The sequence below is a fragment of the Planctopirus sp. SH287 genome (assembly GCF_056500625.1).
The window spans coordinates 346,029-403,699 of record NZ_CM151403.1 but is presented as its reverse complement, the minus strand read 5'-3'; the positions used below and the strand labels follow the sequence as shown (position 1 = coordinate 403,699).

40 protein-coding genes (1 of these 40 only partly in view) are annotated in these 57,671 nt (G+C 53.2%); 16 read left to right on the top strand and 24 right to left on the bottom strand.

The annotated features are described in order from the left end of the window. Positions 1 to 491: 491 nt before the first annotated feature. The 4 genes from SH287x_RS01435 to groES form a co-directional block, all read right to left on the bottom strand. Positions 492 to 1,007: an REP-associated tyrosine transposase gene (locus tag SH287x_RS01435; protein WP_479516658.1), complete on the bottom strand. Its 516-nt coding sequence runs from the start codon at positions 1,005 to 1,007 to the stop codon at positions 492 to 494. Between the two features lie 318 nt (positions 1,008 to 1,325). After that, on the bottom strand, positions 1,326 to 1,880 hold the full coding sequence (locus SH287x_RS01430; RefSeq protein WP_479516657.1) for a hypothetical protein: 555 nt from the start codon (positions 1,878 to 1,880) through the stop codon (positions 1,326 to 1,328). A 308-nt stretch (positions 1,881 to 2,188) separates the two neighbouring features. Further along, positions 2,189 to 3,805, bottom strand: coding sequence for a chaperonin GroEL (gene groL / locus SH287x_RS01425; RefSeq protein WP_479516656.1), 1,617 nt, complete (start codon positions 3,803 to 3,805; stop codon positions 2,189 to 2,191). 178 nt (positions 3,806 to 3,983) lie between these two features. Beyond that, the gene (gene groES / locus SH287x_RS01420; RefSeq protein WP_479516655.1) at positions 3,984 to 4,298 is read right to left on the bottom strand and encodes a co-chaperone GroES; all 315 of its coding nucleotides are present in this window, start codon (positions 4,296 to 4,298) and stop codon (positions 3,984 to 3,986) included. A 1,060-nt stretch (positions 4,299 to 5,358) separates the two neighbouring features. Between groES and SH287x_RS01415 the strand changes: the two genes are divergently transcribed. From SH287x_RS01415 to SH287x_RS01405, 3 genes are all read left to right on the top strand, one after another. Further along, the gene (locus tag SH287x_RS01415; protein WP_479516654.1) at positions 5,359 to 6,660 is read left to right on the top strand and encodes a type II secretion system protein; all 1,302 of its coding nucleotides are present in this window, start codon (positions 5,359 to 5,361) and stop codon (positions 6,658 to 6,660) included. Between the two features lie 214 nt (positions 6,661 to 6,874). Next, positions 6,875 to 10,354, top strand: a complete 3,480-nt coding sequence (locus tag SH287x_RS01410) for a HEAT repeat domain-containing protein (RefSeq protein WP_479516653.1) — start codon at positions 6,875 to 6,877, stop codon at positions 10,352 to 10,354. Between the two features lie 250 nt (positions 10,355 to 10,604). Further along, positions 10,605 to 12,020, top strand: a complete 1,416-nt coding sequence (locus SH287x_RS01405) for a cyanophycinase (RefSeq protein WP_479516652.1) — start codon at positions 10,605 to 10,607, stop codon at positions 12,018 to 12,020. Between the two features lie 57 nt (positions 12,021 to 12,077). Here SH287x_RS01405 and hpt read toward each other — a convergent pair whose 3' ends face one another. The 6 genes from hpt to SH287x_RS01375 form a co-directional block, all read right to left on the bottom strand. After that, the gene (gene hpt / locus SH287x_RS01400) at positions 12,078 to 12,614 is read right to left on the bottom strand and encodes a hypoxanthine phosphoribosyltransferase (RefSeq protein ID WP_479516651.1); all 537 of its coding nucleotides are present in this window, start codon (positions 12,612 to 12,614) and stop codon (positions 12,078 to 12,080) included. A 76-nt stretch (positions 12,615 to 12,690) separates the two neighbouring features. Further along, positions 12,691 to 14,637, bottom strand: a complete 1,947-nt coding sequence (lnt, locus tag SH287x_RS01395) for an apolipoprotein N-acyltransferase (protein WP_479516650.1) — start codon at positions 14,635 to 14,637, stop codon at positions 12,691 to 12,693. 190 nt (positions 14,638 to 14,827) lie between these two features. Then, positions 14,828 to 16,087, bottom strand: coding sequence for a molybdopterin molybdotransferase MoeA (locus SH287x_RS01390; RefSeq protein WP_479516649.1), 1,260 nt, complete (start codon positions 16,085 to 16,087; stop codon positions 14,828 to 14,830). A gap of 66 nt (positions 16,088 to 16,153) precedes the next feature. Continuing rightward, on the bottom strand, positions 16,154 to 16,597 hold the full coding sequence (locus tag SH287x_RS01385; protein WP_479516648.1) for a hypothetical protein: 444 nt from the start codon (positions 16,595 to 16,597) through the stop codon (positions 16,154 to 16,156). A 100-nt stretch (positions 16,598 to 16,697) separates the two neighbouring features. After that, entirely contained in the window at positions 16,698 to 17,693 is a 996-nt protein-coding gene (locus tag SH287x_RS01380) for a DUF1559 family PulG-like putative transporter (protein ID WP_479516647.1), read from the bottom strand. 530 nt (positions 17,694 to 18,223) lie between these two features. Further along, positions 18,224 to 18,535 (bottom strand): DUF2798 domain-containing protein, encoded by a 312-nt coding sequence (locus SH287x_RS01375; protein WP_479516646.1) that lies wholly within the window; start codon positions 18,533 to 18,535, stop codon positions 18,224 to 18,226. A 234-nt stretch (positions 18,536 to 18,769) separates the two neighbouring features. Between SH287x_RS01375 and SH287x_RS01370 the strand changes: the two genes are divergently transcribed. After that, complete coding sequence (locus SH287x_RS01370; RefSeq protein WP_479516645.1) at positions 18,770 to 19,654, top strand: LysR family transcriptional regulator; 885 nt, start codon at positions 18,770 to 18,772, stop codon at positions 19,652 to 19,654. A 340-nt stretch (positions 19,655 to 19,994) separates the two neighbouring features. Here the strand turns inward: SH287x_RS01370 and SH287x_RS01365 are convergent, their stop codons facing one another. Together SH287x_RS01365 and SH287x_RS01360 are read right to left on the bottom strand one after the other, a co-directional pair. Continuing rightward, positions 19,995 to 22,043, bottom strand: coding sequence for a site-2 protease family protein (locus tag SH287x_RS01365; protein ID WP_479516644.1), 2,049 nt, complete (start codon positions 22,041 to 22,043; stop codon positions 19,995 to 19,997). Continuing rightward, on the bottom strand, positions 22,031 to 23,176 hold the full coding sequence (locus SH287x_RS01360) for a 1-deoxy-D-xylulose-5-phosphate reductoisomerase (RefSeq protein ID WP_479516643.1): 1,146 nt from the start codon (positions 23,174 to 23,176) through the stop codon (positions 22,031 to 22,033). Before SH287x_RS01360 ends, SH287x_RS01365 begins: the two co-directional genes overlap by 13 nt. Before the next feature lie 413 nt (positions 23,177 to 23,589). Between SH287x_RS01360 and SH287x_RS01355 the strand changes: the two genes are divergently transcribed. Further along, the gene (locus tag SH287x_RS01355; RefSeq protein WP_479516642.1) at positions 23,590 to 25,158 is read left to right on the top strand and encodes a sodium:proton antiporter; all 1,569 of its coding nucleotides are present in this window, start codon (positions 23,590 to 23,592) and stop codon (positions 25,156 to 25,158) included. Positions 25,159 to 25,519: 361 nt separating this feature from the next. Beyond that, on the top strand, positions 25,520 to 26,797 hold the full coding sequence (locus SH287x_RS01350; protein WP_479516641.1) for a TerC family protein: 1,278 nt from the start codon (positions 25,520 to 25,522) through the stop codon (positions 26,795 to 26,797). Between the two features lie 252 nt (positions 26,798 to 27,049). Here the strand turns inward: SH287x_RS01350 and SH287x_RS01345 are convergent, their stop codons facing one another. From SH287x_RS01345 to SH287x_RS01335, 3 genes are all read right to left on the bottom strand, one after another. Further along, positions 27,050 to 28,165 carry a response regulator gene (locus SH287x_RS01345; protein ID WP_479516640.1) on the bottom strand — a complete coding sequence of 372 codons (1,116 nt, stop codon included), beginning with the start codon at positions 28,163 to 28,165 and terminating at the stop codon, positions 27,050 to 27,052. A gap of 275 nt (positions 28,166 to 28,440) precedes the next feature. Further along, positions 28,441 to 29,352 carry a phosphatidate cytidylyltransferase gene (locus SH287x_RS01340; protein WP_479516639.1) on the bottom strand — a complete coding sequence of 304 codons (912 nt, stop codon included), beginning with the start codon at positions 29,350 to 29,352 and terminating at the stop codon, positions 28,441 to 28,443. A gap of 194 nt (positions 29,353 to 29,546) precedes the next feature. Next, entirely contained in the window at positions 29,547 to 29,990 is a 444-nt protein-coding gene (locus tag SH287x_RS01335; protein WP_479516638.1) for a hypothetical protein, read from the bottom strand. Positions 29,991 to 30,123: 133 nt separating this feature from the next. Between SH287x_RS01335 and SH287x_RS01330 the strand changes: the two genes are divergently transcribed. Next, the gene (locus SH287x_RS01330) at positions 30,124 to 31,461 is read left to right on the top strand and encodes a glucuronyl esterase domain-containing protein (protein WP_479516637.1); all 1,338 of its coding nucleotides are present in this window, start codon (positions 30,124 to 30,126) and stop codon (positions 31,459 to 31,461) included. Between the two features lie 454 nt (positions 31,462 to 31,915). Then, positions 31,916 to 32,932 carry a DUF4142 domain-containing protein gene (locus tag SH287x_RS01325; protein ID WP_479516636.1) on the top strand — a complete coding sequence of 339 codons (1,017 nt, stop codon included), beginning with the start codon at positions 31,916 to 31,918 and terminating at the stop codon, positions 32,930 to 32,932. A 280-nt stretch (positions 32,933 to 33,212) separates the two neighbouring features. On the opposite strand, the gene lpdA is transcribed toward SH287x_RS01325, so the two are convergent. Further along, a complete protein-coding gene (gene lpdA, locus SH287x_RS01320) occupies positions 33,213 to 34,595 on the bottom strand; it encodes a dihydrolipoyl dehydrogenase (RefSeq protein ID WP_479516635.1) in 1,383 nt (460 codons plus the stop codon). 424 nt (positions 34,596 to 35,019) lie between these two features. Between lpdA and SH287x_RS01315 the strand changes: the two genes are divergently transcribed. Next, positions 35,020 to 36,258 carry a sialidase family protein gene (locus SH287x_RS01315; protein ID WP_479516634.1) on the top strand — a complete coding sequence of 413 codons (1,239 nt, stop codon included), beginning with the start codon at positions 35,020 to 35,022 and terminating at the stop codon, positions 36,256 to 36,258. 160 nt (positions 36,259 to 36,418) lie between these two features. Here SH287x_RS01315 and SH287x_RS01310 read toward each other — a convergent pair whose 3' ends face one another. The 6 genes from SH287x_RS01310 to SH287x_RS01285 all read right to left on the bottom strand — a co-directional run bounded on the left by SH287x_RS01310 (position 36,419) and on the right by SH287x_RS01285 (position 42,553). Beyond that, a complete protein-coding gene (locus SH287x_RS01310; protein WP_479516633.1) occupies positions 36,419 to 36,916 on the bottom strand; it encodes a hypothetical protein in 498 nt (165 codons plus the stop codon). Then, complete coding sequence (locus tag SH287x_RS01305; protein WP_479516632.1) at positions 36,913 to 37,341, bottom strand: hypothetical protein; 429 nt, start codon at positions 37,339 to 37,341, stop codon at positions 36,913 to 36,915. The genes SH287x_RS01310 and SH287x_RS01305 overlap by 4 nt, the downstream gene beginning before the upstream one ends. Positions 37,342 to 37,351: 10 nt before the next feature. Then, positions 37,352 to 37,480: a hypothetical protein gene (locus SH287x_RS01300; protein WP_479516631.1), complete on the bottom strand. Its 129-nt coding sequence runs from the start codon at positions 37,478 to 37,480 to the stop codon at positions 37,352 to 37,354. A 132-nt stretch (positions 37,481 to 37,612) separates the two neighbouring features. Next, entirely contained in the window at positions 37,613 to 38,821 is a 1,209-nt protein-coding gene (locus SH287x_RS01295) for a class I SAM-dependent methyltransferase (RefSeq protein WP_479516630.1), read from the bottom strand. Positions 38,822 to 40,061: 1,240 nt separating this feature from the next. Beyond that, positions 40,062 to 41,195: a peptidylprolyl isomerase gene (locus SH287x_RS01290; protein WP_479516629.1), complete on the bottom strand. Its 1,134-nt coding sequence runs from the start codon at positions 41,193 to 41,195 to the stop codon at positions 40,062 to 40,064. Between the two features lie 194 nt (positions 41,196 to 41,389). Continuing rightward, positions 41,390 to 42,553 (bottom strand): XylR family transcriptional regulator, encoded by a 1,164-nt coding sequence (locus tag SH287x_RS01285; RefSeq protein WP_479516628.1) that lies wholly within the window; start codon positions 42,551 to 42,553, stop codon positions 41,390 to 41,392. A 389-nt stretch (positions 42,554 to 42,942) separates the two neighbouring features. Between SH287x_RS01285 and SH287x_RS01280 the strand changes: the two genes are divergently transcribed. From SH287x_RS01280 to SH287x_RS01255, 6 genes are all read left to right on the top strand, one after another. Next, positions 42,943 to 44,076 (top strand): Gfo/Idh/MocA family protein, encoded by a 1,134-nt coding sequence (locus SH287x_RS01280; RefSeq protein WP_479516627.1) that lies wholly within the window; start codon positions 42,943 to 42,945, stop codon positions 44,074 to 44,076. A gap of 147 nt (positions 44,077 to 44,223) precedes the next feature. Then, positions 44,224 to 48,708, top strand: coding sequence for a PVC-type heme-binding CxxCH protein (locus SH287x_RS01275; protein WP_479516626.1), 4,485 nt, complete (start codon positions 44,224 to 44,226; stop codon positions 48,706 to 48,708). 188 nt (positions 48,709 to 48,896) lie between these two features. Beyond that, the gene (locus tag SH287x_RS01270) at positions 48,897 to 49,361 is read left to right on the top strand and encodes a DUF1294 domain-containing protein (protein ID WP_479516625.1); all 465 of its coding nucleotides are present in this window, start codon (positions 48,897 to 48,899) and stop codon (positions 49,359 to 49,361) included. Positions 49,362 to 49,569: 208 nt separating this feature from the next. Beyond that, positions 49,570 to 51,222, top strand: coding sequence for a phytoene desaturase family protein (gene crtI, locus SH287x_RS01265; protein WP_479516624.1), 1,653 nt, complete (start codon positions 49,570 to 49,572; stop codon positions 51,220 to 51,222). Next, positions 51,222 to 52,679 carry an aldehyde dehydrogenase family protein gene (locus tag SH287x_RS01260; protein ID WP_479516623.1) on the top strand — a complete coding sequence of 486 codons (1,458 nt, stop codon included), beginning with the start codon at positions 51,222 to 51,224 and terminating at the stop codon, positions 52,677 to 52,679. Before crtI ends, SH287x_RS01260 begins: the two co-directional genes overlap by 1 nt. A gap of 67 nt (positions 52,680 to 52,746) precedes the next feature. Then, positions 52,747 to 54,306, top strand: coding sequence for a phytoene desaturase family protein (locus tag SH287x_RS01255; RefSeq protein ID WP_479516622.1), 1,560 nt, complete (start codon positions 52,747 to 52,749; stop codon positions 54,304 to 54,306). Positions 54,307 to 54,389: 83 nt separating this feature from the next. Here the strand turns inward: SH287x_RS01255 and SH287x_RS01250 are convergent, their stop codons facing one another. Then, positions 54,390 to 54,893: a ComEA family DNA-binding protein gene (locus tag SH287x_RS01250; protein ID WP_479516621.1), complete on the bottom strand. Its 504-nt coding sequence runs from the start codon at positions 54,891 to 54,893 to the stop codon at positions 54,390 to 54,392. A gap of 194 nt (positions 54,894 to 55,087) precedes the next feature. After that, positions 55,088 to 56,755, bottom strand: a complete 1,668-nt coding sequence (locus tag SH287x_RS01245; RefSeq protein ID WP_479516620.1) for a 3-keto-disaccharide hydrolase — start codon at positions 56,753 to 56,755, stop codon at positions 55,088 to 55,090. 437 nt (positions 56,756 to 57,192) lie between these two features. Between SH287x_RS01245 and SH287x_RS01240 the strand changes: the two genes are divergently transcribed. Beyond that, a protein-coding gene (locus SH287x_RS01240) for a TlpA family protein disulfide reductase (RefSeq protein WP_479516619.1) crosses the window boundary here: on the top strand, positions 57,193 to 57,671 show its start. The gene runs 823 nt beyond the window's last position; the window shows 479 of its 1,302 coding nt (coding positions 1-479); the start codon lies at positions 57,193 to 57,195; its stop codon lies beyond the right edge, outside the window.

The following is a 57,671-nucleotide window of genomic DNA, read 5'->3' as shown; positions in this document are numbered from 1 at the left end:
CCGATTCGCCTACTGAAGGTTTTTAATCCCCTGGCCACAAGTCGAGCAACGGACGCGGGGTGGAACCAGCGGCGTGCCTTGTTTTTATCGGTCACCAGCCTCTTATGCTTCCAACACACAAGTAGCTTAAAAACGGGCACCCTGCGGGACAAACGGGAAAAAACTCTCGCATCACCTCATACGGCATAACGAGCCGGAAGCGTCAGCGACGGACATTGGTGTTTTCGTCTTGCGAACAATCACAAGGGGATGCGATAGCAATCCAGCAACGTAGGGCAGGCTCTCGCCTGCCGGGTCGTGGGTGACCCAGCGACGTACCGGGTAGCACAGGTTGCCCGTCTTCGGGCTACCTGTGTGCCGGAGGCACAGGAGGTTCAGACGGCCTGAACCGCTTGGAAGCGAGAAACCTCCTATGGCTGAGCCACCCCAGTAGTCACCAGAATCTCAACCGGTGCCACCCATTCCAACCGTGATTCAAGAAAAGGTGGTCTCTACTCGACCCAGTGAATCGGCACACCCACCGTGCGGCCCCAGACGTACCAGCGAGCCGAACTCCACTTCCAATCCGTGGCGCGTTCCACCAATCCGGCCCGGACGGGATTCTCATGGATGTAGGTGAGCTTCTCTTCGAGTTTCGGCCGCTGATGGATTTCAAAAGCGTAGTACCTCGGCTGCCAGAAGCGATCGCCCTCACCGAAGTCGGCGGCATATTGAGAGGCCTGTGATCGATACCAATCCCTCAATGTCAGGCTGGATCGTCGTTTGAGGCTGTGGACAAATTGACTGAGCCGCCCGGTGACCGGGAACCAGATCAACAAATGGACATGATCCGGCATCAGGACGAAGCCGACACATTTCGCCTCGAACTGTTCCAGGCACTCGCCCAGCCATCCAAGAAAGATCCGCCGTGCGTGGTCGTGATCCAGCAATCGGCGGCGTCTGAAGACAGAAAATGTGATGAAATGCACGTAAAGCTGGTCATCGACGATTCGCCGCTTGTGTTTCATGGGTAGATCATGAAATCCGAGCTGCAATGGTGCAAGCCATTTCCGTTGGGAGGGATGCTCATGCGCGAGTCGTTCGCCGTTGAACCTCTTGTGCCTGGAGGCACACAGGTAGCCCGCAGACGGGCAACCTGTGCCACCCTGCGGATGGCGCTGCTGACTCACACTGGGTGACGGCACCATAAATCGCCAGCTTATCCTCCAAACCCGGCTCGCCAGACGGAAAATGTGGGCAGAAACTGCCCAAATCTGGAAGACTGGCGCGAAGTGTTGTGAATAGGCAGGTGTGCCACGCAGCTAGGATCGGCACGCCAATAAAGTCTACAACATTCCTGACCGAGAGGTTTGATCTAACAGAGGGGGCATCGCGCTTGGATTGATAGTCTTCGTATGGCTTTCGACCGTAGCTAAAGGGTGACTGGGGGCACCACTTGCAAGGAAGGTGGTGAAATCGCTCTTGATTATTTTAATGATCGCTTCAGAGAACTCCTTCGGACAAAGATTAAACGTGTTAGTATTCGCGTCGTGGCTGATGATGTCGGAGTTTGCGACGGTCAGTGAAGAGATCCATGCTTTAGGCATGATAGTGCCGTCCTTGGCCTGCAATGAAAAAGTTGATTGGTGTAGCAGTCCATTTCTGTAAGCTTGCCAGAAGAGTTTCGCCTGGTCAGCTGTTATCGTGTGGAAGGCTTTTGAGATCTCTTGGTAGAACTGGGGGTTTAATTGTCCTTCATTAGAGCTGCTTTTTTGTCGAAAGTATCGCTCAGCAAGTGGAAACGAGATCATTAGAACCGCGAAGGCTGCATGTTGCTGCCCATTGAGAATCTGCAAAGGTTCTTCAAACCATTGCTTGAACCGATCTTCTTCCGTTGTCATTCGTAATTCTCCTCGCCTTCTCCGAAAAACTGCCTTGGTAGCGGGTAGCACAGGTTGCCCGTATTCGGGCTACCTGTGCGCCGGAGGCACAGGAGGTTCAGTCATCCTGAACCGCTTGGAAGCGAGAAACCTCTTATGGCTGAGCCACCCCGGTAGAAATCGGAATTTCAACCGGGGCTACCCTGCTTACTGATCATGAATCTACATTGTTTTAAACAAAAAAAGGCTGCTGAATTTCATCAGCAGCCCCTCTTTAGTAATTTTTGGTCAGCGAGTGCATCGCCGACTGATACATACACCCTCAGGTGTTAGTACATATCATGGTCGCCGTGGCCACCGGCTTTTTCATCGCCCTTGGGCTTTTCGGCGATCAGGCAGTCGCTGGTCAGCAGCAGGGTCGAGACGCTCGAAGCGTTCTGGAGGGCCGTGCGGGTCACCTTCACGGGGTCAATGATGCCGCTCTTGACGAGGTCTTCGTACTCACCGGTGGCGGCGTTGTACCCCATGTTCCCCTTGAGTTCGGAAACCTTCTCGCAGATCACCGCGCCGTCAACGCCAGCGTTGTTCGAGATCTGTGTGAGCGGTGCCCGGCAAGCCCGCACGATGATATTGAAACCAGCGGTTTCATCATGGTTTAGGCCAGCTGGCTTGAGGTCGAGTGAAGCGCGGAGCAGAGCCACACCACCGCCAGGAAGAATGCCTTCTTCCACAGCAGCGCGGGTGGCATGCAGGGCGTCTTCCACGCGAGCCTTCTTTTCCTTCATTTCGCTTTCAGTGGCGGCACCAACGTTCACGCGGGCCACGCCGCCGGAGAGCTTGGCGATACGCTCTTCGAGCTTTTCCTTATCGTAATCGCTGGTTGAACTGGCCAGCTCACGACGGATCTGCTCAATGCGGCTCTTGACGTCAGCAGCCTTGCCAGCACCTTCGATGATCGTGGTGTTGTCCTTGTCGATGACGATCCGCTTGGCGCGACCGAGATCGGATAGCTGGACGTTTTCGAGCTGAATGCCAAGGTCTTCAAAAATGGCCTGGCCACCAACCATGATCGCGAGATCCTGGAGCATGGCCTTGCGGCGGTCGCCGTAACCAGGAGCCTTGACGGCAGCAATCTTGAAGGTGCCGCGAAGCTTGTTGATCACCAGCGTGGCGAGGGCTTCACCGTCGACTTCTTCAGCGACGATGAGGAGCGGCTTGCCACTGTTGACGACCTTCTCGAGGACAGGCACCAGATCCTTGATGTTGCTGACCTTCTTTTCGTGGATCAGCACATAAGTGTCTTCAAGAACGCATTCCATCGTCTGGGGATCAGTGACGAAGTAAGGCGAGAGATACCCGCGATCAAACTGCATCCCTTCGACAACTTCGAAGTCGGTCTTGAGGCTCTTGCCTTCGTCGACCGTGATGACGCCGTCTTTACCGACCTGCTCCATGGCGTTGGCAAGGATGTCGCCGATTTCGGTATCGCCGTTAGCGGCAACGGTACCAACCTGAGCGATGGCCTTCTTGTTCTTGCACTCGACGGCAGCAGCTTTCAGCTTGGCGACGATCTGCTCGACAGCCTTGTCCATGCCGCGCTTGAGGTCAAGCGGGTTCACGCCAGCAACAACAGCCTTGAGGCCTTCGACATAGATGGCTTCGGCAAGAACGGTGGCAGTGGTCGTGCCATCGCCAGCATTGTCGCTGGTCTTGGAAGCGACTTCGCGCACCATGCGGGCGCCCATGTCTTCAAACTTGTCAGAAAGCTCGACTTCCTTGGCAACTGTCACGCCGTCCTTGGTGACAGTGGGGGAACCGAAGCTCTTTTCGATGATCACGTTGCGACCGCGTGGCCCGAGGGTGACGCGGACAGCCTTGGCAAGCTTGCTGACGCCGCGGCGCATGGCTTCTTGCGCTTCCTGATCAAATGCGATAATCTTGGCCATGAAATATCTCCTGATAAAGAGGGCGAGCGATGGGTTTCGTTCGCCCTCGTGGATGAGTCTTATTTACTGATATGAGCTTTGACTATAGAGAGAAGGGCCAACTGGATCATCTGGCGGTGCGATCTTCTCTATACATCTTAAGATCTTATATAGTTGAGCGCTGTTGCAGGAATCGCGACTAGGCGATGACGGCGAGGATGTCGCTTTCACGGAGGAGCAGATAGGTCTCGTCGCCAACCTTGAATTCATCGCCAGCGTAAGAACTGAAGATGACCTCGTCGCCCACTTTGACAGTCAGGGGAACGCGATTGCCGTTGTTTTTGACGTGTCCTTCACCGACGGAGAGCACTTCGCCACGTTGTGGCTTGTCTGTCGCGGAATCAGGCAGCACGATGCCGCCAGCGGTCTTCTTTTCGGCTTCAGCACGCTTGAGCACCAGACGGTCGCCGAGGGGGGTCAGCTTGATTCCGTCTTTGGCAGCCTTTTTGGCCATCGTGAAAACTCCTCGCTGTCAAAATCATGGGTTGACGTGTTCTGTTCGATCAGCGGTGTGTCAACACAACCGCGTGGAGAGCACGGGAAGCGAAAAGCATGCCAGCCATGATCGTTGTCTGCAAGTTATTTCCATCAAATCAGTTACGACTGACCACTCCTTCTTGCAGCCTGCCATAACCTGCGTGCCAAAAGGCGCCGCGGACTGCTGGCTGCCAATCTGGCAGTGATGAGATTCAGCGAAAGCCGTCTGTTTCGCCTCCTCTGTCATCTCACCGTCTTATAAGGAGTGTTCGCTTACTGTCGGCCACCTGGCGCCGGCAAAGAGGCTGATGGCCTGACAATCTGTCCAAAACACACCGCCTCCCGCTTGCAGGAGAGGGCCGGGGTGAGAGCCTGATCATCCCTCCGTGTTACTCGTAGCAATATGCAACCTTCACCGAGAGCGACCGGGAGACGCTGAACGAATCAGGTGAGAGAAGGCAACACCTGGATTCGGGCGCAGCCACACATGTCTTTGCATGCAGTGTCTTCCCCGATGTTGTTGCACTGCCATCACTTGAGTTCTCGAGATGTGAGGGCGTTATTCAAATAACATTCATACATTCGTCATAATTGACCATTACAGTTCCGTCAGCAATCGGGGAATGTCCGGTGCCGGGCTGTCTTGCCTAAGTATCAAGCTTCTCGTGAAGCATGACAGGCTTATGTGAAAAAGATTTCCCAACTTGTTCATCAAGTGCTGTTTTTTCACCACTACTGTGATGTGTGTCGCAAGGGTTCACAGCAAGAAAGCTGGCACCCTCCGCGTCTTGAAAAGTGAACTGCCTGGATTTGGAGATTGGGTTGCCGACTCAGAGTCACTCATCGGCCTGTCGCGTTTGTACTGCGGTGGCATGTGGGTTGAAGGGTTGGGTTGAGATGGCTGTCGTTTTCGATGGTCGCGCGGTTTCGAAGAGATGATGTGTCATCACGCAACTGAGAGTCTCCGGTTCAATGCCTGGTAGTGCTTCGTGTTTCTCCCGTTGGTTATTACGTCCCCCATTTTGAGAAAGAGTTCAATGAAGAAGTTTTCGCTGGGCGCCCGCAAGGCGTTCACTCTGATCGAGCTGCTCGTCGTGATCTCGATCATCGCCATCCTGATCGCTCTCCTCCTCCCCGCTCTGCAGTCAGCTCGTGAAGCTGCCCGCAAGACCCAGTGCAAAAACAGCCTGCGTCAGATCGGCATTGGCCTCAACGCATTCGCTGACACCGATCCAGGCGATCGTCTCTGCACCGGTCAGTTCGACCGTTTCCGCGATGGCTGCCCAGACACCTACGGCTGGACCGCTGACCTCGCTCGCGTTAACGCCGGCAAGGCCAACGAACTCCGCTGCCCAGCCAACGTGATCCGTGGTTCAGAAAAGCTGAACGACATGCTCAAGGGCAACGTCACCTCGAACAGCTCGATTCCTCCTCACGAGCGTCTCGATGGCTGTAACACAGACAGCATCTGCTACAAGATTGAAACCGGTGCTATCAACACCGTTGAAGGTGTTGCTCAGTTCCTGAAAGACGGCCACAACTCGAACTACGCTTCCAGCTGGTTCATGAGCCGCAGTGGTTTCAAGACTCTGAACTCTGGTGGCCAGGCCCATATCTCCGCAGCTTTTGCTAACGCGATCGCATCGGCAGTTGTTCCAGCCCTTGATGGAACCTGTCCAGCTCCTGCTGGTTCTGGTATCTATCGTAACGGTCTGAAAGAATTGCAGAACACCCTCGGGCCAATCACACGCCGCTACCTCGAAAGCGCTGACGTTCCGTCCAACAACGTTCCTCTGCTGGGTGACGCTGCTCCTGGGGACATTGGCGAAGCCGTCCTCACAGAAAACATTGTCGATGGCGAAGGCAAGTATGTTGATGCTGCCCTCACCGCTGGCGCTCGTCTCGGCGAAACAGCCAACGATGGTCCTGGCCAGATCAACGCCAGCAACAACCTTGGCCTCATTGCGGTTGATACGATTTCTGTCGCCGATCTGAACTACAGCGGTTATCCTTCAGCTGGCACCCCTGTGACAACCGCAGTTGCTGACAACTACAATGTCACACCTGGTGTGTGGATTCTCCAGGACACTCGCGACTGGTACGCCGTTCACTCACGCTCAGCCAACCTGCTCATGGCTGACGGTTCGGTTCGTGAAATCGTTGACCTGAACGGGGACAAGTTCTTCAACCCAGGCTTCAACTTTGACATGACTGCCAATCAGCCTACTGCTGCAGGCGATGGTTTCTCCAGCAACGTCTGCGAAATCAACAGCTTCGAAGTCTTCTGCGGCCCCGCTCTGAACATCTCCCAGATTGTCAAGCGTAACTTTGAAGGCTAAGCCTGATGCTGCTTGCTGAGAGTTTTTCTCTCAACAAGTGACACTTAAGTTTGCAGGGGAGCCTGCGGCAGTTGCTTAACAATTGCCGCAGGCTGCCTTGTTTCAAGAAATCTGCTGCTGGAATCCCGGTGAAGCTGTTATTCAGGAAGACTTCCGGTGAGTCCCTTGCCTTCCGGGAAACTCGCTTTCCTGTCGTCCCCCAATGAGTGACGCCATGTCGACCTCCTCTTCTGCCTGTCCCAAATGTGGCGAAATCCTGCAACCCGGCATGCTTCGCTGCCGATCCTGTGGCGAGCGTCTGGTGGCCAAACATGCGGCTCCTCAGAGCGAATCTCTCGAGACGACGGCCTCGGCCAAAGTGAATCCCGTTGCCACTCGTGACGCGGCTTCAGGGAGTTCTCAAACTTCCACCGCCTCTCCCACTTCCGCCACGCTGGCGTCTGGGGGAAGTGCTCCTACGGGGACAGTTCTCAACCTTAAAAACCTGCTCAAGCCCTCATCTCCCGCAGCATTGAATCCGGGTGCAGGTCAGGCGCCGGCCCTTCCCGCGCCAGCGGCTCCTCCGGTTCCGGCTGCGGCTCCGTCACAAAACCGATCCATCTCTCAACCCAATACAACGCGAAACAACACCGTTGTGACTCCCGTAGCAAGCTCTGTTGCACCACTAGCGGCGGGAACAATCACGTCGCCTCAAAAAACGCCCGACAAATTACCTGCCGCAGCCGCGCCTGCCCCACCGACAACTGCCAATCCCAACTCACAATCCGGCAGCATGCGCATGGCGAAACCCGGCTCCCAGAGTGGCCGCATGGAGGTCTTTGGGGCCGATGCGATTCGCGTAGAATGTGAATGTGGCGCCAAGTTCAGAACTCGAAGCGAGTCTGCCGGCAAGAAGGTGAAGTGCCCGAAATGTGGTCAGGCCGTCACCGTTCCTGGGTCTGGAGGGGAAACCGCCTCCGTTCCAGTTGTTGAGCGGCGAAAGTTTGTCGAGCTAGCCGCTGCCATCGAATCATTGCCGCCAATGGTCGGGCCATCGGCTGAAGAAATGACAGCGGGTCGTACTGCGGGGGAAATGGCCGCTGTGGATGGCAACACCACGATTGAAAGCAACTCGAAGCCCAGCGTTGCCACCAAAGGAAGTACGGCCAAGCGAAAAAAATTGTCGACATCCCGCGTGGCAAAGCTGATCAAGTCGCTTGAGCCAAAGGATGGTGCCAGTTCTGAAGATGCCGAGAAACGCCGCCAGACGATTCTCGAACTGGGGATGATCGAGAACGACGGCATCCGGGAAGCGATTGAGAAATACACGGCTGACAGTTGGATTACCGTCCGTGAAGCCGTAGCCACGGCCTTGGGAGATTTGGGGAGGCCGGAAGCCACGCCAGCGATTCTGAGGATGCTGGACGATGAAGTCCCTGAAGTTCGCCGAAATGCGATTTCTTCCGTGGGGAAATTGCGCGATGCTCGAGCCACACGGGCCATGATTGTGATGGCGTTACAGGAGCCACATTTCCGGTTTGCCGCACTGGATTCGATTACAAAGATGTCGACAGCAGCGACACCTGAATTAACGAAAATCATGGGAGAGAAAGATCCCGGTTATACGCTTGAGGCGGCTGTGGTGGCTGGTCGCACGCGCGATGCGAAACTGGTCGAACCGCTGGTACAACTCTTGGCCAGTAAGTTCGCCATTGTTCGCGGTCAAGCTGCCGAAAGCCTGGGGCAGATTGGTGACAAGAAAGCCACGGGAAATCTGGCCAGGCTCTTATCCGATTTGGATTCCGGTGTGCGGGTGGCTGCTGCTGGAGCATTGGCTCGTCTGGCTGATTCTCGAGCGCTTCCAGCATTACTGAAAGCGATAGGCGATGAAGATGCCGACGTTCTGGAGCGTGTGATTACGGCATTGGGTGATATTGGCGATGCTCAAGCGGTTGAGCCGCTAATGAGGTTGATTGATCATCCGAAGGCGGAAATTCGTGGTGCTGCTGCGGACGCTTTGGGGAAAATTGGAGCGACCGAAGCCGCCGCCCCGCTAACGCGACTGCTTCACGATACTGATGAGTCGGTGCGATTGAAGTCGATCGCCGCGTTTCGGAAATTCAAGTCGGCTGTGGCTGTCGACTCCCTGCTGGCCCTTGTTCAGGATATGAACCCGCAAATCCGCCTCCGGGCGATCGATACGTTAGGGGAAATTGGCGATGACTCGGCGACCGACGCCATCATCCACACCTTGCACAACGACAGCACCATGGAAGTGCGACAGATGGCTGCCAAGGCGTTGGGCATGATTGGCTCGGCCGATGGCATTGAGCCTCTCGAACAAGCCTTGGAAGATGAATTCCCTGTTCGGTGTAAAGCGATTGCGGCCTTGGGGCAGATTGGAGCTTCGGCGACCCTTCCCGCGCTGCTGGCCATGCTTAAAGATGCGATTCCTGAAGTTCGCTATCACACCACTCAAGCCCTCGCCGATTTAGGAAGCCAGAACGCGCTCAAGCCCTTGGAAGATGTTCTGGCCGATGAGCATCCGATGGTCAGGCGAGGAGCGGCCAAGGCGCTGGTCAAGTTGGGGGATCCGCGAGGGGAAGCCTTACTTGATGAAAAGAAACTGGCAGCCTTCAAGCCCAAACGCGCCAGGCTGCAGTTTGATATTCAGCAACTCCGCCCCGATACATTGATTGAAGCGGTTAAATCAGCGCCTCCGGCGATGGGAATCACGGCTGTCGCGATTCCTGCCGTTCTGTTGCTGGGTTTAATGGCCTACGGGATGGGACTGCTCTCCGGAAGCCCCTCCTCTGTGGTTGTCCGCGGCCGCCCATCGACTCTGACGTTTATCGATGGGGGAAAATCGGTTGCGATCGGGTTTGATCGTGTTTTGGAAATCTGGCCAATTTCTGGCGGAAGTGCTTCATCAACAAGTACATACCCCCGCGGCACGATTGCGGGCCTCTACCCAACGGCACAGCCCAATGTGTTTGTCACGTTTGGTAATAATCAGATTTCCAAACTGGAAAGTGGAAAAATCACACCGGTCGCCAGCCTGCCCTCTCCGGTGATCAATTCGATTCCTTCTCCCGATGGACAGCATCTGGCCCTGATCGGGACTGATGGATCCGTCACCATCGTGGATTTGAAGATGGGCAAACCTCTTCAGGCCATTCAGCTCAATTTGAAAACGGCGGCTTGCATGGCGCTGGCCAATGGAGGGGAACAATTTGCGACTGCCCGTAAAGATGGCAGCATCACCATCTGGGATACTAAGAAAGGAGAATCCCTGACCGAACTCAAATTGCCCGGAATTGTCCCAGCTTCCATGGGATTCAACTCCACTGGCGAAAATCTGGTGATTGCCAACTTGCGAGGCGGCGTTGGCATCTATGAGATCAAGACTCGCAAGCGAGTGCACGAGATGCCTTTTACCGAGAAGACCGCCCCAATTTTTACCAGCGCGCGATATGTTGGCAGTTCTGATGACCGGGTGTTCCTCTCCTCTGGACAAGGTCTCTCCACATGGACAGTTTCCAGTAGTGAGATCAAAACTAACGGAGCTTTTGACATTGTGGGTAGCATCTCAGCGTTGGTACCCAGTCCCACCGGGGAACACGTCGCATTTCTGGACACCGATTCTGCGGATGCGTTGGTGGTGGCACTCCCTGGCCTGGAAACAACGGCGATCCTGACGGTCAAAAAGAGATAGACCCGTTTCTGGATCAGTGTGGCGGCGACCAATGCGAATGAGAATTGATTCGCAAACAACTTGTTCACTGCTGTCCAGAAATTTCATTTTCACAACCTGCGGAACGCTCTTGGCCCGTAAATTGCTTCCGCGTATGATTCGATCTCGGATCACGTCTGACATCGTACAAGCTCTGCCTGAGAGCTTCTGCGATTTGGAAATGTGTCACTTGTGAATTCCGTCAGGAAGACCGTTTCACATGAGGCTCGAAATGTTGACTCCACTGGTATTGAAGAAAACTGGTACTCTTCCCACGTTCCGTGGTATGGATTCCCTGTTTTCGTTAGTAGATCGCACCTGCGAGCCTCCCACACGATGCTGGTTCAAACAGCGAACTTTGAGTTTGTGGATGGGCCGGCTGGGGTGTGTTTTCGCTCTTTTCCTGCTGTTTTCTCACAAATCTGAGGCTGCAGAACGACCGGAAACGGTCGGCTCCCTGATGATCATTGGCGGCTCAGAGCGTTATGATCAGCGAGAATACTGGGATGAGATTGTCCGTCTCGCTGGCGGGCCAGGGAGTCGGATCGCGATTCTCCCCCTCGCAACTCATGATCCCATCCGCAATTCAAAATGGGTGGCGAAAGCGATTGAAGAAGCCGGTGCCGAGACAGTCACTCTTCCCGTCGCCTGGCGGCAGATGTCTCGTTCGCCGCGCGAAGCAGCAGCCGATCCTGATGTTGTGGCACTCGTGCGGAGAAGCAGCGGAATTTACATTCTGGGCGGTTCACAGGATCGAATCATTCGTGGACTCCACAATGATGAGGGAGAACCTCTTCCGTTACTCGATGCCATGCACGACTTATACCGACGGGGCGGCGTCATTGCCGGGACGAGCGCCGGGGCCGCCGTCATGAGCAAGGTGATGTACCGATCTTCCAGTTCAGTCCTTGATACGTTGCTCAGCGGCGTTCGTATGGGGAAGGAGTTGGCTCCAGGCTTGGGATTGATTGATGATCGCTGGTTTGTGGAGCAGCATTGCCTTGTCAGAGGGCGATTTGCCCGCTCGCTGGTCGCCATGTATTCGGAAGGAATTAAATATGGAATTGGCGTCGATGAGAACTCGGCTATTGTCGTGAAAAATGGCAAAGATGTCCGTGTCCTTGGCTATAAAGGGGCCTTGGTCATGGATCTATCCAATGCGACTCATAAAGATTCCCTTGGCCGGTTCAATCTTTCCAACGTGCGGCTGACTTATCTCGACCGTGGGGACAAGTTTGATCTGCTGACAATGGAGGTGACTCCTTCTCAGCAAAAACTGGATGACGAGTTTATCGATCCCAACTCCCCCGAATTTCGGCCTTCGCACCGCCGCCGGATGTTTTTCAACGACATTCTGGGGAACATGGCGGTCGCTGACCTGATGGGCGAACTGATCGATAGTTCCGAGCCTGAAGCGATTGGTCTGGCATTCAATGGTGCCCAGGCGCGGTTTGAAGCGGTGGATGGCTTTGAGTTTCGATTTTCCCGCGATGAAAAGAGTCGAGGCTGGTATACAGAAGCCTTCGGCGGGGATGACTATACGGTCGAAAATATCCGACTGGATATTCGCCCGGTGCGATTTTCCGGCCCGCTCTATCAACTCCTTCCCGACAGTCCCTTGCAAGAAGCCAGCTTGAAGATTGAATAGACCCCTTTCCGGGTCAGTGGGCGGCGTATGTCCGTCATTAGTACCGAAAAAGGTCGATCAGCGCAAATCAGGTGTTGTCGTGTCCTCCGGTGCCAGCACACAGATTTCTGGCAGATGGCGGTAATTCCCCGCGAAGTCCAGTCCATAGCCCACAACGAATTCGTCAGGAATCTGGAAGCCATAATAGTCGGGTTGGCAGGCCACTTCCCGCCTTGACGTTTTCCATAATAAAACCAGCGTTTTGATACTTTCTGGCCCCAGGCTGGCGATTTCACTGACCAGGCGTGAAATCGTGCGACCCGTGTCGAAGATATCATCGACCAGCAGCACATGCCGCCCGGCAAGATCGGTGAGTCCCATCAGATCGGTTGTTAGCTCAGTTCCTATTGTTGAATTGCCGCGATAGCTGCTGGCTCGCACGAAGACGACTTGATGAGGAACACGCAATCGGCGCATCAGATCGGCGACAAGAATGACGCTGCCCGTCAGAACCGCGACAACGACGAGAGGCCGGCCGGTATAGGCAGCCGTGATTTCCTCTCCCAACTGAGCGACACGCTCCTGTATCTCTCCTGCTGTGAGCAGTCTTTTCATCGGTCAGGTCTCGAAACATCAGATCCGGGCGCATTCAAAGCCGACAGGATCGCCACGACTTAAGTGGAGTTATGACTTAAACAGCAGTCGTCGACGCAGGCGGGGGCGTGAAACGTGATTTGAAGCGGCGTGCGATCTCTGCCATCACCAGCAATCCGACCAACGAGCTACAGAGAACCGTGAACCAGTCGCCATAACGGACATAAAAACTGGTGCGGTCGTCCAGGGGGACAGTCCGAATCTGAGCGCTGCTGACTTGCTTGAGCCACGCACCGGTTTTGGAGTCTCGGGGGCTGGTGCGGCCCTGTCGGTCGCCATCGAGATAAACATCCGGTTCAAGAATCGCCCCGTCGCCATCGACAAACGCCGAAATTCCAGTATTCACGGCTCTGACTATCGGTGTACGTGTTTCGACGGCACGAAAGGCTGCCGTAATTAAATGCTGTTCCAGTTCGCTCGACCCATGGAACCAGCCATCATTGGAAAGGTTGACCAGGACATCGACCTGACGGCCCTGCTCCCGATCACTGACACTTCCCACAACATCCCTGACAAGATGCGGGACAGTGTCTTCAAAGCAGATGACAGGCACCATGCGCCATTTGCCATACTCAAAGACAGAGGCGGTGGCTCCTTCATCCAAACCAAACGAGTTCTGCAATTGCTTGGGGAGGAAAAGTCTCAGAGGAGGGAATGTCTTTGCGAAAGGGAGGTATTCACCAAAAGGAACAAGGTGCATTTTGTCATAACGTCCCGCCAACCCCAGATCGGGCCGAAGAAAAGCAGCTGAGTTGTAACGCAAGATCTTTTCATCGGAAGGCACCAGCGCTTCTAATCCAAGAATCATCGCTGCCCCGGCTCGCTGACATTCCCCGATGAGAGTTCTTCGGATCGTCTGGTCACGCCAGCCAGAAACAGGAATTTCTGATCGCTTGGCTTTCAGGTCGGCGTCTGTCCAATCCGCAGGGACATCAAACAGAGGCCAGCGGAACATGGTTTCTGGCCAGACGATGACATCAGGGCGATGGGCCACTGCCATTCCCGTCATTCGCACATGAGAGACATACATCGGAGCAGAATCATCGGCGTTGGCAACCAAAGAGGCCGGATAATTTCCTTGAATGAGAGCCATCTTGGGCCCTGGTTGAAAATTGGCCTGTGAACGCCGCAGATAGCCGTAACCTAACGTCGCCATGATCAGCAGCATCGCCACGACAATCTGGCAGAAGGCCGATGTTCCAGTCGCCCAGGCATATCTGCTCTCAGGTTGTGAAGAGGAAGATGCGGTCGTTTTCGATTTCTGAAAAGTTGACCACAACCGGGCTGATGCTAAAGCCAGAGCGCAGGAACCTGCCATCACCACGAAACTGACCAGATAGGCTCCGCCCAGATCACTGATCTGAATCATCTCCAGCCAGCGATACTGTGAGTGCCCCAGCAGATACCAGGCAAACCCCGTGAGCAGATGGGCTTTCGCAAACTCCAAAGTGACCCACACCACCGGGGCAGCCACCATCAGGGGGACTTTCCACCGGTGGATCGCTGACCACGTCAGGCTCATGAAGACGGGCAAGTAGCAGGCAAGATAGGCGGCCAGCGCAACCCAGGCCACATACATGGTGGGGTCACCCAGCCGCATCCATTGAAGAGAGGCCAACTGAGAAACCAACGACGTCGCATATCCGGCCATCAGTGTTCGATAAGTCAACTGTGACCGCTGAACAAGCCAGAGCACTGGGACAAAAGCCAGCCAGCCGAGATATCCCTGATCCAACGGGGCATAGGCGGCCCACATCATGAACGCGCTGAGAGACAGCAGCATCCAACCCGTGGTTTGCGGCACCTGCGGATCATCGTCCGGTGATTCGATGCGATGTCGGGCCTGAGCAATCAGCCGCCGGACTTCTAATTCCTGGGCGGCGGCTGTGGTCGACGAAGCGTTTGAAGTGAGAGAAGGCATGTGGCGGCCACATTCGTCCTGATCGATGGCGAGAGATGATGGAACCGGAGTGGTGGCAGTCATCGCGTTCCTTGCGATCGAAAATCATCCAGAGAATAAAGAAACCAGCAAAATCCTAGCAGAGAGAAAAAAACTTCCCTATGGCAATTCTCCATCTCGCGGAATGTGACCAGAAATTCTGCCTTCACCAGCAATTTGGGATGGTTCTTCAACCTGAAAACAACATCTTCTGCGGAAATCCTCGCCGAGACCATCAACTCCAGATTCCATTCCCTATTCCATTCCAGAGGTAAACAGAGAGGGATTCTCCCTGCTTTACCGGAACGCCCGTGGGGGGAAAGTAAATCATGCCATTGGCCGACAAAGTGGCCTGCAGGTCAGATGATCCCTGCCAGGGGACAGTTCGGGCAATGAGGGAAGAACCTCCAAACTCGATGAATGCGGGATGAAATGTCGGCCGGTCGCTGACGTATTTTTCGTTGATCGCTGCCACTGCGCCCAACGGGGAAGCGACTGCTGGCGAAAGCCCCTGAAGTCCCCTGATGGCCGTTTTGACGAACAGTTCAAAACAGACCAGACTGCTCACCGGATTGCCCGGCAATCCGAAGACCAGACAGGGCGACTCACCAGTCGATCGACCAAACCAGATGGGCTTTCCGGGCTTCATATCAACCTTGTGAAAGACCTGTTCGACACCTGCTTGAGCCAGCGCCTGAGGGACAAGATCCAGCAGCCCGGCTGAGACTCCTCCCGTCAACAACAGCAAATCGCACTTGAGTCCTTCACGAATCCGGGGGAGCAGATCATCGATGGTATCGCGAGCAATTCCCAGCCGATGAATCTCGCAACCAGCGAGCGCCCCTTGTCCCGCCAGTAACGTTTCGTTCGTATTACGAATCTGGCCTGGCCCCGGAACCTGATCGGGAGGCACCAGTTCGTCCCCGGTCGCCAAAATGGCCAAGGTGGGACGCCGCCGCACGGGAACCGAGGTCACACCCAGTTCCGCCAGCCCTGCCAGTTGTTGTGGCTTCAGCACAGTACCGGCTTTCAAAGCCAGATCTCCCGGCTGCATCACGGCGCCAAGGCGGATCAGATTGGCTTCTGGTTTCACCTTTTCTGAGATCAATACTCGCTCGCCTGAACGAGAAGTTGACTCCACCTTCACAACGGCGGTTGTCCCCTCTGGCAAAGGGGCGCCCGTCATGACCTGGATGGCTACTCCATGTTGTAGGACACGTTGCGGAACCTGCCCCGCATACACGACATCGACCACTGGAAGTTCAGCGAACGGGCCGCTGCCTTCGTGAGCCTCTCCATCCCTCAGGTCTTCGGCACGGATCGCATAGCCATCCATTAAGGATTTATCAAAAGGAGGTGAGGCAATCGTGCTAACGACATCCCGACTCAACACCCGCCCAGCGGTTTCCTCCAGTGGAAGATCAGTCTCTGGCAATGGGTCAATCTGCCGAACGACCATCTCCAGTGCTGTTTTAACATCCAGTAATTGAGACATCCTGATGGCACTTTAATGACAAGCGATTGATACTGACTTTACATAAAACCCACGCCTGCGCCCTGGTTATTGACTGACCAGTTTCAGGTGAAGGGGCTTCAGATCCTCACGAACCTCCACTTCCAGCCCGGAAGTTGTGATGTCCCCATATTTTGCGGGAATTAAACTTGATGAGCGGCGCGGCATCACTCCTCCACTTTCCGGTAAGGGAGCATCATCTGGAGTCGATTCGATCAGGATGATGTACTTCCCGATGACAACCCCAGGAGAAGAGACCGTCGTCAGCATCGTGAACTCGCCATTTTTAATATGGCCGACCGCAGGCTGACCAATTTTTTCATCAACAGGAGCGAACAAAATAGAACCACTCGCCAGTGGCACATCATCCAATGTCACAGTCCCGGTACAGGGCATGAGATCAGGAAGGGGACGTTCACCAAATCCACAACCATTTCCGGTTGTTAATGCCATGAAAAGAAAACACAACAGCCCTGCTCGAGACAAACTCACGTTATATTCCTATCACGACCGGAGGCAGAACAGACTGCTGGAAACAATAAATATAAATTCGTAGCTGCTGACTGGAGTCACAAGGTCGCTCTAAGAAAGTTCAGAAGTCACCAACAGCATTGCCGTCCGCCTTATTTCCCAGATTGTTGTAGGTAACGAAATCAATGTTATTGCTGATGAATCGCACCGATCCGTCGGCCAATACGGCATGAATTCCGCCCACATGATGGCTGCTCGCCCCCCCATTGCTTCCATAGGCTGTATCACTGGCGAAATTGATACTGGGACTGTTTGGCTTTAGACCGGTTATTGCTCCCTGCCAGTTCCAACTGTAGATACCAGTGTAATAGAGCAATTCACTTCGCCGCTCCAGTAACAGGAAAGTATTGCTGGTTCCATCCGTGACATCGCGTAATCGAGTCGAAACCACGCCTGTTCCTGAAAATAAACCCGGAGCCTGTTCGGGGTTATGCGTGTAGATCCCGCTGTTGGCAACAGCGCAGTAAGTTCCGGCAGCCGGACAGTCAGGGGGCCTTGCGAAAAAAGATCCCCCCGTTCCTGGCGCTCCGTTCTGGTTTGCTCCCCCGAGGGAAGGAGCATAACACATGATCTGGCCGTTCATGATATTGAAATTGCTGCCCCGGTGAGTCTTTGTCTGCCCGCAATAAGGATTGCTGGGGCACGACTGAAAAGAGTATTTGCGATCGATGAGAAGTGCATAATTGGTCGGAGAACCAACGGCATTATTATTATTGTGAACGTTGAAATTGATCTGACTATACAGAAGTGCCTGATCAAGATAGGGCAGGAGAAATTCCGTCCAGACATGGACGAACCCAATGGCAGGAAAATGCGAGGGGGTTCCCACTCCACCAGAAGTATAGCCAGTTGTCGCATAAGGAAACCTGCTGCAATTATCGTGGTAATTATGCAGGGCCAACCCCAGTTGCTTCAAATTGTTTTTGCACTGGCTGCGGCGGGCGGCTTCCCTGGCCTGCTGCACTGCTGGCAATAGCAGGGCGACGAGCACGCCAATAATGGCAATCACAACCAGCAATTCGATCAGAGTGAACGCCGATCGGCTTCCCTGTTTCATGGCTTGGCCTCCCCATTTCAACAAAATTGGTGTGTCGTACTCCGAACAAGGAATCCGGCCATCACGTCAGAGGTACAACGCTATGGGAATAACTTGTAAGTTCTTGGAATACCACAAGAACATGAAACTTCAACTAAGATTTCGCTAAATTGATGCTCGTGAATTGCCTGCTGTGAAACCCACTCTCTCTAACGAAGGGAAATACCAAGACGGCGCCAGAGACAGGAATTTCCTGCAAGAGCAACAAGTGATGCTTGAATTTTGATTTGTCAGATCAAAGCAATCGGCGGCGTGAAGGTGAACGTGCCTGAGAACAAGTTCGACAACCCGTCAAAACAGAGTGTGATAGCTCTTTTTTTGAGAGAGCAGGAATCACAGCTTGGCCACTATGCTTACGAGTCGTTTGCAAGACTTTTTCTCCATCGTAGCCCTTGTCGGCAAGAATCTGTTCTGCAGCTAGACGCCCTTCTTCGCCCAGATCTGGAACCCCCACCGTCCACCAGTCCTGGGCTACGGCAGAGTTTGGATCGTTAAGTGTTTTTTTCAGCGTCCAAACTCAAAAAGCTCTGAGAATTTTCTGGGGTATGCATTGGCAGGGATTGATCATGAGACCGGGGAAATGCAGATCGATTTTGATTAGTCCAGGCGTGCGACCAACGATGGATACTTGGACCAAATGTGAAGGAAATGATTGCTGCGGCAGGCCAGGCCAGTAACCAGGCGGACATCCAGCGGCTTACAAATCCTGTAGCCATTCCAATATTGATAAAAGTAACCCAGGCAGACATCAGAAAAGTCAATATACATGACATGGTGACGGCAAAAACAATTCGCTGCTTCATTGATCTTCTCTCCCTATTGGAATATTTGAGTTCTTTGCTCCACATCAACGGAGACGCTCAAATCGTAGGCAGACCAAAGAGAGCCGGGTATGGAGAAATATGAAAACGTGCTTTGCAGATTTGCAAAACACGTTTTCATACTCCCGAGCCAGTTGTTGTTAAAATTCTCCCTCCTGTGATAACAGGAAGCGTACATCATAATTTGTTGCCCCTGATTTTAACGAAAGGGCGCCGATGTTGGACAATTTTAAAGCCTTTGTCACTGCGGCTGAATATGGCAGTTTCACCAGCGCGGCCCAAATCATGAAAATGACGATCTCTACCATGTCACGACGGGTGCAAGAATTGGAGGCACACCTGGGAGCTGAGCTTTTCCACCGAAACTCTCAAGGGCTTTCATTAACAATGACCGGACAGATGTACTATCAGGAATGTGCGCCATTCGTTCATGAGTTGGATATCAGAGTAAAAAATCTTGAAAGTTCCATCAGAAGCCTGGAAGGCAACCTTACGGTCGCGATGCCAATCAATATTGGCAGCGGCCCATTGAATAAGTTCTGGGAGCGATTTTCCGTTCGCTATCCTCAAATCATGTTGAAAGTGCATCTGATTGACCCGATGAATGATGCGTCAACGATGCCTTTCGATATTGGAATTCAGTCCGGAGTTAATCGCAATTCGCCTTTGATTCAGGAACGAATTGGAGAAATCGACTTGGTGCTAGTGGCCTCTCCTCTTTACAGCGGTCATCTCCCGCAAAAAATCGACACATTAAATCAATCCATAAGCGTCGCTGCTGATCTATTTAGCCAATGGAAACTTATTAATGGTGATCATCAGGAAGTAATTCAAAAACAACATCTCCATTCCAGCAACGACATGAATGTGGTGCTGAGTCTGGTTAAAGCAGGGGCAGGGATTGCACTACTGCCACAAAGTATAGTTCAGCAAGAAATAGAGAACGGAAACCTGAAGCGTATTTTAAGCGACTGGTCGGGCGAACCGCGTGAGATATTTCTGGTTTGGCCATATCAGCGAACCCTGTCGGTTCGCGCCAAATGCTTTCAGAAAGAATTACTCACTTTTCTTGCTGAGCAATCGTGGTTCCGTAGTCGATAGCAGTCGGCAGATTGGCTCAGACATGGCTTGCAGCATCCAACCACACTTGAAAAGTGTCACATGATCTACGCGAGGTTTTTTGAACCAGGATATCGCGCTGAAAGCCAAAACACGTAATGGCTGTCACATTGCCTAATTTTGTGCTGTGACGGAGTGGCGAGCCGCACGATTCAAGGCTCTTTGTGCCATGTTTATAGCAATGAATGACATGCCGTAATGTGAACACCGTTCAACGTTATTATAAACTTTACAGGGCATGCTTGCTCAATGTCGCAAGCATGCCCTGTAAATAATAATGATGATTTCACGCCCCATGGGCATGTTGATCTCTGACGTGCGATTAAAACTTATGCACGAACAGATCAAGGCAGATGACGAAGAGCATCAGGCCCAGAACAAAGAACATGCCGATATAGGTTGCAGCAATCTGGACTTTTTCATTGGGCTTCTTTCGGGTAATGGCTTCATACGCCAGGAAGACCATATGCCCGCCATCCAGCATCGGGATGGGCAGAAAGTTGATCACCGCAAGGTTGGCGCTCAGGAAACCCAGGAAAATCAGCAGTGATGAAATCCCCAGCTTGGAGATTTCATACGCCGCACGAGCGATACCTAATGGGCCGTGGAGTTCAAAAACGCTCAGATGTCCCGTAAATAAACTGCGCAAGGTCATATAGATATTGAGAACGGACTTCTCCATCGTAGCAAAGCCCATCTTGATGGCTTCGACAAAATTGGAAGCCTGCTCCGGAGCTTTGGCGGGATACATGAAGAAACCCCGCTGAGGGATCGGCCATGTGTTGTCTCGCACAGGATCCAGCACAATTGTTCGATTTTCGGTTTCATCCTTGATGGTCAGCGTGACCTTTCTCAACGGGAAGTTTTGCATTTGAATGAATGCAAATGCCCAGTTATTCACGTTGTTTTCCCGGTCATCGCCAAGGTCAACCTTAATGGTGCTGTTCTGCAATGTGGTCGTTTCTTCGGCACTGGGAACGAGCACCATTTTGAGGACTCGCTGGCCGGGCTTAATCCCCGCCTGTTCGGCAGGAGACCCCGGTTCAACGCTGACAACCACGGGCACAACCTGTAAAGCCACACCAATTGCAGGAACGGAGAGTGAATCTCCGGCACGCAGTGGTGGATCGAGCCAGCCGGGATTGGCTTCTGGAGTCACCTTCAGAACGACGTCCTGATTTCCGCCGCCGGTCTTTTGGCGGGCAACGGTAATTTCAACCTCTTCGCCGGCCATCCGGTGCAGTTCATCAGGGAGTTTCAACGGATTGAGTTCCGTCCCGATGGCACGATTGCCCACTTTGACGATTTTATCTTTTGCCAGGAACCCGGCCTTTTCCGCTGGCGAACCTTGGCGAATGGCGGTGATTGGCCCAGTGTCCATCGACGCCCCCAGAGTCCGGAAGAAGCCGGCTTCCAGCTTGGATTGAAGCACTTCGCCGGGAGCATCCAGATCAGCCCGATCGTTTTTCCCGACGGGAGGACGTTCCACCGTCAAAGTGACAGGTTCGCCAGCCTTCTGGACAAACGCGTCCTGCAGATCCTGGAACGACTTGATTTCAGTCCCATCGACATGCGTAATCCGATCGAGACCTTGCAGTGGTGGGGAGGCTGAAGCTGCGGGGGTGCCCGGCAGAGCTGTTGGATCACCATTCTGGAATTTCATCAGCCGCAAACCATTGGAGTAGCTCACTCCGATCGATGGCCGGTTGCCTGATGTGTCGGGCACCACAACCGTCTTGAATGGTGTGCCATCGCGATGCTTGCCTTCCACTTCCAGCGGGCCTGTTGAAAGAGCCGCCCCGATGGAAATGTCTTCAAAAGAGCGAACAGTCCGTCCGCCCAAACGCTCGATACGATCCCCGCGTTCAATCCCGGCAACCCAGGCAGGGTGGCCCGGTTCGACATTCCCCACGATGGCAGGAACTGATTCCACCCCCATCGCAAAGGCGATCGCACAAAAGAGCAGGCCAGTGATCAAATTCATGATCACGCCAGCAGAAATAATGGCCATCCGTTGCCAGACGGGCTTAGAGGAAAATGATCGGGGATCGGCAGCGATTTCTTCACTCGTCAGTTGACTGGGGTCGGCATCATCCTGCCCCAGCATCTGGACATAGCCACCAAAAGGAATTGCTCGCAGGGCATAGACAGTCTCACCCCATTTTTTTGCGAGAATCGCCGGGCCAAAGCCAATGCTGAACTGTTCAACATAGACGTTGCACCATTTGGCAACGGCAAAGTGGCCGAGTTCGTGGAAGAAAATCACCATCCCCAGCCCCAGGGCGACATACAGGATGTTTTGAATGCTGCTCAGCGTATTGGCCAGCAGGCAGGGATTCATATGAAAAATAACGAACTCTAAGCTTTCCAACGTCGCGTCTCCTCGCGCGCCCAGACATCCAGCGACAATAACTCTTCCAAAGAAGGACTGCCCGAATGTGAGTGCGCAGCTAACACTTCCCCGCAAACTTGGGGGATCTCCATGAATTTCAAATTGTGATTCAAAAACCGTTCGACGGCGACTTCGTTGGCCGCATTGAGAACAACACCACTGCTTCCACCACTCGCTGCGGCTTCAAAACCCAGCTTCAGAGATGGAAATCGCTCCAGATCCGGCGGAAAGAACTCCATCGTACGACAGACTGACCAGTCCATCTTACGTGCAGAACCCGGTTTTCGCTGGGGCCATGATAACGCATACTGGATAGGGAGTCGCATGTCAGGGGGGGAAAGCTGGGCAATGACCGAGCCATCCACGTACTCCACCATCGAATGGACGATTGATTGAGGATGAACAACCACACCCAATTGATCAACAGGAACATCGAACAGCCAGCGGGCTTCGATGATTTCCAGTGATTTATTCATCATGGTGGCGCTATCAATAGTGATTTTACGCCCCATTTGCCATGTCGGATGAGCGAGTGCCTGCTCCACAGTAACCGCTTGCAGGTCTGCCATCGAAGCGGTTCGGAATGGCCCGCCACTGGCTGTCAGGTGGATTTTTGCAACTTCGTGTTTGTGACCACTCGCCAGGCATTGAAAGATCGCGCTGTGTTCGCTGTCAACCGGCAAAAGCTCGGCCCCGTGTAGTCTGGCGGCCTGAGTGATCAGCGGGCCGGCCACCACCAGACTTTCCTTGTTGGCGAGAGCCACGCGTTTTCCAGCCTGTGTGGCCGCCCAGGTTCCTCGAAGTCCAGCAGCACCGACAATCGCAGAAACGACAATCTCAACATCCTGATGGGAGGCCACCCGTTCGATCCCGGATTCACCGAAGATCAATTCGGTCTCACGGGGAAACAAAGAACGGTCGACTTCGCCTTTCAATGTTGTGTCGGCAATAACAGCAAATCTTGGTCGAAATTCCTGGCATTGAGCGGCCAGAATTTGCACATTTCGGTGAGCGACCAAAGCAAACACACTGAGGGATGCATCGGCACGAACAACATCCAGTGTGCTGAGGCCAATCGAACCGGTTGAACCCAGCAGGGCAATCTGCTTCATCAGTGGGAAAAACCTTCGACCAACGGCCACACGAAATAAATCCCGGAGCCTGCCAGCCAGTCTCCGCCAAAACCAGTCTTCGTTAAACAGAACGTTCCAGTGATCGTGGAAATGGGCTGTAAGTTCCCTTGTGGAGTAAGCTTAGGAAACCGGGGAAAACTCAGCAAGGCCTGTTCAAAAGGTGACAAAACAGAAGGCCAATTCCAGGCAGTCCCAACCAGGAAACTCTTGCCAAGAGTTGATCCAAAGGCTTCTGGCATGTAGACCAGTCATTATGATTGCCAGCAAATCTCACTTTTTGCCACAGGAATCCCACAATGACAATGGCTGTGAAGACCGTGGCGACATGCAAACCCTCCTGTTTCCTCGGATGTTCCCCAGCAATGGTGAGGGGGCATGGGATAAGCAGCACGATGGCCATTCTGGCCCTGTCGCTAATGACCTTGGTGAATAGTTCGGCCGTGGCCTGGGGACAGGATTCTGAAGCCGGAAACAACTCAGCCATCAGCCAGGCAGTCCCGTCTTCAGTAACTGATGACCGTCAGATAGGGACTTCCAATCGGGATGCTGCCGGGCAGGATGTTTCCGTGCAAGATGCTCCCGTACCAACTCATGGCCAGGCCGATGGAGGGGATGAGCATGGCGAGGAACATCATTTGGCGCATCCTCCTCTGGGAAAGCTGGTCTCTCGATTTTCCACCATTCCGTTCGCCCTGCTGCTCCTTTCCATTGCCGCTTTTCCGTTGATCAACCCTCACTGGTGGGAGCATAACTCCAATAAGGGGATCATCGTGGCGGTCTTGTTGCTTCCCATTGCGATTTATCTGTTCGTACTTGGTGAAGCTGGTTTGCATGCCCTGGAGCACAGCGGCAAAGAATACATCTCCTTCCTGCTTTTACTGGGAGCATTGTTCATCATCAGTGGCGGAATTTATGTCCGTGGATCACTGGTGGGGACACCCATTGTCAACGCGACGATTCTCGGGATCGGCACTCTCATCGCCAGCTTTGTCGGGACGACAGGAGCCTCGATGCTGCTGATTCGTCCGCTACTTCGGGCGAATGCTTCACGAAAAAAAGTGACACACACGGTTGTCTTTTTCATTTTCATGGTCTCCAACAGCGGAGGATTGCTGACACCACTGGGCGACCCCCCCCTCTTTCTGGGATTTCTCAAAGGAGTCCCTTTTGAATGGACATTCCGGCTTTGGCCTCAATGGTTGTTCGTCAATTTGATTCTGTTGACCATTTATTTTGTGTGGGATCAGATCACAGTTCGTAAAGAGCCGCCGCTGACGACAGAGGCTTCCTCCACGAGTTCAGAAACTCCGGGGCTTGAAGGATGGCATAACCTCCTGTTTTTGCTGGGAGTGGTTGCCGTCATTTATGCAGGGGGACAAGGGCTTCTGAATGGCGGTCAGGCGTGGCCTTGGGGGATTCAGGAAATTCTGATGCTGGCCCTGCTGCTGGGCAGTTTTCTTTCGACTCAACCCGCCCTGCGAAAAAAGAATCAGTTCAGCTTTGGGCCGATTATTGAAGTGGCGGTCTTGTTTGCAGGGATCTTTATCACAATGATCCCGGCGATTGCCATTCTGAACGTCGAAGGAAAACAACTGGGGCTGACCGAACCCTGGCAATACTTCTGGGCGACCGGCATTCTCTCCAGTTTTCTGGATAACGCTCCCACATATGTCACTTTCGCCGCCACAGCAGCGGGGATTGCCAATGTTCCCCTGGAAGGGCCTTACCTCCGTGTTTTCCTGGAGACCGGCCCCGATGCCCACGCGATTCTGGCAGCAATTTCCTGCGGCGCCGTCTTCATGGGTGCAAACACCTATATTGGGAACGGGCCAAATTTCATGGTCAAAGCCATTGCAGAAGAAAATAACATCCGTATGCCTTCGTTTTTTGGTTACATGGCCTATTCGGGACTGATTCTGCTCCCCGTTTTCGGACTGCTGACCATCTTTTTCTTCCTTTAGGAAAAAGGCTGCCCTAGCTTCTTTTGCCCAAAGATACATGTTCGGATTGCCAGTAACCTTGCTGCGATTCTGTGGAGTTCTGCTGAATTTCTTTCTGAAGCGACACCACAAATCCTCGGGAATTTCGTCATAACTCACCACGAAATATGATCTTTTTGTCGAGAACAATCGTTATGTGGCCGGAGAGAAGATTCTCAGACAGTTCCCGCATATGATCTGGTGAAATCTGGTGATCACTATTTTTCCATGAGATTCAGTGACTCAGGTCAGGATCTCGTGGTGGGGGATCATGGAAATTGCCCAGGACTTGTGGGCCGACGTAGCGTTAGTCTTTGAACATTGATGTTTTTCGGGAACTGTCATGACGGTAGTGGTCTGGGCTGGATTCATCATCCTTGTGCTGTTGATCCTCGCCTTTGACTTGGGGGCGTTCAGTCGTGGCTCGCATCGAGTCATTAGCGCCCGGCAAGCGCTGTTCCGTACAGCCGTTTATTTTTTCCTTTCCTGTCTGTTTACCGTCTTTGTTTATTTCGCTTACGAGAAGCATTGGTTTGAGTTAGGTCGCTGGGAACAGCCGGCGGTTGCATCCTCCAGCGAGTCTCCGACCTCCGCTGGTAATGACACGAAACCCGCACAGAGCGAAGTCTCATCTCCCAGCCCAGAAGCAGCAGGCAACCCGGAAGATGCGGGTCAGGAAGCTACGACGGATAAAGCTCCTGCCGCAGCTTCGGAGCCAGTCGCATCTCATGCGTCTCCAGCGCATGCCCCACCGGCGGCAAATTCGTTCCAACGGATTGAAATTGCGTTCCCGTTTGAAGGTAGTTCTCACGCAGACGATGACGAGGTCGCTTCAGGACTTCCTGAAGACGGACGCGAAGCAGCCACCATGTATTTCACAGGATACCTGGTCGAGCAGAGTCTCAGCATGGACAATATTTTTGTCATCGCGCTGATTCTCTCCTTTTTTCAGGTTCCGGCGGCCTATCAGCATCGCGTCCTGTTCTGGGGAATTTTAGGTGCTCTCGTCATGCGCGGCGTGATGATTGCCTTGGGAGCCGCCATTATCCATCGCTTTGACTGGGTGATCTATTTCTTTGGTGCGCTGCTGATTTACACCGCAATTAAAATGCTTGTGGCTCAGGATGAAGAACTGGATCTTGAGCAGAACCGCATGGTGAAAATGATTCGCCGCCTTGTCCCTGTTTATCCAGGTTTTGTGGCTGATCATTTTTTCACGCGGCTAAATGGCAAGTTTGCCGTCACTCCGCTGTTCATTGCTTTAATGATGGTGGAAAGTACCGATTTGCTATTTGCTGTCGATTCCATTCCTGCGGTCTTTGGAATCACGCAAGACCCGTTTCTGGTCTTCAGCTCCAATGTTTTTGCAATTCTCGGCTTGCGATCACTGTATTTTGCATTGGTTGACCTGCTCGACCGTTTCCGTTTTTTGAAATACAGCCTGGTGGCGATTCTCTTCTTTGTTGGCTCAAAGATGATGATTCACCACTACATCGTGTTCTCGCCGATTGTGTCGTTGCTGGTGATCGCCGTCTTTCTGGGATTGGGCATCGGGGCGTCATTCGTGATTCCTGCTCCCCCTCATGAAGAGAAGCCAGCACCTGCGCAAGAGCCAAGTTGAGTTCTTACCTGATCAGCAGGTTAAGCGTTAAGCCATGAGCAGATCCAACGGGCCTGCTGACGAGTTCAGCGGAAAAGGTGGATCACATCAGAGTGTCAAGACTTGTGATCCACGCCGATACCAGTGCATTGTCAAAGTTGAAAAGCAGGGTTGAACAGGTAGTCAAGTCCGACAACGGAGGACGTTGCGGCGACATCAACCCCTAAGACAAAGCCGTGACACGGCACCAGGAAGCCCAATCAGGAAGCCCTGTCAAGAAGCAGAAGATTGGTAGTAGCGGCTCAGTTCCTCAGAGAGTTCGTTGAGTTCACGTTCAAGTTGAGTCAACAGTTCTGACGTCTGGAAGAGCTGGCCAGTTCGTCCTGCATCTTCCAGATCTTTGGCCACGTCCAGTACGCTCGATGGACTGAAAGTCGCTGCTAACCCACGGATGTTATGCGAAAACCGCTGGATTTCTAACGGTGACTCCCTTTTGATCGCATAAGTCAGGTCTTCAAGAATTCGTGGTACTGACTCGACAAAATCTTTTGCGAGAGCCTTTAACAAACGCGAGTCCGCTCCGAGATTCCGCAAGACGCGCGCTTCATTAAAGACCTCTTTCCGGACAGAAGACTCTTTTGTGGAAGAGGGGCTTTCTTCAAGGGAGGACACCTTGTTTTGACGGCGGAGATCGTTAGGCATTCCGCTTTGAGAAGCTGGCCTCTCCTCAAATTGAACGGCCCCCTCAACACTCAATCGGGAACTGAAGTTGGAATGTCGTTGCGGAGCGTTCGGCCACGTCTGTTGCCAATCTCCGTTTGAGGAAGAAGTTGGCGAGGCCACAATCCATTGAGAATCGGTCTCAGAGGAAGTGGGGAGAGGTTCATCTGGGTGTTTATTTTGTTTGGAATCCACAATCTCCCAGACGCTTTCATGAGGACTACGATTGATGGCATCTGTCGATGCAGAGTCCTGAACACGATCAGGATTCATGGCCTTGGAAGGAGACGTTCTCCGAGGTCGCTGGGCCAATTGCTCAACCTGTGCCACCAGGGTCTCTGCTGAAGTGGGTTTCAACAGGATGCCATCCATACCCGCATCAAAACAGGCACGAGCATAATCGGGTTCTGTCAACGATGTGAATGCCAGGATGGGAATCGTCGATCGCTGCTCATCCGGCATTTTACGAATGGCCGCAGTCGCTTGTAACCCATCCATCACAGGCATGTGAACGTCCATAACGATCACATCGTAAGCCCTTTTCTGGAGCTTTTTTAGAACTTCCACCCCATTACTTGCAACCTCGACAGCATGCCCTCGCCGAATAAAAACTTCTGCGAGAAACCGCTGCATGGTGGGGATGTCTTCTGCTGCCAGAATTTTTAACATTTCCTTTACTCCCCGATGAATTTCGGGCATTTTTCAAAGAAATGAACAGCTAATCATGCGCCACTTCTGTGAGCTGAAGCCGAGGTGCAGAAACCTGCATCAGTCGATGCGGCTGTAACTAACTTTGAAGTCATGACTTAGAGTGTTTTGTCGATTGCCGGAGCAATTTTCAAAAATTGAAGCCGGAATCAAATTGCAGGGTTTCTTTGATCGGCTAGGGGACAAACAGAGATCCGCAAAGGGTCAAGCTGAGGGAAAGCACTTCAAAGAGAAGATCAGTTTCCTGGCAGTTTCCAGGTGGCCAAGGGAATGGCTTTCCACAAAATGTAGGCGATGGGTGCGGAGTAAATGATGCTGTCCAGAAGATCCAGCAAGCCCCCGAATCCAGGTAACAATCCTGCCGAATCCTTCTTGCCAAGATCCCGCTTGATCAAAGACTCACACAGATCACCGATCAGGCCGACAATGCCGATGATCACGCCATAAAGGACAGTCCAGTACCATTCGGGCGCCTGCCACTCTTGATTGAAAAGGGGCGTGGCATAGGTCAGCCATAAATAGGCACCCAATGCTGAGCCAATCAATGCTCCACCGGCTCCTGCATAAGTTTTCCCGGGAGAAAGAAGTGGCACCAACTTTCGCCGGCCAAATAACCGACCAAAAGTATAGGCTCCCGCATCTCCGGCTTTCGTCACGATTACCAAAGACCCCATGACGAGATATCCTGCATCCGCACCAGCGACCCATCTCAACTGGGCACAAACCCCCAGCAGAACACCGACATAGCTGACAATCATCAGCTCCGCGCCGAGTGTTTCCATGCTCTTTCCGGGTTCGCGGTATCGATACGCGGAAAGGAAAAACATGATCAGAATCGAAAGGGAATAGGCCAGCATGACCTGAGCCAGCGTGTTGCCGTCATCGGGAACATCGATCGGAAAAATTCGTGACCGGCCAAACCAGGCTGCCGAGGTCACCAGCATGCTCAGAGCGCAGACAGTCAACCGATGAGGAGTGAAGTTCCGCGTCTGCAACAGGTCGCATAACTCGTCGGCACCACGGTAAGCCAGCACACAGCCAAAGATCAGCAGAATGGGAGCTGAGCTTCCAAAGGAATGATCCAACGCAAAGATCCCTGCCAGAAGAGGGATCAGAATGGCAGACATCGCCAATCGCCAGCGAAGCATTGTAGGCCCGTAATCCTGAAGGTGAACCTGCTTAAAGCCAATACGATTGGTTAACTCATGCTTGTGACAACGACTGGTTGATGCCGGTCTACCATCACATTCAGAGAGTTCCACCGATAATGAAGTCTGCCTGATTCCGTGATTTTTCGCCACTCAGGCGGCTTTTGCAAACGAAAGTCCATTTGCTGTACCGCTTACGCGACGAAAAGAACCACATAGCCCACACTCAGAACGGCACCAAGCATGGCCGTTCCAAAGAGCGCCCAGTGCAATCCACTCCAATCTCGTGTTGATTCATCATCGGTATTAGCTCCTAAATGATGCGCTGATTGCCACATCATAACGATGACCATGATGTACCTTGTTCTCTGTCCTCCCGGGATTCCAAACAACCAATTTCCCAGCCAGTCGAACCCTCGTAAAAAGAAATACAACGCTACTGCTGCAACGAAGCCCCCCAAGATTACTTTCGACAGTTCAAAGAACAAACTGCGCCATGGTGTTGGTGTCCGGGTTTTGTACTTGCCTCCTTTGACTGCCAACACTTTCCGTCGTTGAACATGATCTTGTGCCAGAGCATTTTTGCCTTGTTCTTCGATCGTTATTCGCTCCTGCTTTCTGGTTTGTTCGGTTCGCATTTGTTTTATTTCTTTCAGCGAGCGAATTTGGCAGACTCAATACCGCTCAAAATGAGATCACGCAATCAGTACGCTTCCTGCAGATAAAGCCATCATATTCAACGTGAGACAACACTTCATGAGCGAGCCGACCATGAATCATACGCTTTTCACTGCATTGACAAGGTGTGGGGCCATCCTGCTGGGCGCGATGTCAGTCTCTCCTCTTTATGCACAGCCCCCCTCCTCCAATACGCCCGCAAAGGTTATCGCTCAGGCAAAAAACGTTGCGACCGATTGGTCAGGATATCCCCTGATGACGGATTTGCCAGATCTCTTCACTGCGCAGGATGGAACCCAAGTGACCACTGCCCAGGACTGGAACGCCAAACGGCGGCCTGAACTCAAGGAGTTAATCCAGAAGGAGATGTTCGGCTACCTGCCAGCGGCCCAACCCTTTGAAGCCAAAGTCACCAAAATCGTTCCCGACGCATTGAATGGAAAGGCCACTCTCAAAGAGATCAGCCTGAAATTCACAAAACTGCCTGCCGACGCCCCAGAAATCCGGCTGGCTCTCTGGATCCCCAACGCCAGAAAGAGTGAGAAAGTCCCCACCTTCCTCACTCTGAACTATTGCGGGAATGCCAACGTCACGTCAGATCCCCAGACCACCATCCACACCGATCGGTTCTGCTCAAAACCGGAAATGGTCGGCAAGCGCGGCGTTCAGGACAAATTCTGGTGCGTGGAGCAAGTGATTGATCGTGGTTATGCCTTCGCGACCTACCACGAAAGTGATGTCAAATCCGATAAGAATGAGTGGGAAACCGGGCTGTTTCCATATCTGAAAGATCCAGCCATCCCCACAGGCTCTCAGCCTGCGACCATCGCTCTCTGGGCATGGGGACTTCATCGTTGCCTCGATCAACTGGAAACCGAATCCGCTCTTGATCCCCAGCGTCTCTGCCTATTAGGTCACTCGCGTCGAGGGAAAACCGTACTTTTTGCCGCGGCGATGGATGAAAGAATTGCTCTGGTGGTGCCTCATCAATCGGGAACAGGTGGAATGGCTTTAAGTCGAGAGAACCACCAGGAAACGGTCGAGCGGATCAATCGCGTCTTCCCGCATTGGTTCTGTGGTGAATTCAAAAAATTTGGCGGCAACGAAAACCGCCTCCCGTTTGATCAGCATACCGTGGCGGCTCTTGTCGCTCCTCGTTTGTTGCTCGATACGGAAGGAGATCAGGATGCGTGGGCGAACTTTCCCCGCTCTCTTGATACGGTCAATGCGGCTGCTCCCGCCTGGACGCTGCTGGGGAAGTCAGGCGTGGTGGGAGCCGGGCTGATCGCCACCACCGACAATCTTAAAATAGGAAGCGTGGGTCATGTCGTGCAGTTGCGACTTCCCGAAAAGCATACTTTGACGAACCAGTTCTGGGCGGGAATTCTCGATTACGCCGACGTCATGTTGCCAGCTCACCATACACCTTGAATTGTTGTCCCGTCATTGATGAAAGCGGGCAATGATCGCCAGTCGTTCATCGCGCCTGTTGAAGTTTCAAGTCGCATGATCGCCGGTCGGCTAGAGGTCGCTCGGCGATTTGTTTTTTCGTGGGTGAAAGTTTCTTTCTCACGTGAGAATACCGCCTGATATGCAGGGCGGAAGTATCCCTGTCGACCTCATTTTGATTCCCTCAAAAAACAGCTTATATAGCCGTGATTTTGGGGCCGAAAGGAGATTTCTCAATCGGCTTAAACAAGACCCTAAGCAACACTGAATGGCCGCTTCCGTTCGATGGTCAGACTACTGGTGCGTGGTTATCTCGGCATGCCGATTGCGATGCCGTTCGGATGCTCAACTCTCGCTCGGAAGGATCAGGAGGGTCGCTCAATGTCGGGCGAGGCCTTCATCGTGTGGGAGTTTGTTTTACCATTGGAGGTTCACGATGCACGTTCACAAGAGTCTGCTGGCCACTGGTTTGTCCCTTGGCTTAGTTGCAGTCGCTAATGCCCAACCCCCCGGTGCTCCCCAGCCTGTGACAAATGCTCCCCCTGCAAGGAGCATAACCAACATTCAAACTCCGGTGGGAAATGTTCGGGTTCAGACAAACACGCCACCTCGCAACGCTCCACCTCGTGCCGATGGTACGGTTGACCCTAACCGGATCGACCCACGAACCGGTGCTCCTTACACATCCGGCACACAGGTTCAAGTCGGCCCTGGTGGAGTCGCTGTGGGGGCCAGACCTGCACAGCAACCAGCAGCCAATATTGAGTCACACGTCGTCAATTGCCTCATCCTGAAGAATCAGGAAGAAATTGAACTGAGCAAGTTCGCACAGAATGAACTGAAAAATGAAAAGGTCAAACAGTTTGCAGCACAACTTGCTGCTGACCATCAGAAGGCTGTCGAGAAGCTTCAATCACTCAAAAGTTCTCAGGTGACTCAGGCTCAGCAGCCTGCCGCAGGCGAAACGTTCGTGGCGACTGAAGCCGTCACGGTTCCTGTCGCTTCCACACCTGCCCAGCGTCGAGCCGAACGTCAGGTCGATCGCGCCGAACGTCAAATCGAGCGTGCCACAGGGGTGAATGTCGAAGTCGCTCCTAACACCCCAACTCCTCAGCGACAGGTTGTAGGATACCGCGGCCGGGTTGTGCTGCAGCCACAGTATGCGGGACGTACCAACGAAGGGGATCAATTCCTCCAGATCCAACAGGACATCGCTCAGGAATGTCTTGATCTGGCTGTGGGTGAATTGATGCAATCCAAGGAAGACAAAAAGATTGATGAATGCTTCCTGGGGATTCAGGCCGGCATGCACATGGGAATGCTGGCTCAGTTGACCGCTCTGGAGAAACACACCAACGGTGAACTTCAGAACTTTGTGGTTGAAGCCAAGGCCACCACTCAGCAACACCTTGATCTTGCCAAGAAGCTGATGAAGGACATCGAAAAAGAGTAATGGTTGCTCAGCTTCGATCATCTGAATGATCGAAACCATCACTTGATTTTCGATAGCTCCCTGACGATTCGTCGTTGGGGAGTTTTTTTGCTTTTTAAGCGATGAAAGCCTCCTGCATTGTCAAAGTATAAAATTCGGGTCTCTTCTGTTGTTAAGTCCGACAACGGAGGACGTTGCGGCGACGTCAACCCGAAAACAAAGCCGTGACACGGCACTCCGGTCTCATTCAAGAGACCGGAGGCTTTCAAAAGATACTTCAACACTTAACCCGGATAAGGGTTTAGAAGTGGATCGCACGGCCATCAACAGCCAGGGCCGCTTCTTTCACGATTTCCGCCAGACTTGGATGAGCGTGCGACGTCCGGGCAATGTCTTCACTGGAAGCACCAAATTCCATGGCCAGGGCAGTTTCAGCAATCATGTCGCCCGCATGGGCACCAATGATATGGACACCCAGCACGCGATCCGTTTCGGCATGAGCCAGAATCTTTGCACGCCCTTCTGTGGCAGCAATCGCCTTGGCTCGTGCGTTAGCAAGATAAGGGAAACTCCCTTTCTTATAGGGAATTCCCTGCTCTTTGAGTTGGTCTTCGGTTTTACCGACACTGGCAATTTCAGGATGTGTGTAGACAACAGCGGGAATGGCGTCATAGTTCACATGGCAATGGCCCCAGACGATCCCTTCAGCGACTGCCATCCCTTCTTCTTCCGCCTTATGGGCCAGCATGGCTCCACCGATGACATCGCCAATGGCATAGATGCCGGGGATCGTCGTCTGGAAGTGTTGATCCACCTGAACCCGGCCGCGAGCATCATGAGCCACATGCACGCCATCAAGGTTCAGATTTTCGGTATTCGGGAGGCGACCAACAGCCAGCAGAACGCGATCACAAGTGATAGGTTCGGCTCCTTCGCAGGTGACAACGCACTTGTCCCCTTCAACCTTGGCCCCGGTCACCTTGGTTCCCAGACGGAACTCCAATCCTTGCTTCGTGAAAATCTTCTGAGCTTCCGTGGCAATCTCGGTATCCATTCCCGGAAGGATACGATCAAGGTATTCGAGGACGATCACCTTGGCACCCAACCGGTTCCAGACACAACCCAATTCCAGGCCGATCACACCTGCGCCAATGACAACCATCGTCCCGGGGACTTCGGCATAAGACAGGGCTTCGGTGCTGGTGCCAATCCGGTTTCCATCGACTTCAACGCCCTTCAGCGGAGCCGACTTGCTGCCAGTGGCAATCACAATGTTTTTACAGACGATTTCTTCTGGCTTATCGCCTTCCACAGAAACCTTGCCAGAGGCGATAATTTTTCCATGTCCGAAATATCGCGTGATCTTGTTCTTGCGAAACAGGCCGTCAATCCCCTTGGTCAGTTGGGAGACGATGCCATCTTTTCGTTTAAGCATCGCAGGGAGATCGAGCTTGACGGAATCAAGGCTGATGCCGTGCTCTGAAAGATGGTTTTTGGCCATCTGGTAAAGCTCGCTGGATTCAAGCAGAGCCTTGCTGGGAATACAGCCGACTCGCAAGCAGGTTCCGCCAAGAGCCGATTCTTTCTCGATACAGGCGACGTTCAGCCCCAACTGAGCAGCGCGAATTGCGGCAACATATCCCCCCGGCCCGCCACCGATCACCACCAGATCATGCTCTTTCATTGAGACAGTCTTTCCTGAGTTTTATTGAATTGATTTTACCACGATTTGAAGCTCTCCCACCGATTGTGGGGGGCGTGGGAAGGAAATGCAAACCGATGGATGAAACGCCGTAGAGTGGCCTCTGCCTGAGTGCATAGTCAAAGTTGAAAAGCAGGGTTAAACAGGTAGTCAAGTCCGACAACGGAGGACGTTACTACGCATGAAACCCCAAGATAAAGCCGTGTCACGGCACAGAGGAGGTTGGCAAGCGAAATTTAGCAGACCTTTCCGATGGCTCACGTTGTTCCAATTCCTTTTTGTTCGCGCAATTCACCAGAGAAAACGGTACAACAGGCCTGAAACATCAACCCTCACGCATATGACAAGAGGGCTGATTTTGCTGCGCCCGCCGATCCCTGTTCTGCACTTTGAAGGACACCTCGCCATGCTGCCCCCCCAAAGCGGATCCACTTCCCACCCTCTGATCTCTCCTCTGACATTCTGCACGAAATGCTGCCTGGGACTCTCGCTGACATTGGCTCTGATGATTTCTGCCCAGGCACAGGAGTCCGGGAAGCCAGCGGCTGGCACATCGGCCCATGGGATTCCTCAGATCGATCTCAATGATCGTGCTGATCTGCAAGTTGTCGTTGATCGGGAAGCGGGACAATACCTCGGGCATCCGACAACGCTGCTCCTTGAAGACGGCAAGACCATTCTATGTGTCTATCCCAAAGGGCATGGCAAAGGGGCTGTCATCTACAAACGAAGCAGCGATGGTGGCAAAACATGGTCAGACCGGCTCCCCACGCCGCAGTCCTGGGAGACTTCTAAAGAAACTCCCACGCTGCACCGGGTGGTTGATGCAACTGGCAAAAAGCGAATCATCATGTTTAGCGGCATGTACCCCATTCGCATGGCCCATAGTGAGGATGATGGCGCCACATGGTCAGAACTGGCTCCCGTTGGTGAATGGGGTGGCATTGTGGCCATGGCCTCTGTGGTCGAAGGGACGACTCCCGGCCATTACCTCGCTCTGTTCCATGATGACCAGCGATATTTTTCAGCCGACGGCAAAGGGAATGGCGGCAAAGTCCTCCCAGGTTTCACGCTCTATCAATCACGTTCGACAGACGGGGGATTAACGTGGGGAACCCCCACGCCGATCTTCAACTCGAAGGAAGTTCATCTCTGTGAACCCGGGGCGATTCGCTCACCAGATGGGAAGGAAATCGCCGTCATTCTGCGGGAAAACCGCCGCGTGAAAAATTCACACATCATTTTCTCCACCGATGAAGGCCAGACCTGGACGACTCCTGAAGAACTTCCCGCCACTCTCACAGGCGATCGTCATACGGCAAAGTATGCTCAAGACGGACGACTGGTCATTTCCTTCCGCGATGCACCACCGAAAAGCGTCAACAGTCCGACAGCCGGCGACTGGGTCGCCTGGGTGGGACATTACGAACACCTCAAGCAGGGCCATCCCGGTCAGTACCGCCTTCGCCTGAAAGACAACACACATGCCTGGGATTGTGCTTATCCCGGAGTAGAAGTCCTGCCCAATGGTGACTTTGTCCTCACCACTTATGGCCACTGGGACAAGAACGAAAAACCCTATATTCTCAGCGTCCGTTTGAATCTCAAGGAGACAGATCAACTGGCGGCTTCATACTCTCGTTAAGCCCCTTTACCCTAGCATGCCGCAGCCGGAAAAGAGATGCCAGAATGGGCACGTGCCGCACCAGATCATCTGGCCGGCACGTTTTTCTTTCGCCTGACTTGTCAGCAAGGTCAAACTTTGATCAGACAAGGCGATATCTACAGAAATCTTACAGAGATATTCAGGTCGCTGTCTCCGGTTTTTTATACTTCGCTAACACTTCTGCAACGGGAACCGTGACTGAGCGGCGAATGACTTCGTGCCTGGGCGGAAAATAGAACACGTGCATTTCGATCTTTTCAAAAGGCGAAAGGTTCTGCCGCTCCGCGCAGACCTTCAATACGGCATCGCGGAATTCTTCAAACTTCGTGTTCTCCTCTTCGGGATTGAAGGGCACACGGATCGCAATCCGCAAAACGGCCGGTTCGTTCTTACTGCGGCCTCCCTCCACTCGCGGCAACGATCCAGGAAATTCTTCTCCCAGAGACACTGTCAACACACGAAATGGCTTCGTCTGGTAATTCCAGTACACGGCCACAGACGTGGCAATAGTCAGCCCAAACACGGCCATCGCAATCACAACATATCGGCCGTCAATGACCACGCCTGTTAAGCCAGACCCGTTACTCTCCTCTGTGGACTGAGCAGGCGTTGTTGAATCATCAGAAGAAGAACTCATGGAGCGTCCATTACGGAAGGGATTTCAGTCGGGATTGGTCGTCCTTGATCATAACGAACTTGGCCCGCGCGGTTGATCGAAAAGCGGGTCGGTCGATTGGCAACTTCCCAAAGCTGGCCGATTTCCCCAGTGGGATCACTGACAATCACGCCGCCATAGCGTCCGTCCTGATCCATCAGTTCACGGATAACTGGCGGTAAAGAGGTCGTCAAAATAATCAGTTGTCGCTCTTGCCACGAGGAATTCGATCTCAGCGGCTCTTGCAATGGTTTCGTCAATTCTCTCTGGAGCGACACGATGGCAGATTGCGAGGCGGCCGTTGTGATGTCGCCAAGAAAAAGCAGATCAATTTCATGGCGCCCAATCATCGACTCCAGCCGGAACATCCGATTTCGCAGATCCAATCCTTGAAAATGAGGCGCCATTTGCAAGGTTTCACCACGGGTCGGCCCATGGTCTGAGGTCGCATCGACGACTGGTAACCTGGTCGATGAGTTCGACCGCCAGAGACAAAGCAAGAAGATTCCCCAGGCGATAGCCAACAGGAAGAACCTGCTTCGCCATTGTGATCTGCTGCTTAAAAACACAGGGATGACTTTCGCCATTCATCAAGGGATCGAAACCGCCCGCGATATTTCGACAGATGATACGCCATACGAGCAAACATCCCTCTCAGAAAAGGAGATTTCAACGGGTCTAATCAACTTGGGACGTTGCGTTCTGCTGATCCCACCGGTCAAGCCATGTGGACGTAATGCCACAGACTTTTTTCAACGCCAGTGTTTTTTCTTCAGCCAAACGGATCGATTCCCGGCTGGGCTTGGCAACACGAATCGCACGGATGGCCAGGTTCTTGGGCGTGTGCTCCAGATCAATAAACTCAATCACTTGCACCTGATATCCCTGCTTTTCCAACCAGAGCGCCCGGAGTGCATCGGTGACATCGGCAGCAAACCGTTCTGCCAGTATTCCGTGCTTCCACAATCCTGCGAGTGGCTCCCCTTCAATCTGTGGACGCAGTTCATGCTGGCAACAGGGAACCGCCACAATCACTTGGGCCTCCCGCAATACCGCAGCCGCCAGAGCTTCGTCAGTGGCGGTGTCGCAAGCATGCAGCGAAACCGCCAGATCGATCTTCCCATGGATTGGCAGATCAACAATCTGCCCCACACGGAAATCCAGCCCTTCCAGTTGTAACTCGCTGGCAATCCCTGTGCAGGTTTCAATGACATCGCGCCGTTGATCCAGCCCTGTCATTTCGACCGCACGCTTCTCGACATTCGTTAAATAATGGTGCAGCGCAAAAGTGAGGTAACTCTTGCCGCAACCATAATCAACCACTCGCAGCGCTTCAGGCTTTTGCAATGTCCCCTTGAGATCGCGGATCAGTTCCAGATAGCGGTTGATCTGTTTGAACTTGTGATACATCGGCGCTTTGACGCGACCATCCGCCGTCATCACCCCCGCCTTTTCCAGAAAAGGACAAGGAGTATTCGCCGGGATGATGTAATTCTTTTCCCGGTTATGGGCTTCAGGCTCAGCGATTTGCTGATGCCCCTTCGCCCGATGAATCTGAAAATGCCCGCGGCCTTTATATCGGGCGCAGATTTCGGCCTCCTTGGTGAAGAGCCGGGCATCTCCCAGAATACTCCCCATCATGGAAGGAATACGCTGGATCAGTTGATCTGCCGTCAGATTCTGATGGAGTTCGCGAGGGCCTACGCGTTCCACCCACTGATATTGCGTTTCTTCCTGAATCATCACGGGGCGAATCGTGACTTTTGACGGAACCTGTTCATTGGCAGCCAGCGGGCGGCTGAGCACCAGTTTCTGATAACTCCCCTGTCGGACACTGGACGAGAGCTCTTTGAGAAAAGGCTTGAGCGTTTCGGGAACCTTCGACATCCAGAGCTTTCATTCGTCTACAGAAATTGCGGCGAGAAAATTTCAATCAGCCCCAGTGTACCCTGCAACGACACCGGAAAATAGAAACCCACCCGAGATGACTCTCCTCACCCTTCCTCGCCAGCCTTTGCAGACTCTTGCCCTAGCGGCAAACGGATTCAAATCCTGTCCTCTCCGCTTTTGGATAGCCCATGGGCGTTAAAGCCTGATATTGACTTTTGAATCTGTTTCAAGCGTTTCCACCACTTTTTTTTGAGGTGGCATATCGTCAAGAACTCTTGCGAAATAGCCAAACACCATGAATTCGCTGCATTTTTGACATGTGATGTCATTAACAGGCATTAACGTCGAAGAGTCGCGTAAGAAATTGCTCGGTCAATTCTCGCTGTAAACCTCGAAGCTTCCCGTGGGAGATATTCAGATTGACATGCATGCACGTCCGTGTATTATCAGCGTCGTTCGTTCTGACAAACACAAGTTAGGAGAATCTCTATGAGCATAAATGCCTCCACAGACGAAACCTCTTTGCTAGTTGGTGATCATCGATCGGAGTTTGTCGTGTCGGCAGATCCGGTGACAGTCGGATTAGGTACGGACGTCATGTTCTGGCACGGCGACCAGTTGAATATGCAGACTGGACAAATCCCACCCGGGTACGTTTCCAGGCCGTACTTCAAGCAATGGCTCCGAAATACTCACAATACTGCTGGTTGGTTTTCCTGTGGTCCGTATCAGCGCCTTGATGGAGTTGGCAATTTCCAGGCAAAGTTGTTCGGCATTATTGGGAACCGAGGTAGCGGGGATGTCCTCTACACCGACATTTATGACTACACCAGCGGAACCTCATACCACGCAAAGACGTTTTCACTTTCGGCTTTTCCTACCAACTCAGACGGTTTTACAGTCTTTTATCCGGCAGTAAGTATCCAATCAGGACACCGCTACGAAACACGAGTTCGATGTCTTGGTGGCGCTAACGTAAGTATTTACTCACTACGGTGGGAGATTGACACACTTTAATCCACCGTTAGGGCTAACCACGCGGTAAATCGTGGCCGCCAGTAACACGGATTTTGAACTGAACCACTACCGCGTGCAAACTGGTAGTGGTTCGTTTTCCGTTCTTAGAAGCATGAAGAAAACTATGCAATTCAGTGTTCCACCACTTCCTCCCAGATAACGACAAAAGCCCGGCTTCTTTTTAGGAAACCGGGCTTTTGCTAATGGAAGGCGATACTGTTTAGTTGCCTGAGGGAGCCGGACGGTTCCCCAATCGCACAGCGCCCGCGCTGGGCTGCTGAGCACCGGTCGGCTGAATCGCGCCGCCTGGAGCCGCAGCGGGAACCCGGTCAGGGCCAGTCACAGTGGCTGTCAGATAATTATCAATCCGCGTCGTCTTCTGGATATGCTCGAACGTCTTGGCCACGTTCTGCTGAGTCTTGGCTTCGACCAGTTCATCATAGAGCGAATCACGGATTTCCTGGGTCAATTCATTGACGGTTGGAACCGTTCGGCCTTCACACTTAATAATGGCAAAGCGGCTGGGGCCGACTTCAATCACGCCCGAGATTTCGCCTTCCTTCAGAGCAAAGGCGGCTTTTTCAATCGAATCATTTCCCGTGTACTTGGGAATGGGAGGAACCGAGCCACCCAGCGCCCGGCTGGAAGGATCAATCGAAAATTCCTGAGCAAATTTCTCGAAGTTCTCCGGGTCGGCATTCACTTTTTCCCAGATCCCTGTGGCACGACGGAGATTATCCATCATGATCATCCGACATTTGACGCGAGGGCCATAATTGCGGACGAACGCGCGGTTCAATTCCTCTTCTTGAATATCAACCTTCTCGCTAGCCAGTTTTTTCAACGCCAGCATCGGCCAAATCACACTGCGGCGATACTGCTGAGGATTGATCCCCCGCTCCGCCTGCAGCATCTGATACCAGTTGTTGACATCCAGACTGAACCGCTTGGCAATGCGATTGATTTCGGCTGTCACTTCTTCTTCCGTCACAGTGACGCCAGCCGCTTCGCAGGCCTGCTGGATCATCGTGCGGTTAATAATGTCGTCAAGAACTTCCTTGCCGTAACGAGACACGCACTCTTCAGCGACCATCTCGAAAGGGATGATTTCCTTATTCACACGGGCCATCACCTTAACGGGGCGATCACTCGTGGCAGCTCCCTTGGCGGCAGGCTCCGTAGCAGCCTGACCAACGTTCGGCTTGAAAGACTGCATCACCAGACCACCAGCCATCAACGCGGCGGCAGTTCCCGCAGCAAACGCCACAGGCTTCACCCATGATTTCTTGCCAGCCGGAGGATTTGTCGACGATGCCGTTTCATTGACCGAATCCAGGTGCATCCCTTCACCCATGTTCATTCCCCTGAAAGTGTGTGTTTGACCAGCTCTCGGGGGCCAGGGGAGATTCCCAAGGGAATTCCTGACTCGGAGCAATATCACGTTTTGTAGGGGAGAACCGATTTTTCAGTCAAGAACGCTTTGCAAAATGCCGAGGGGGCGACTACTGCATTTAACAGGTTTCGGCGTTTTCAGGCATATTTTAACATTCACTCTCTGGCATAAGGATCCGTCTGCTGTCGTCTCCAGACGCTGGGAGCCACTCCCGTCGCACGTTTGAAAGCGACGCTGAAATATTCATCGTGGGTGAAACCCGATCGCTGGGCGATCACCGCCAGTGATAAATCGGTCTCCACCAGTAATTGCCTGGCTCGTTCGATTTTCAATCTCAATATCTCGGCATGGGGCGTTCTGCCAAGTCGCCGCTCGAAGCGCTGTTCCAACACGCGCCGCGATAATGGCACGACCCGCAGCACATCATTAACGTGAATCCCTTCAAACGCATGATCGCGAATGAACTTCAGCGCCAAGGCCACGTCCCGATCATCCATTGCCAGCACATCGGTCGATTGCCGCGTCACCACGCTGAGCGGCGGAACTCGCAGGCAGTTTTCCTGCAAGTTTTCGCCCCGCATCTGCTCATCCAGAAACTGAGCTGCCACCGCTCCTGCGCGAATGGCGTTCGGTGCAATGCTGGTCAATGGCGGATCGGCTAATTCACACAATAAATCGTCATTATCGACACCGATCACCGCCACATCATCAGGGACAGGCACGCTCAGTTCGCGACAGGCATCGAGAACTTTTCGAGCGACACTGTCATAGCAGCCCATCACACCAATCGGCTTGGGTAACTGCCTCAACCACTGATAAAACGACTCCTCCGAGGCTGACTCGGGATTCTCATGAAAATCAAACACCGAGCACGAAAAGCCGGCCTTGATGGTTGCTTCCATAAACGCCTGACGGCGCCAATTCGACCAATTGAATGAGCTGTTACCGCAATAGGCAAAGTTCTGAAAACCACGTTCCAGCAAATGCTCAGCCGCCATCCGGGCAATGGCCACATCATCAGTTTCAACCCAGGGAATTTGCGGCCACAACCTCGCAGCACTCACATCCACCACTGGCACACCGATGGACTGCAACGTTTCCGCAATCAACGGTGTTTCAACGCGTGCAATAATGCCATCAATGCGCTTTTCCTTGAGCCATTCTGGCGGTGCATCGCCCCGTCCCTGCTCGGGAAGATGGATCGACCAGCGCCGGTGCTGTTGACGCACGTACTGTTGAATCCCTTGAAGAACGCCTCGGGCATAGGCATTCGAGGATTCAATGAGAAGCACGACACGTGGCCGGGCCAGTGAGTCCATAACATTTCACTCTTCAGACAGAAATCAACAACAGGCGACAATGTTCACTCAGAATGAAAAGAGCACCGTTACGACCAGCAGCTAAGACCAACAGTCAAAAACTGATCACGGTGATCTTTCTCATATTCTTAATGACTTTTGCGTCAGAATATCTGATGAATCAAGCTCACAACACCAGATTGAGTGAAAATACTCGCAGTTATTTTTCTCAATATTTTTGAATGAAAACCTCATGGCCTGACACGCCGTTTCGACTATGGTGTGAAGGACAAGTCCGAATCAAGCTCGCTTTCGCTGTCACATTGAGTCCGTGAAACTCCCAGTTCGACCGTTCCTCCACTTTGATCATTTCTTTAACTCGACCATTACTCTCCTGAGCGAAGATCAGCATGAATGCTGCCAGCAACCCCAGTTCCACCAAGTTCCGCGTCGCCATTGTCGGTCTGGGTTTTGGAGCCGAGTTTATCCCGATCTATCAACGTCATCCGGGGGCTGAGATGTACGCCATCTGCCAGAGGAATGAGTCACACCTTCATGAAGTCGGTGATCGATTTGAAATCGGTACCCGGTACACCAGTTATGACGACGTGCTGGCTGATCCCAAAGTCGACTTTGTCCACATCAACTCACCGATTCCCGATCATGCGTGGATGTCGTTGAAGGCGCTGAACGCTGGTAAACACGTCATGTGTACCGTCCCCATGGCGACCACCATCGAAGAATGTGATCAGATCTGCGAGGCGGTCGCCCGGACGGGCAAAAAGTATATGATGGCCGAAACCGTCGTCTATTCCCGCGAGTTCCTTTTTATTAAGGATCTTTACCTCAAGGGCGAACTGGGAGAGATTCAGCATCTGGCCGCCTCTCACCCACAAGAGATGGATGGCTGGCCGTCGTATTGGGAAAAGATGATCCCCATGCACTACGCCACACACGTTGTCAGCCCTTGCCTCGGGTTGCTCGACAAGCGGGCCGAGTATGTCAGTTGCTTTGGCTCAGGCCGCGTGCGCGACGATATTCGCGAGAAATCTGGTAACCGCTTTGCAGTGGAAACCTGCCATATCAAGCTACAGGAAAGTGATGTCGTGGCTCACATCTGGCGTTTCCTCTATGACGTCGCCCGCCAGTACCGCGAAAGCTTCGATGTCTATGGCACTAAAAAAAGTTTTGAATGGACGCTGGTGGAAGGTGAACCCCACGTGATCCATACGGCGAAAAAAACCGAGCCAGAGATTGCCTCTAAGATTGAAGTTCCCGACTTCGCCCATTTGCTTCCCGAACCGATTCGCATGTTTACAAAATCGATTCAGGATGTCGAGCATTTATCATTCGTTCAAGGCGGGGGCCATGGCGGGTCACATCCACATATGGTTCACGAATTCCTATCCGCTCTTACTCAGAACCGAGATCCCTGGCCAAACGCGACACAATCGGCCAACTGGACATGTGTAGGACTTTGCGCCCATCAATCGGCCCTGAAGGGCGGAGAAATCGTGAAACTCCCGGGCTTCACGTTGAAATAAACGCCAGTATGACATTTGCAAATTGTCATGATGCATTAGCATGCGCCCTACTTTTGATGATGTCGCATTAATTGATTCTAGTTAATAGTCATACATAGAATTGCTGCCGCCACATCGTTCGCCAGCCTGCTTCAGGGAATTACGCCCATGCGTTTCTGGGTTGCCGCTATTGCATTGCTGTTTACAGCAGACTTCACCTTTGCCGCATCACTCCCCGTTCTCTACCTGGGAGATAGCGGCCATCATCAGCCCAAAGCCCGCTTCGAGCAGTTGCAGCCCATATTGGCCCAGCGGGGGATTGACCTGGTATATACGAGCGACGTGAACGTGCTCAGTAAAGAAGGGTTGTCTCCCTATAAAGCTCTGGTGATCTACGCCAACATCGACAACATCACGACCGACCAAGAAGCGGCTCTGCTGGAATATGTGCAAAACGGAGGCGGTTTTGTCCCGCTCCACTGTGCCTCATTCTGTTTCCGTAATTCAGCGAAATATATCGCTCTGGTGGGCGCCCAATTTTCCAAGCATGCCACAGGCATCGTCGAAACCCGTCTCGAAGAGATCGACCATCCCATCCTTAAAGGGTTCTCAGGGTTCCGCAGTTGGGATGAAACTTATCGTCACGCGCAACATAACCCTGTCGGCCGGACGGTTCTTGAATACCATCCTCTCAGCGCCGACGAAATGAAGCGTGATCCCAAGGCTCCTGCTGAAGAACCCTGGACATGGGTTCGCAACGAAGGCCAAGGCCGCGTCTTCTACACCGCCTGGGGTCACGATGATCGCACTTTCTCCAATCCCGGCTTTCAGAATCTGGTCGAACGCGGCATTCGCTGGGCCGCCCAAGACAACACACCAGTTCCTGATTACAAAGAACAACCTCGCTTCCAGCCACCTGCGATGACGGTCATCAAACCTGATGCCGCCCCTTTTGCCTCCATCGAAGTCGGCAGCAAGATTCCCAACTATGTCGCTGGTGCTCAATGGGGAAAGCAGGAAAAGCCTCTCACACAGATGCAATTGCCGCTCCCACCTGAAAAATCTCTCGAGCACTACGTTCATCCCCAAGGAAGCGAACTCAAGCTCTTTGCCGCTGACCCGCAATTGGGCGGCAAGCCAATCGCCTTCAACTGGGATGAAGCGGGCAGATTATGGGTCTGCGAGACGATGGATTATCCCAACGAACTGCAACCCAAAGGTCAGGGTCGTGACAGGATCCGTATTGTCTCCGACACGAACAATGATGGAGTTGCAGATCGTTTTGACATCTTTGCTGAAGGACTGAGCATTCCCACGGCTATCGTCTGCGTCCATGGCGGCGCGATCGTGCAGGACGGCCCCGAAACCATCTTTCTGAAAGATACCAACGGCGATGGCAATGCGGATGTTCGCAAATTGCTCATCACAGGTTGGGCACTGGGAGACACTCACGGCGGGGTGAGCAACTTCCAATATGGCCTCGACAACTGGATCTGGGCGATGCAAGGCTATAACGACTCCCAGCCAATCCTGACGAATGGTCAAGCCGCCGGGCGCTTCCGTCAGGGCTTCTTCCGCTTCAAGGTCAGCCTGGGTTCTGATGGCCTGCCTGAAGTGAATGAACTTGAATTCATCCGCTCGACGAACAACAACACCTGGGGACTAGGCATCAGTGAAGACGGCCTCATCTTCGGCTCCACCGCCAATCATAACCCCTCTGTCTACATGCCCATTGCCAACCGCTACTACGAAGGTGTCCGCGGCTGGGCGGCTTCAGGTCTGGGGACAATCTCCGACACTCATCTCTTTAAACCGATCACTCAGAAAGTGCGACAAGTCGACCACCATGGTGGCTACACCGCTGGTTGTGGCCATGCTCTCTATACCGCGCGCAACTACCCCGAAAGCTGGTGGAACCGCACCGCGTTTGTCTGCGGCCCCACAGGGCACCTTGTCGGGACGTTTGTCCTGACACAGAACGGCACGGATTTCACGTCCACCAGCCCTTCCAACCTGGTCGCCAGCGACGACGAATGGGCCGCACCGATCATGGCCGAAGTGGGGCCGGACGGAAACATGTGGATCCTTGACTGGTACAACTATATTGTCCAGCACAACCCTACACCCACAGGTTTCACAACAGGCAAAGGGAACGCCTACGAATCTGACCTGCGCGATAAGAAACATGGCCGTGTCCTGCGTTTGATCTGGAATAACAGGCCCGGTGAAACAGGCAAGGCCGACCACTCGACCACCCGCAATCTTGCCGGGGCCGATAGCGAAACACTGGTGAAAGCCCTGGAAGACACGAATTTCTTCTGGCGCAAACAGGCTCAGCGGTTGCTGGTGGAACGGCAGGATCAAACGGTGGCTCCCACGCTCCTGGCACGTCTGGGTGTCCGTCACCTCGACGCTATTGGCCTTGATGTCGGTGCCATCCACAGTGCCTGGACACTTCAAGGATTAGGCCAGTTCAACAGCCTGAACGATCCCCAGATGATTCAAGCGGTGACCGCTGGCCTCACGCATCCTTCATCTGCCGTTCGCAGGAATGTGATTCAAACGCTTCCCGCCAGTCGGGATGCTATCGACTTACTGGTAAAAACGAATGTCGCTCACGATCCCCAGGCTCTCGTGCGGATGGCAGCCTTTTTGAAGATGGCAGAGTCTCCATCCACCCCCGCCGCTGCCAGAACGATCATTCAGGCTTTGTATGACCCGGTTGTTCTTTCAGATCGTTACCTTCCCGAGGCCCTGACTGCAGCCGCCGCGAGGAACAATGTCGCAGTGATCCGCTTACTTCCAGAAGAAACGGCAGCTCATTCATCTGCCCTGTCCAAGCCGGCACTCGCGATTCTGCAACGCCTGGCTGACCACACCATTCGCGCTGAATCCTCTCAATCAATGGTGGGACTTCTGGCCCAGATTTCACGGATGCCACGTGATGTTTCTGAAAGTATGATCGCGGGTTTGGCCGCAGGCTGGTCTCGCAAATCGACAGAAAAAACGCACGATATCAGTCAGGAACATGCTGATGCGATCACAAAACTCTTCAGAAATGTTTCACCAGCCAGCCGCTCTCAATTGCTCGCACTGACTCAGCGAATCGGGATTAACACCCTGGAAAAATATGCGGGGGAGTTAGCAGCCGACTTCCTTGCCAAAGTCAACAACGCGAGTGCCAGCGAAGCCGACCGGATTGCTGCCGCCCGCGATTATGTGGCTCTGTTGCCGGGGAATCCTGAAGTCGCGGCCAGGTTAATCGATCAATTGTCGGTGAAGTCTACGCCTCAGTTCACTACTGGTCTGCTGAATGCCGTGGCCAAGTCAGAATCACCAGCCACCGGAGCGGCGATTCTGGAACGTCTGGGAAACATCACTCCTGGTTCTCGCCCTCAGGTCATGCGAACCCTCATGACTCGCAGCGACTGGACGCAAGCCCTTCTGGAGGCATGTGCTGCGGGAAAACTGAGTCTTGGTGAACTCTCCCTTGATCAGCAGCAGGCTCTTGCGGCTCACCCCGACAGCAAGCTTCAAAAACTGGCTCGTGACATCATGGCCAAAGGAGGCGGTCTTGCCAGCGCTGACCGCCAGGCGGTGATTGATCAGTTAGATCATGTCACCAAAGAAACCGGTGATCCCGTGGCAGGGAAGCTGATCTATATGCAACAGTGCGCCAAGTGCCACGTTTATGGTGATCTGGGACAAAAGGTTGGCCCGAATCTCACCGGGATGTCAGTCCATCCCAAGCATGAACTGCTGGTACATATCCTTGACCCCAGCCGTAGTGTTGAAGGGAATTACCGAGTTTATACCGTGATCTTGAATGATGGACGCGTTTTCACGGGCCTGTTGGCTTCGGAATCACGCACTACGATTGAACTGCTTGATGGGGAAGGCAAGCCTCAATCGATTCAACGAGAAGAGATCGAAGAACTGGTCGCTTCCACCAAATCACTCATGCCTGAAGGTTTTGAAAAACAGACCACTCCCGAAGGTCTGAGAGATTTACTGGAGTTCCTCAAGCAACCGGGGAAATACCTCCCCCTGCCCCTCGACAAATTTGCCACGATCAATACGACACGGGGGATGTTCTACAGTGCTGATGCCGATCTGGAGCGACTGATCCTCAACAATTATGAACCCCGAACCATCGGTGATGTCCCCTTCGCGTTGATTGATCCCAAGGGGCAAGCCACTCCCAATGCCATCATGCTGTTCAGCACCAATGGAAAATTTCCACCACAGATGCCCAGGCAAGTGACTCTGCCTTGCGGCCTCAAAGTGAAAGCGATCCATCTTCTGGGAGGTGTTGCCGGTTGGGCCTTTCCTGCCAGCGGTAAAGGGTCGACATCGATGATTGTCCGACTCACATATGCCGATGGCTCAACGGAAGACCACAAATTGATTAATGGTGAACACATTGCTGATTACATCCGGCGGGTTGATGTTCCTCAATCAAAGTTCGCCATCGCGGCCCGTGGTCAACAACTGCGGACAATCACCATCGAATGCGGCAAAGACCTGCCTCTGGAATCGATCGAGCTGGTCAAAGGGCCGGATGCCACCGCACCGGTCATCATGGCCATCACACTGGAAACGCCCGGTTCTTCCATTTCTGGAAAGGAGGCAACACCACCATCAACACCTTGATAAAGACTCTCAATTTTGTGAATGGGCTTAGGTCAGCCAGAGTTGGATCATTCCGGTGAATGACCCTTCTCTTGCTGAACTCCCCAGCATTTCCGCCACGATTTCATTCCCATGTTGCGTGACATGGAAAAACTGCGAGAATCCTGCAACGCACTCCCGGTCTCTTGGCGGTCATTGCAGGAATTTTCATGAGCGGACAACCTTACGGCTCAACTTCGCGCCGGCAATCTTCATTCCTCTGGCGAATGCTCCAGCGTCCTGATCTGCTCCTGGTCTGGGTCGCGATTGGCTGGCTGACGATTGCCACATTCTGGCTCTATCGTGCCATCACTGTGGAAGGCCAGAAGATTGGCTTTTTCGTCGCGATTTATCTGTTTCTCACGCTGGTGTGCAGCCTGATCGCCTTCACCCTTTCCTTCGTCGATAAACGACGAGCGGTGCGTGATCGGCCCCGCATTTCCGAACGCACACTCCACGGATTCTCGTTAGCCGGCGGTTGGCCCGGCACCTGTCTTGGCAACTGGCTCTTTCGCCACAAAACGCTGAAGACCTCCTACCGCGTGATCTTCTGGATCATTGCCATCGCCCACATTGCGGCCATTTCTTATTGCGTCTATCTCACCTGGTGGGTCGAAACAACACCTGCTGCCTAACATGTTAAGTAAGCAGAGTCCTTCACAAGACTCTGCATCGTTGCTCATCAGAATTGATAGAGCATCTGTGATCGATTGCTCTTGAAAAATGACTTTCTGAATAAATCCGTATTCTGTCGACTTTGTCGACCTAACCAGCAGCATTCAGACCCTGTAGCATTTTGCGAACAGGCCTGAACAGATCCGCCAACACGACAAGGGAAGTCGAATGCAAAGCGATGTCATTATTGTCGGTGGCGGCCCGGGGGGATTGGCGGCTGCCATGCTACTGGCAAGCAAAGGCCAAAAGATCCATCTTTTTGAACGCCGCCCGACTCCCGGCGGCCGGACATCAGCACTGGAAGCAGACGGGTTTCGCTTCGATTACGGCCCCACGTTTTTTCTCTATCCTCGGGTCTTGCAGGAAATCTTTGCGCATACCGGCAAAGATCTGATGACAGAAGTCCCGATGAAGCGGCTCGATCCTCAATATCGGCTGATCTTCGGCGCGGGAGGACAACTTGATGCGACATCTGATCTGGATCGGATGGAAGCGGCGCTCAATGTGTTCAATCGACAGGACGCAGCCAACTTTCGTTTATTCCTGGCTGAAAATCGCCACAAGTTGAAGATGTTCCGCCCGATTCTGGAATCTCCTTTCCATTCCCTGCGGGACGTCCTTTCATTGCCACTGGCCAAACTCCTCCCCATCGTTCGCCCCTGGGCCTCGGTGGATAGTGACCTCAAGCGGTACTTCCGTGACCCGCGCCTGCGACTGGCCTTTTCGTTTCAGTCCAAGTATCTCGGAATGTCCCCTTTCCATTGCCCCAGCCTGTTCACCATCCTTTCGTTTCTCGAATACGAACATGGCGTCTTTCATCCTCTGGGAGGATGTAGCGCCGTCTCGGACAAGATGGCAGAACTGGCCGCTTCAGCCGGTGTGGAATTTCATTACAACGAACCCGTTGAAAAGCTGCTCTTTGAAAAGAATCGCGCGGTTGGCGTGAAAACAGCTACCGGTGAGTACCGGGCACCCGCCATCGTTCTCAATGCCGATTTTGCCCGGAGCATGGAACGACTGATCCCCAATGAACTCCGCCCGGCCTGGTCGGACAAAATTCTCGCTAAAAAACGTTACAGCTGCTCGACGTTCATGATGTATCTGGGAATTGAAGGCCGCTACGACCATCTCGCCCATCACACGATTTATATTGCCAAAAACTACCGCGAGAACCTCACAGACATCGAGCGCAGGCACATCCTTTCTGAAGACCCGTCGATCTATGTGCAAAACGCAGGGGTCACAGACAACACGCTGGCTCCCGCAGGACACAGCACCCTTTATGTCCTTGCACCGGTCTCTCATCAGCATGGCAACATTCACTGGCCCCAACAGATCGCCGCGTTCCGTAAAAAAGTGATCGAACAACTCAAAACAAAATTTAAATTAAAGGATTTGGAATCCCGTATTCGGTATGAAAAAGTGCTGACACCTCAAAACTGGGATGAAGACTTTGAAATCTATCGCGGGGCCACGTTTAACCTGGCTCACAATTTGAAGCAGATGCTCCATCTGCGACCCCGCAACCGCTTTGCCGATATTCCCGGCGTTTATCTGGTGGGTGGCGGAACACATCCCGGCAGCGGTCTGCCCGTGATTTATGAATCGGCCCGGATCACCTCGCGGCTGCTGCTCGAAGATCTCGGAGAAAAACAGGTCGATTTTTCGGCCAATGCCATCCCATCATCTTCCAACACCCCTGAGGCGCTACTGGCTCGCTGGAACCACGAGCGAAATCCGCTAACCATCACCAACCTGATTCCCGACAGGAACGAAAGTTGCGTGCCCGGATCTGCCAAAGCCGACTCTGTGGGGGAGTAATGGCCACCAAGGCTCACCCCCAGGACATTGCACAACTTCAAATGAGCGCTGGCAGGTGGAGGGCATCACCCCTCCGCGAACGCTTGGCGGTTGTCCGGAAATTCCGACACCTGCTTGTCACTCGACAGCAGGATGTGATTGCTGCAATCAAACTTCCCCAGCGGAAAACTGCGGAAACGTTGGTGGCAGAAATCCTTCCACTGGCTGAAGCCTGCCTGTTTCTTGAACGATCCGCTCGCAGGCTCCTGGCAACACGGCACCTGCGTTCGACCAGTTTTCTGTCGTGCTTAAACGGTGTTCGTCTCAAAGAAAAACGCCAGCCTTACGGCGTCGTATTGATCGTTGGCCCCTCAAACTATCCTCTGTTGATTCCCGGCGTTCAGGTCATTCAAGGACTCGTTGCAGGCAACGCCATCGTGCTCAAACCGGGGCGACTGGCGGAACCTGTCTCTCACCTGCTAGCCAGCCTCCTGAAGGAAGCCGGCTTGCCAGAAGGACTGCTGCACGTCACTTCGGAAGCTCATTGTGAAGTCGCGACCTGGATCCAGCAACGCCCCGATCTGATCGTGCTGACGGGATCTCAGTCGACAGGAAAGATCGTGGCGGAACTGGCCAGCCAGCCGCTCATTCCATGTATCATGGAGCTTTCCGGTTCCGATGCGGTCTATCTCCTCCCTGATGCCGATTTGAAACTGGCTGCCCAATGCCTGGCGTTTGGACTGATGCTTAACGGCGGAGCAACCTGCATGGCCCCTCGCCGCATCTATTGTCCCGAAAGTCTGGTTCCTCGTTTTTTGGAGCATTTCCGGCAATCGCTGAAGGATCGGGGAACATCATGTGTCGTTGACCCTCTTAATGCCGATACGGCAGTTCCTCAACTGGAACAGGCCGTCCATCATGGCGCCCGGCTACTGATGGGAAACTGGCACACGACATCTGCCTGGGAACCCGTGCTGCTGGATCATGTGGAAACTGACAATCCAATCCTGACAGCCGATCTCTTTGTGCCCGCCGCAACGCTGGTTCGCTATCATTCCATCGAGGAACTGATCACAACCGATGCACAGGACGCCCATTCTTTGTCGGCATCCCTCTTTGGCAGTGCCCGATCCGCCCGTCAATTGGCTGAGCAGCTCTCTGCCGAATGTCTGATTATCAACGACATCATCGCCCCAACAGCTGACCCGCGCGTGACCTTCGGTGGGAAGCGGCTCAGTGGATATGGCAAGACGCGCGGAGCCAAGGGACTCTTGGAAATGACGACCATTCAAGTCACTATTGAACCGGGTCGACCATGGCGGCCGCATCTGGCGAAAGTGTCTCCCATTCGTTTGCTGACAGCTTATTCGCTCTGGCGGCACGGCTCAGGTTTCTATGGATGGACGGGGTTTTGGCAAATGCTGACAGCATTATTTCATCACCCGTCTTCGACTCACAAATCGAACAAACACAACTGATCCACACTTTGTCTATGGATCATCAACTCAGCCAGAATGACCCTGTCGCCAGGAAGATCAGACCCGCATGATTCGTTCATCCTCACCACAAGTTGCAATCATCGGTGCCGGCCTGGGTGGACTGGCATCTGCCTGCACATTGGCTGCCCGTGGCTATCAAGTCACCGTTTTTGAACAAAATTCCTGGTCTGGTGGTAAAGCGGCTCAACTGGAAGCAGAAGGCTTCCGCTTCGACATGGGGCCAACCATTCTCACGATTCCCTCAGTCTTGCGCAGAATCTTTGCCGAGGCCCGCAGGCCCATGGAAGACTATCTCACGCTGGTGCCACTGGATCCTCAATGGCGATGTATCTTCGATGATGGGGACGTTCTTGATCTCGTCGCCAATGTTGACGAGATGTACCGGCGAATCAACGAGTTTTCAGACATTCCCGCTGCTGGCCATGGGTATCGCAAGTTCCTTGAATACTCGGCGAAACTTCATGATATCAGCCACCGCGTGTTTTTCTGGAAGTCAGTTGGCTCCATCAAAGACATGTTCCACGCAGGTGACCTCTTTGATCTTCAAGGTCTGAAAGATGTGTTGACACTCCGCATGGGGCAATCGGTGGCTGGCACAGTTCGCTCGTATATTCCCGATGACCGGGTCGCTCAACTGGTCGATCACTTCACTCAGTATGTAGGTTCTTCTCCTGAAGCATCGCCAGCCGTCCTTTGCGGCATTGCGCACATGCAGACACAAGAGGGAGTCTGGTACCCCTTGGGAGGAACCCGTGCCATTGCTGAAGCACTGAGAAAGCTGGCCTGCGATCTCGGTGCGACTTTTCGCGAAGGAACATCGGTCGAACGCATCACACACGCCAACGGGTGCGTCACTGGCCTGGTCACGGGAACGGGAGAAGCCTTTGCCTGCGACACAATTGTCTCCAACGCTGATTGTGTCCGCATGCACGAAGAATTGCTGAACAGCGACGATCAGGCACGATTTATGAATGAACGCACCTATGAACCTGCCTGTTCGGGTGTGGTGCTCTATCTGGGTCTGAAAAAACGCTACCCCCAGTTACTGCATCACAATTTCATCTTTTCAAAGAATCCCCATGACGAATTCGACGCCATCTATCATCAAGGGATTCCTGCTCCCGATCCGACCTGCTATGTCTGCACCCCAGCCGTGACAGAGCCTGACGTAGCCCCCGCAGGCGGTGAGGCGATGTATATCCTCGTCCATACCCCCTATCTGAGAGATTCTCACGACTGGTCAAAGATGCTTCCTGAGTATCGTCAGGTGATTCTCGATAAGCTCAAACGATCGGCGGGCCTCACTGATATTGAAGACCGGATCGTCTATGAATCGGCCTTAACACCACAAGACATCCAGGATCGCTACCGTGTTCTGAAAGGGGCGATTTACGGCCTGGCCAGTCATGGAAAATACATGGGAGCATTCAAACCCGCCAATCGCTATGCAGCCGTTAAAGGGCTGTATCTGGCGGGTGGCAGCGTCCATCCCGGCCCCGGCATGCCCATGGTGATGATGTCGGGCTGGATAGCCGCTGACACCCTCGATCAGGATCAAAAGATTCCACTTGGCCCGGAATCAGGATTAGTGCGATTTCCCTCTTAATTGTCGCTTTCTGGCGGCGTAAAAACTCATTCTTTACATGACAAATGACGTACATACGCCGCCACACTGACCCGGAAACGGATTTAGTGCGTGGCAGAGGGTGTTGGCTCGCTGCAAGTGAGAGAAGGACGAAATCTTTCGAGCAACTTCTGGCCGATACCGCGCACACGAACCAGATCGTCCACAGAAGTGAACGGCCCGCGCGATTCACGTTCTTCCACAATCCGACGAGCCAACGTTTCGCCCACTCCATCCAGTTGCAGAAACTCAATCCAGGTTGCGGTATTCACGTCGAGAACAAAGATACTGGGTTCGCCGCTCAGAGTTTCCAACCGCACCAGAGGTTGTCCTTGCGCCGCATACCAGATAACGCGGCCCAGGCACAATGCCAGTAGCAGAGCGATCAAGAACCATACTACCAACAGATCTCGTGGCGTCATTCGCCACCAGACTGCGTCAGAAGAGGGTGAATTGGCGGGTTGTTCTTCAAGCGAATTCAACGCGGGACTTAACTCGGGGATGAACCCTGCTGCTGAAGAGACTGGCGGCAATGGGGCCGCCGTAGGATCGGCTGAAGCACGGCTCATGTCGCAAGTCTCTCTCATCGAGTCGATTGGCGGAGTTCGCCTTTCGTAGTTTTTAAGTCGTCTTCTTGAAGAGTTGACGGCCAGTGCTTCATTCTTGAGGCGTGCGATCACATTCAAGGATGATCATCGCTGCCTTTCACGGTGACTGGAACGATGAATTCCCTCCTCGAAAATAAACGATTGACAGGGAAAACTTATTTTCTGTTTGTCGAACAGTTTGTGGGAATGCAGCATCCAGCGGGTGCTAAACGCACTTGAGGAGCAATCTCCTGGAGCCAGATGTTGCGGAAATGGACAGGATTTCCGTGGTTTTGAAAGAGAATCGGGAGTGCTTCGGGGCCTTCTTTGCTGCCACCGCCGGTCTTGTTCTCCAATGAGACATTGTTCTGAACCACGACGCCGTTGTGCCAAACGGTCAATCGACCGTTCTGAACTTTATTTCCCTGTTCATCAAACAGGGGGGCCTGAAATTGGATGTCATAAGTTTGCCAGGCGAGTGGCGGAAACGACATATTCAAGTCCGGCATCTTGAAACGGTAAATCGCGGCGGCATCATTAAACTGAGGGATGACGCCGAACGAATCGAGAACCTGGACTTCATATCGCTTTTGTAAATAGAAGCCGCTATTGGCTCTCGCCTGACTTTGTGCCAACGGCATAAAGGGCGTTTTGAACTCGGCATGAAGAAGAAAATTCTGCCATTGCCGCTTGGTTTCTGACCCAATTTCCATAAGTCCATCGGGAGTCATCTTGAGATTTTTCAACTCGTTGGTATCAGTGCCATCGAAGAGTCGAATCGCTCCCACAGGGGGTTGAATCCCCTCGCGCTGGCTATGACGGTGCCATTTCCGGGCATGAGCAAGAAGGGAACCATCTCCGCGTAGCAGCGTTCCCGCCTGACCATCGCGAGTGATGAACTTTCTCCCCTGAGGATGCTTGGGAAAGTCAATCACCAGTCCTTCAGGGCTAGCGGTTCCCGTTCCCGCCCATGTGGGAGGAAGGAGTTCTGAACTCGGGTCAAGGATCGGCGTCAGATTCGGCATGGTGGCGCGAGGGCCGACTCCATTCCCTGGAAGCCCTCCGGGATAAGCGAGCGCTTCAAACCGACCATGACCACGTGCAGCCACCTGAATCCCCAACTGCTGCCAACCTTTTTCGGGTGACCAGTCCCAGGTCATGTACTCACCCTGCCAGGTGTAATCAGGGCCAGCGTCTTCGATGGTGGTGGCCCCCTTTTTCAGATCGACACCAGTAGGAGACAAGACGGGAAGATCAACCGGCTTGGGCTTACCTGGTGGTTTTGGTTTGTCTCCATTCTTGGGCTTCTCAGAACCCTCCTTCTTCTCCGCACTTTTCGCGATCCCCTTCTTATCTGTACTTTTCGCGCTCTTCTTCTCGTCGCTGCCCCTGCTTTTCGGCTTCTCTTCGCTTTTCTGCTGCCCGTCGCGTGCTGGCTTGTCGTTGTTGCCTTGAGGTTTTACTTCGGCCTTGGGCTGATCAGCGGGCATCTCCGTCGATTTTTCAGGTGAAGGGGGGGCTTCGCTCTTCAGAGGTGGCTCGGCAGAGGAAGCACCCGGTAAGAGTGGCTCTGCTGTTTTCTGATCCGCTGTTTTTTGATCTGTGATTTTCTGATTCGTAATTTTCGGGGCGATCTCAGGATTTTCGGCTGAGACCGGCGGTTGGATCGCAGGCTGATCCTGTTCCAGCAGAGGGGATTGTCCTTGCACATTCATGGGTTGAATGGCGGAAGCTGGCAGATCGTCAGATCCCATTCCGGTGGCCCCAATCAGTGAGACCACCACAAAGCTGACATTCCGGAGTGCGGTGGGAGTCGCGAGAGAAATTCGAGTCGGAAAAGACATGAATCAACCTTCAAGTGGCGAGCAAATCTGTGAAGTGTTGCGGCAGACTCCACCGCGTCTGAACCTTCCGCACTGGCGTGAAATCTCACGGAACAATGCTATTAACGAAAAATGCCGGGTAAGCGGAGGTTAGGCACATTTTGCCCAGGCAACCCAAGATGACACAAGCGAGCATTGATTTGTTTTATGGAGAAATCCTGAGGCAGGAGTGATTTCTCGCCTCTTACGGAATGTGCAGGCCAACCCAATTTCATTGAAGTTTTGTGACTGTGTTCTGTGACTGTGCTCTCTGAGCCGGTCTATGCCATTTGTCAGATTTGTGCGTTAGCCCCTGAATTGGGTGTGCAATTTTGATCAAGGTCGATGACAATCTGAGTGGCTATCGTTGATTTCTCAACGAACACATCGGCCCGACATACAGCTAGCTGGACAACTTTATGCACCTGAGATCAATTGCCTCGCAAGATCTGCCTTCATTCTTTTGTGGAAAACAGGTTTTCACTGGAGCCTCTTTCACGACGGCTGGCGGCCTGTTACTTGCCGCAGTTCTGTTCGTAGGAACAACCCCCTTGAGTCTTTCCGCTCAAGAACCAGTGCCACCTTCAATTTCCACCAAAAACCCCTTGGCACAAGAAGAGGTTTCTGAAGCCCTTTATGCCATTCCCAAGGGTTCGGCGGACGACATTCTGGAATTTCTGGAGGATCTTCAGGGCAAACAACCACGGCTGAAAAACCGTGAGCAGGCCATTGAGCACGCGATCCGCGTTCAGAAGACGATTATTATTGGCAGCGGGCAAGTTCTTGCCATGCCCAAGGTCGAACCCGAGACTGCGGTCGAAGCCGCCAAAATGCTTCTGGACGCACACACCCTTCTCGCCAGCGCACAGATCAAAGGCGCAACCGAAGAAGCCCTTGC

Excerpts from the sequence above, each read along its gene's own strand:
- SH287x_RS01435 (WP_479516658.1), bottom strand. The coding sequence starts at position 1,007 with ATGAAACACAAGCGGCGAATCGTCGATGACCAGCTTTACGTGCATTTC.
- SH287x_RS01430 (WP_479516657.1), bottom strand. The coding sequence starts at position 1,880 with ATGACAACGGAAGAAGATCGGTTCAAGCAATGGTTTGAAGAACCTTTG.
- groL (WP_479516656.1), bottom strand. The coding sequence starts at position 3,805 with ATGGCCAAGATTATCGCATTTGATCAGGAAGCGCAAGAAGCCATGCGC.
- groES (WP_479516655.1), bottom strand. The coding sequence starts at position 4,298 with ATGGCCAAAAAGGCTGCCAAAGACGGAATCAAGCTGACCCCCCTCGGC.
- SH287x_RS01415 (WP_479516654.1), top strand. The coding sequence starts at position 5,359 with ATGAAGAAGTTTTCGCTGGGCGCCCGCAAGGCGTTCACTCTGATCGAG.
- SH287x_RS01410 (WP_479516653.1), top strand. The coding sequence starts at position 6,875 with ATGTCGACCTCCTCTTCTGCCTGTCCCAAATGTGGCGAAATCCTGCAA.
- SH287x_RS01405 (WP_479516652.1), top strand. The coding sequence starts at position 10,605 with ATGTTGACTCCACTGGTATTGAAGAAAACTGGTACTCTTCCCACGTTC.
- hpt (WP_479516651.1), bottom strand. The coding sequence starts at position 12,614 with ATGAAAAGACTGCTCACAGCAGGAGAGATACAGGAGCGTGTCGCTCAG.
- lnt (WP_479516650.1), bottom strand. The coding sequence starts at position 14,637 with ATGACTGCCACCACTCCGGTTCCATCATCTCTCGCCATCGATCAGGAC.
- SH287x_RS01390 (WP_479516649.1), bottom strand. The coding sequence starts at position 16,087 with ATGTCTCAATTACTGGATGTTAAAACAGCACTGGAGATGGTCGTTCGG.
- SH287x_RS01380 (WP_479516647.1), bottom strand. The coding sequence starts at position 17,693 with ATGAAACAGGGAAGCCGATCGGCGTTCACTCTGATCGAATTGCTGGTT.
- SH287x_RS01375 (WP_479516646.1), bottom strand. The coding sequence starts at position 18,535 with ATGAAGCAGCGAATTGTTTTTGCCGTCACCATGTCATGTATATTGACT.
- SH287x_RS01370 (WP_479516645.1), top strand. The coding sequence starts at position 18,770 with ATGTTGGACAATTTTAAAGCCTTTGTCACTGCGGCTGAATATGGCAGT.
- SH287x_RS01360 (WP_479516643.1), bottom strand. The coding sequence starts at position 23,176 with ATGAAGCAGATTGCCCTGCTGGGTTCAACCGGTTCGATTGGCCTCAGC.
- SH287x_RS01355 (WP_479516642.1), top strand. The coding sequence starts at position 23,590 with ATGGCCATTCTGGCCCTGTCGCTAATGACCTTGGTGAATAGTTCGGCC.
- SH287x_RS01350 (WP_479516641.1), top strand. The coding sequence starts at position 25,520 with ATGACGGTAGTGGTCTGGGCTGGATTCATCATCCTTGTGCTGTTGATC.
- SH287x_RS01345 (WP_479516640.1), bottom strand. The coding sequence starts at position 28,165 with ATGTTAAAAATTCTGGCAGCAGAAGACATCCCCACCATGCAGCGGTTT.
- SH287x_RS01340 (WP_479516639.1), bottom strand. The coding sequence starts at position 29,352 with ATGCTTCGCTGGCGATTGGCGATGTCTGCCATTCTGATCCCTCTTCTG.
- SH287x_RS01335 (WP_479516638.1), bottom strand. The coding sequence starts at position 29,990 with ATGCGAACCGAACAAACCAGAAAGCAGGAGCGAATAACGATCGAAGAA.
- SH287x_RS01330 (WP_479516637.1), top strand. The coding sequence starts at position 30,124 with ATGAATCATACGCTTTTCACTGCATTGACAAGGTGTGGGGCCATCCTG.
- SH287x_RS01325 (WP_479516636.1), top strand. The coding sequence starts at position 31,916 with ATGCACGTTCACAAGAGTCTGCTGGCCACTGGTTTGTCCCTTGGCTTA.
- lpdA (WP_479516635.1), bottom strand. The coding sequence starts at position 34,595 with ATGAAAGAGCATGATCTGGTGGTGATCGGTGGCGGGCCGGGGGGATAT.
- SH287x_RS01315 (WP_479516634.1), top strand. The coding sequence starts at position 35,020 with ATGCTGCCCCCCCAAAGCGGATCCACTTCCCACCCTCTGATCTCTCCT.
- SH287x_RS01310 (WP_479516633.1), bottom strand. The coding sequence starts at position 36,916 with ATGAGTTCTTCTTCTGATGATTCAACAACGCCTGCTCAGTCCACAGAG.
- SH287x_RS01305 (WP_479516632.1), bottom strand. The coding sequence starts at position 37,341 with ATGGCGCCTCATTTTCAAGGATTGGATCTGCGAAATCGGATGTTCCGG.
- SH287x_RS01300 (WP_479516631.1), bottom strand. The coding sequence starts at position 37,480 with ATGGCGAAGCAGGTTCTTCCTGTTGGCTATCGCCTGGGGAATCTTCTT.
- SH287x_RS01295 (WP_479516630.1), bottom strand. The coding sequence starts at position 38,821 with ATGTCGAAGGTTCCCGAAACGCTCAAGCCTTTTCTCAAAGAGCTCTCG.
- SH287x_RS01290 (WP_479516629.1), bottom strand. The coding sequence starts at position 41,195 with ATGGGTGAAGGGATGCACCTGGATTCGGTCAATGAAACGGCATCGTCG.
- SH287x_RS01285 (WP_479516628.1), bottom strand. The coding sequence starts at position 42,553 with ATGGACTCACTGGCCCGGCCACGTGTCGTGCTTCTCATTGAATCCTCG.
- SH287x_RS01280 (WP_479516627.1), top strand. The coding sequence starts at position 42,943 with ATGAATGCTGCCAGCAACCCCAGTTCCACCAAGTTCCGCGTCGCCATT.
- SH287x_RS01275 (WP_479516626.1), top strand. The coding sequence starts at position 44,224 with ATGCGTTTCTGGGTTGCCGCTATTGCATTGCTGTTTACAGCAGACTTC.
- SH287x_RS01270 (WP_479516625.1), top strand. The coding sequence starts at position 48,897 with ATGAGCGGACAACCTTACGGCTCAACTTCGCGCCGGCAATCTTCATTC.
- crtI (WP_479516624.1), top strand. The coding sequence starts at position 49,570 with ATGCAAAGCGATGTCATTATTGTCGGTGGCGGCCCGGGGGGATTGGCG.
- SH287x_RS01260 (WP_479516623.1), top strand. The coding sequence starts at position 51,222 with ATGGCCACCAAGGCTCACCCCCAGGACATTGCACAACTTCAAATGAGC.
- SH287x_RS01255 (WP_479516622.1), top strand. The coding sequence starts at position 52,747 with ATGATTCGTTCATCCTCACCACAAGTTGCAATCATCGGTGCCGGCCTG.
- SH287x_RS01250 (WP_479516621.1), bottom strand. The coding sequence starts at position 54,893 with ATGAGCCGTGCTTCAGCCGATCCTACGGCGGCCCCATTGCCGCCAGTC.
- SH287x_RS01245 (WP_479516620.1), bottom strand. The coding sequence starts at position 56,755 with ATGTCTTTTCCGACTCGAATTTCTCTCGCGACTCCCACCGCACTCCGG.